Below are 56457 nucleotides of genomic sequence, written 5' to 3' on the forward strand. Positions count from 1 at the left end.
GCGCCTTCGACGACGGGTGCGAGGTCGAGGATGGAGAGCGGGGGCAGGGTAGACATGCAGGCATCTTGCCGGCGCCGGCTTGGCCCTGTCAGCCACCGGCTTTGCGCAAATGTGATTGCAACCAAGGCAGCAGGCGACCGCGGTAGGCCGAGGCGTCGAAGTCGTGCAGGTCCTCATGGCCGGCACCCGGCACCGGCCAGAGCGCCTTGGGCTCGGTCGCCGCGGCGAAAAGCTGCTCCGTCTCGACCCAGCGCGTCGAGCGATCCGCGGTGCCCGACGCGACCAGCAGCGGCGCGTGAACGGCCTTGATGGCTTCGATGGGGCGCAGCTCATGCACGCCCAGACCCAGGCGCAGCGGGATCTGCAGCAGCAACAGCGGTGCGGCCCAGGCGCCGGCCGGGCCGAGGCGCGCCACCAGGCGGTCTTGCACGGCATCGGTGATGGTGGGGTAGACGGACTCCAGCACCATGGCATCCAGCTCGGGTTGGCGCTCGGCGAACAACAGCGAAGCGCCGCCCAGCGACACGCCGATGCCGCCCAGCTTTTCGCCCGGCAGGCGGGCGTGCAGCCAGCCCAGCGCCGCCTGCACGCCCAGCGCCTCGCGGCGGCCGAAGCTGATGCGGTCACCGCTGCTTTCGCCATGCGAGGGCAGGTCGATCAGCAGGCTGCCAATGCCCTCGCGCTGCAGCCAGCGGGCGCGTTCCAGCATCTGCAACCGGTTGCCACGCACGCCGTGCAGCAACAGCACCGCGCCTTCACCCGGGCGGCCGGGCAGGAACCAGCCGCTGACCTGCTGGCTGTCGCCGTAGGGGAGGCGCAGCGCCTCGGCCCGCAAATCGGGCGGTGGTGGGCCGATGGAGTCGCGGGCCGGGCGGGTCAGCCATTCGCCGGCGGCCAGGCTGAACACGACAACACCCAGAGCCAGCAGCAGCGTGATGAGGAGCAAACGGTTCATGCGACGGAGGCTGCCTGCTCAAGCGCCGCGGCGTTGTCGGCGCACAGCATGCGAAACGGTAGGCTGATGCGCTCATCCGCCGCGGCGGCCTGCCAGAACCCGCGTGCGCGGGGCAGCACACGCAGCCAGCGATCCCGCTCCGTCGGCAGCGGCAGGATGGGTGTGAGCGGCGGGGACAGCACTTCGCCACCGGCCAGCGGTGCGTAGCGCATGGGGAGCTGGTCGTAGCTGGGCGCCAGGCTCAGACCCGCGGCGTCGTGGAAGAAGCACAGATTGCCGCCATGCATGTCGCTGTTGGCGATGAGTTGGCCGAAGAGCTGGCGCTCGGCGACCCGCTCGGCATCCGCCGTGCTCAGCAGGCCGTGGGCGGCCAGTGCAGCGGCCACCCGGGTCCAATCGTTCGTGGCCTCACCGACGAGGCCGGCATTGACGCTTTCGAGGCTGACGACCCCTCGCCGCCCGTGCGGGCCGATGCGGTCGAAGCGTTCGCTTTCCAGGAAGTGGCGCCCCTCATGTGCCAGCAGCCGGGTGTGCGCCGCCTCCAGCCCCAAGGCCGCCGCCGCCAGTTGCTCGCAGACCAGCAGGTCGCGCCAGCGCTGCACCGTTGCGGACTCGTCGGCGCCCGAGAACTTGACGACGCAATGCGGTGTCGCCATGCCTGCCAGTTCGCGTGCCACCGTGAACTTGGGAAATTCGCCGCCCGCCGATGAGCCGGGCAGTGCGCCTTCCATGGCCTGGGCTGCCAGTTCGGCGTAGCGGGCTGGCAGTCCTGCCTCATGCAGCGGCGCCGGCGACGCCAGCCTGGCATCGAGAAAACGGCGCAGGACGGCGTCTCCCACCAGCAACTCGCCCGGCAGGTCGTCGCCGAGACTGCTCAGGGCCAATAGCAGGGCATCGTCGTCCCAACTGCGTGGGTCGGGGGACAGGCCCAGGCCGGCGGCATGCCGGCGCGCGAAGTTGCGGCCCAGGAAGCCCTGCGGCCGCAGGTCATAGAGCGGGTAGGGCAGGCCCTCGTACCAGCCGTCGCGTGCGGCGTCGGGCGCCGGCCAGGCGGCCAGGGTGTCGAGATGGCAGCCTTGCGGCCAGATCGGGCGCAATTGGGCCAGGGCCTGAGGGCGGCCATCGGCAGCGATGCGGTAGAGCTGGGCCTCAACGCGTTGGCCACGGAAATCACGTCGCCAAGCGACGCGCCGACGCCGGGTCTGACCCGCCGCCACGACGGCGGCACCGGCCGCCGCAACCAATCGCTGGGCGGTCTTGGTCGAGCAGCCCAGGGCCGCGGCGATGTCCGCCAGCCCCAGAGGGCCGCGTGGCCGCAGGAGTTGTTCGAGGCTGGTGAGGTCTGCGGACATGATTCAGGAGTCGTGTCCTGAGTTTTGTCCTCAATTTATTACGAAAATCAAATGCAAATCAATAAGTTGCTGAATTTGTTCGTCATTGAGTGTCCTTAGTTCAGGCATCAATCGCCGGATCATTCGTGCAGAGCACCGCGCGCACCAGTTGTGCGCCGTCTGGATGGGCTGTCAAGCGGGCGCCCTGATCACGCATCAGCGCCAGCATGCGGCGGTTGTCGGCCAATATGTCGCCATGCAGGCGCTGCACGCCGTGGCGGCGCGCATGGGCCGTCAGGTGGGCGATGAGGCGCCGGCCCAGGCCGCGGCCCTGCCAGTCGTCAGCGACGGCCAGCGCGAACTCGGCGCGCTCGGGGCGGTCTTCGTCATGCACATAGCGCGCGTCGGCAATGACGGGATGGCCGGGGGCTTGGGCTTCGACCACCCAGGCGACGTGCTGGCTCTGGTCAACTTCGGTCAGCAGCTTCAGCAATGCGGGGCTGAGTTCGCGCAGGCCGACATGGAAGCGCTTGTGGCGCGAGTCCAGCGACAGCGCGCTGAAGAAGGCCTGCTCGGCAGCGGCATCCGCGGCGGCAATGGGGCGCAGGCGGACCTGGTGCCCGCCGGCCAGCATCCAATGCTCGGGTGCCTCGGTGGCGACGGGCGCTGGCGCCAGCAGCGTGTTCACTGCCGCGCTCCGGTCGCCGCCGGCCTCAGGTCCAGCACCGCCGGGCCGCTCAACGCGCTGACGGTGACCGCCTCATCGGTCTGCACGACAAAGCACTGGCCGGGTTCCAGCACGATGTCGCGCGAATCGTGGTCGATGGTGATCCACAGCGTGCCGGACGCGCTGCACAGATGGGTGGCGCGGGCCTCGGGCAGGCGCGAGATCTGGCCGCGTTGCAGCAACAGCCGGGTGCGGGGGACGTCGATCAGCATGGTGTGCTCCTGGGCCGGCGGACTGGCATGCCGGGTTGGCATGCTTGCGTTGCGGCCGTCTGACGCGGATAGTGCCGCTTGGCCACCTTGCCGACAAACGATCATTCGGAAGGCTTCGCATTCCGCCATCGCATGCCAACAAAGCCCGTCGACCACCTCCCGCCGCTGCAGTTGCTGGCCGCCTTCGAGGCGGCGGCGCGGCATTTGAGCTTCACCCAGGCTGCCGAAGAGCGCTTCATCACGCAGTCGGCCATGAGCCGGCAGATCCGCGCGCTGGAGGACGAACTCGGCGTGACGCTGTTCGAGCGCCGCCACCGTGCGCTTGCGTTGACCGAGGATGGCCAGCGCCTGCACGCCGCCTGCTCGACGGCCTTGAACACCTTGCGTGTGGCCGTGCGTGCGGTGCGTGAGCCGCACCAGCGCCAGATGCTGGCGTTGACGACGACGCCGGGCTTCGCGTCGCTGTGGCTGATCCCACGCCTGACCGGCTTCACCCGTGCCCACCCGGGCATCGACGTGCGCCTGGATGCCGGCCTGGGCAACCGCAACCTGGCCAGCGAGGGCTTTGACCTCGCCATCCGCTACAGCCCGGTCGGCGCGGCTCAGGGCCAACAGCTGTTCGCCGAATCGATGGTGCCGGTCTGCAGCCCACGGCTGGTGGGCGAACTGGGCCTGGCGCTGCGCGAGCCGCCCGACCTGGCCCGGCACACGCTGCTGCACCTGGCCATGGACGGCGACAGCGCCGGCATGCCGGCCGAATGGGAGCCCTGGCTGAGCGCCTGGGGCCTGGTCGATCTGCGGCCGGCGGCGCGCTTGAGTTTCTCGAGCTATTCCGAGGCCATCGCCGCCGCCATTGCGGGGCAGGGCGTGGCGCTGGGCCGGCGGCCGCTGGTGGACGCGCTGCTGGCCAGCGGCCAGCTCGTCACGCCGTTTGATGCCGGCATCGCGTCGGCGCGGGCCTATCGCCTCATCGTCGACCCGGCGGCCAAGTCGCGGCCGGCGGTCAAGGCCTTCGAGCAGTGGTTGCTGGCGCAGTGTGACGTGGGATCAAGCGCCGCCCCTCAACCTCTCTGACTTACGTCATCGGTCAGAAGCTGCCGCACGATGACGGGTTGCGCCAAGGTTCGACACCTCAACTCACCCACGCTTCGTCCTGAACAGCCTATGAAATTTGGAAGAGAGACCCTCGTCATCCTGACGGCGGCATTGCTGTTGGCACTGCCTGGCCTCGGCCGCGCCGCTGATGCCATCGAAACCTCGAACGATCAGACGCGCCGCCTGATTCAACAGACGATGAAGGAACGGCGCATACCGGGGCTGCAGGTTGCGGTCGTCAAGGACGGCCGGATCGTGCTGTCCGAAAGCTATGGCTGGGCCAACGTCGAAAACCGTGTGCCAGCAACGGCCAAGACATTGTTCCCGCTCAACTCCGGCACCAAGCCGCTCACAGGCGTTGCGTTGATGCAGTTGGCCGAGGCCGGCCTCGTGAATCTTGAGGCGCCGGTATCCCGCTATCTCGATGACCTGCCGAGCGCTTGGCAGCCCATCCGCGTGCGGCAGTTGCTGGCGCACACCTCGGGGCTGCCCGACATCGTCGATCAACCCGGCCCCGTCACTGGCAGCACTGAAGCGGCCATGTGGAAGGCGGTCAAACAGCAACCCATGGAAGCGCCGCCCGGTGAGAAGTTTGCCTACAACCAGACCAACTACGGCCTGCTGGCTCAGATCATCGTCAAGCAGGCCAAGATGCCCTACGAGCGCTACATGAAAGAGCGGCAGTTCGCGCTGGCCGACATGCCGCTGACGACGTTCGGCGACAGCTATGACCTCGTGGCGAACGCTGCAACGATCTACAGCCACTTTCCCCGCAGAACGCTCGCGCCGGACGATGCCGATCGCCTGTCTCACTGGGTCTACGAGATGCCCTACAGCCTCCATGCGGGAGGCGGCATCCAGACGACGGCCACCGAGCTGGCGAACTGGATCGTCGCGCTGTCCAGTGGCCGGTTCATCAGCGCGGCCAGCGCGCAGCGCATGTGGACACCCGAGAAGCTGAGCAGTGGTGCTGAAGGCAGCTGGGCGGCCGGCTGGCCGGTGCTTGCATCAAGCCCGAAAAGGCAGGTCGCCGGCATCGGCGGCAACCGCGCGGCCTTCATCGTTTATCCGGACGAGGGCTTGGCCGTCGTCGTCTTGACGAATCTGGTCGGCGGCAATCCGGAGAGATTCATCCCCCAGATCGCTGCGTTCTACAAGTGATGGGTCGCTGGCGCAGCCACATGGCTTGAGATGCCGGGGTCGGCGGACACAGCGCGCAGCGTCCATTCCCGCGCTTGCGTGGCGTCGACGCTTGCGTCGCGTGCCTCACGCAGCAGCGCCGCGGCGAGGCGGGCCCGCCAGCGCTCGGCCGCAGCCAGCGCCCAAGTCTGCTCGCTGAGCGTCAGGCAGGGGCCACGGTAGAGCTTGAGGGCGGCGTCCAGGGCCCCGGCGGCGGCAGAGCTGCCAGCAGGTGAGTGCTCGTGCTCAGTCAGGCGGTCGTTCAGGGCCTGCACGTCGACCCAGACGCAGTCCGCGTTCAGGCGCACGCCATGGTCCTGCACCAGCAAGGCGGCGTCGTGGGCCAGCAGGCGGCGCAGCCTCGCGACGGTGACCTCGAAGGCCTTTTGCCGCCCCTCACGGCCGTCACCGGGCCACAGCTCGCGGGCCACGGCCTCGGTTGAGGCGGCCTCGGTGCCGCGGCAAGCCAGATAGCGCAGCAGTTCGAGCGGCTTGCTGGCGGCCTTGCGCCCTTCCGCTGAACGCACGGCGCCGGCGTCGTTGCACATTTCAAAGCCACCCAGGGCGTGGACCTTCACCGACCAGGGCCAGGCCTCGGGCGCCCCGGCCGGCGCGGCGAGCCGGCGCGTGCGGATGGCCGAGCGCACCCAGTCCGTCTCGGCGCCCTGAACCAGGGCCTGGCAGAAGATCTCGCCGATATGCAGCGGCAGCAGCGGCAGCACGCCGGGCCACTCCAGTTCGCGCAGCGTGCGCATGGCGCGGGCCAGGGGTGCGTTTGGCAGGGCGCCCCAGCCATTGCGCTGGCCGATGGCGATCAGTGCGGTCAGGTCTGCCAGGCAGCGCAGGCGCGCCGCCAGGTAGCGTGGCAGCTGCATCTCGCCCAAGCCTTGAAAGCGCGCTGCAGCATCCTCGGCATTGCCGCAGCCAATCAGTGCATAGCCCTCCTGCACGAGGTAGGTGACCTGGTAGCCGGGCCAGGCGCCACTCATCTGCAAATGGCCCAGGGCACGCCTCGCGTGGCCCAGGGCCGCATGGAAGTCGCCCTCAAGCAGGGCCACGCGGCAGCGCACATCGGCCTGGTCGGCCCACCACAGCGGCGTGCTGGCTGCATCGCCCGCGGCGGCGGCCTGGGCTGCCAGCGCCAGCGCCGCCGTGGGGTCGCTGCTGCACTCCACCAGGCGTGCGCGCTGCAGTGCCGCGACGGCGGCCAACCCCGGTAGATGGTGTTCGGCTGCCAGTTGCTGCGCCAGCACCAGCCGCTCGCGCGCTTCGTCGACCTTGGCGAAGGCGTACAGATGCCAGGCCGCGACGATGGCCCAATGGCCGCGCCAGAAGGGTGAGGCATCGGGCCGCTTCTCAACCGTTGCGACCTGCGCGAACAGCAGTTCGAACTCCGCATCCTCGCCATGGCGTTCGCAGAGCTCACCCAGCGCGCAGGCCAGCGCCAGTGACACGTCGCTGGGTGCCTGTCGGGCGCTTTCCATCAGCAGCGCCACGTTGGCGGGTGGCCATGCGGGCAGCACACCGTAATCATGGGCAATCGACGCCCCGGCCCAGGCGAGCAGGCCCTCGATGCCGGTGCCGACCGCGTCAGGGCCGACGGCCGTCAGAACACCCAGCATGGGCATCGCGTGGCGATAGATGCAGGCCTGCAGGTGCTCCACCAGCACCACGAGGCCGGCTGCTCCGGCAGCGAGCGCCGCCTGTCCATCCGTCTGCGCCCGCAGGGCCAGCGCCGCCGTGCTGTCCAGCGCACCGGGGGCCTGCGCCGAAAGCGCCCGCATGACGCCCAGCAACTCGCTCGACCGCTGCGCGGCTGCCGCTTCAGGCTGCGATGGGTTCATCGCCGCATGCTAAGTGCTGTGGGTCATCCGTGGGTGGTGCGGCGCGGCCGCGCCTTCCATCATCGAACTGCAGCCTGCGCACCGCCGGCGGCGCAAACGGGAGCTTGCAATGCACAACGATCTTTCACCGGCCCGGCGCTTCATGGCCGTCGCCTGCCTGGCCACAGCCTGCAGCAGCGCCACTTGGGCGCTTCCGCTAGCCCCAGGGGTCACCCGCGAAATCAACTTCGTTTCCGACCACTCGACGTGTACCGGCCTGCTGCCGCTGGGCGGCGACTTCGTGTCGTGCACGCTGACGAATGGCGCGGACCTGACGGCTTCGTTTGCCGACTACTACGGCAGCCCTTCGAGCGGCAGCGCCCATGTTTTCGTCAATGGGATGGACATGCACTTGTCCGTCAAGTCGACACCCTCCACGGTGCCGACCTCCGTCATCGATGCCGTCCAGTTCGACCAGTTCATGATCACGGGACCCACGCCCACGGTGCAGGTTGGCGTCACGGTCACCCTCGATGGCACCACGGCTCGAAGCGCTTCCGGCTTTGTGCTGACCAGCTACACCTTCATCAGCGGCAAACGTTCGCTGACGCCGAGCGCCTCGGCGAACGCGGTCGCTGATCGGATTGCCAATGACCCGTCACGTGACGTGCTCGCCTTCGGCCGCACCGCAACCTTCAGTGGCGGCGTCACTCAACCCACCCTCCATCGCGTCGATTCAGCCTCGTTCACCGCGGTGGTCGGCACGCCGTTTGAGCGCGGCTTCGAGTTCGCGATGTCCAGCCTGAACTCTTCTCTGAGCTTCAGCGCGCGCGTGGAGTATTCGCTGCCAGCCGGCTACACCCTGACGTCGGCCCGCGGGCTGTTGGTGAACGCCGTGCCGGAAAACGGCAGTTGGGCGTTGATGCTTGCCGGGTTGGTCAGTCTGGGCGGCATGCGTCTGGCACGGCGAGCCAGGTGAATCAGCCTGCCAGCCCTGCGTACACGTGTTGCACGTCGTCGTTGGCGTCCAGCGCGGCGAGAAAGCTCTCCACTTCGTCCAGCTGCTCGGCGCTCAGGCTCGCCGGGTCGATGGGGTTCTTGGGGCGGTAGCCCAGCTTGGCGCTGAGCACCTTGAAGCCCTGCTCGGGCAGGGCGCGGCTGACGAGGTCGAGGTCGGTCGGTTCAGTCAGGAAGACGGTGACGCCTTCTTCGTCGGGCGGCAGCAGGTCCTGCGCGCCGGCTTCGATGGCGGCGGTGTCGGCGTCGGCGCCGGGCGTGGCGGGTTCGGCTTCGATCATGCCGACGTGGTCGAAGTCCCAACCCACCGAACCGGCCGTGCCGAGCTGGCCCTTGCGGAACAACACGCGCATGTCCGACGCGGCGCGGTTCACGTTGTCCGTCAGCACCTCCACCATCACCGGCACGCGGTGCGGCGCAAAGCCTTCGTAGATGGCCTGCTCGAAGTGGACGACCTCACCGGTCAACCCGGCGCCTTTCTTGATGGCGCGGTCCAGCGTCTCCTTGGGCATGGACACCTTGCGCGCCTGCTCCACCACCAGCCTCAGCCGCGCGTTGTCCTTCGGGTCAGCGCCGTGGCGCGCCGCGATCATGATGTCCTTGGACAATTTGCCGAACAGCCGACCCTTGGCATTGGCGGCGATGTCTTTGTGTTTGGCTTTCCATTGCGCGCCCATGGGGGTGTCCTGTCGTTTGTCTAGTAAGCCCAAGTCGCGTAACTTGTCGGGCGGGTCGCTACTTTACGGGGTGGCTCTTGCCGATCTCGCCCCTGTCGTCGCGCTATTGAGGTGCGAAATCGTCGTAAGACCTTGGTAAATAACCCCAGATACGTACGACGTCGCCACGCTGCTCGAAGTCGAAGCCAATCTTTTCCAAGATTGGCAGGATTTCGTTTCGATGGTCAATGCTCGCTCTAGGAAGCAGCTTTCCTATGAATGGCCCCTCCTCGGACAGGCCGATGTCAAACCATTCGACAGCTTCAAACGGAAAGGGCAGGTGATAAAACCATTCGACATCCCAATTCGAGACGGTGCCATCAACTGATTTCGAGCGATAAGAAGGACGCCAGCCATCAAGAGCGCGGATGTGAGTGATCAGCTCGTTCCATCGTGTGTTGTTAGACGCACTGGCTAAGTTCCTTGTGGTGACCGCGGCACGAGTCCGCTTTCGCGCTTGATCATCATTTCGCGCATCAGCCATAGGTAAATCGTTCAAAGCCTTCCCCTCGTTCTAGTCTGAGCTACCCAACGTCGCCACCACCTTCCGCGTCTGCCCCGCCCGCCACACCGTCAACGTCACCTTCTCCCCAATCTGCCTCGTCTCCAGCAGCGACAGCATGTCGTCCAAGTCAGCCACCGCTACGCCATCGACAGCCGTGATGACGTCCCCCTGCACGATGCGCCCGCTGCGATCCCTGCCGAAGGGTTTCAAGCCCGCCGCCGCAGCCGGGCTGGCGTCCGCCACGTTGACCAGCAGCACACCCTTCGGCGCCCCCAGCGCCTTGGCCAGGTTCTCCGGCCCGGCTGTCACGCCCAGCGCGGGCCGGATGAAGCGCCCATCTCGAATCAATCGCGGCACGATGCGATTCACCTCGTCCACCGGAATCGCAAAGCCGATCCCGGCACTCGCGCCGCTCGGGCTGTAGATGGCTGTGTTTACGCCGATCAGCCGCCCCGCCGAGTCCAGCAGCGGCCCGCCCGAATTGCCAGGGTTGATGGCCGCATCGGTCTGGATGGCGCCCTTGATCGTGCGTCGCGTGACCGATTCGATTTCGCGGTTCAGCGCCGAGACGATGCCGGTGGTCAGCGTCTGGTCCAGGCCGAAGGGGTTGCCGATGGCGTAGACCTTCTGGCCCACCTGCAGATCGCGGCTGGCACCGACCGCGATTGCCGGCAGCTTCTCGTGGGGCGCTTCGATGCGCAGCACGGCAATGTCGCGGTCCGGGTAGGCGCCGACGAGCTTGGCTGGAAAGCTGCTCTGGTCGTTCAGCGTGACGGTGGCGCGGTCGCCGCCCTGGATGACGTGGAAATTGGTGACGACGTGGCCGGCGTCGTCCCAGATGAAACCGGTGCCCGTACCGCTGGGCTGCTCGCTGGTACGCAGCGAGAAGAAGTCGCGCTGCACGCTCAGCGTGGTGATGTGCACCACCGACGGCGACACGCGTTTGAAGACGCCGATGTTGTTCAACTCCTCGGCGTCCAGCGCGCCGCGGGCGTTGACGGCGCGAGGCTGGGCTTGAGCCTTGGCGAAAGCGGGAGCGCAGCCGAGGAAGAGCAGCGCGACGGCGAGGGTGAGGCAGCGGGGCAGGGTGGGCACGGGGGCGTCGGCGGGAGTGGCGTCGATCCGCATTTTGGGCACAACTCCGGGCTCCCGAGGCCCGCCGCTTCACGCCGCCCGTGCTGCCCTCCCGGGCGCGCGCTTAAGCCCGGGGCCGCTTCACCCGGCGAGAACTCAGGCCCGCCACGAGCGCCGCCAGAGTCAGCGCCAAGCTGGCGGGCTCGGGCAGCCGGCTGTAGAAGGTGTGGTCTGTCACGCCGAAACCTCTGCCCGAGTAGTTGCTGCCCTGGTAGCCGCTGCTCTCGTCAAAGGTGAAGGCGGTGGTGCTGAAGTAAAGGCCGTCGACGCCCGCGATGCGGCCATTGAGGATGTCCACCGCCTGGCCCGGCAGGAAGCGGGAGCGCAGCGCCGCGAGCGAGTCGGCACCGCTGTGCGTGTACTCGCCGATGTCGTAGAGCGCGTACATGTGATCGTTGGCGTCGATGCGGCCATCGCCGCTGGTGTCGAACCAGAAGTCGAGGAAAGGAATTTCCTCGCCGCCGTAAGCCAGGGCCAGGAAATGGAAGATGCTCTGCTGAACGTATTTGCCGGTGGCCGGGTCCTTGTAGAGCACCTCGAACTTCTGATCGTGCTCGGCGCCGCTCCAGATGTCGTCCGGCCCACCGGCCCCACCGCCTGCGCCGCCAGGGTTGCCAACGGCACGGGTGTGGTTGACGACATCGCAGAGCGTCAACGTCTTGGCGGCGTCGGGGATGTCGCGCTTGCCGCTTTGCCCGCCCGCCGCGATTTCTCCGACGTGATCCGAGGCGACGATGGTGCCGCCGTTTCGGCGATCCGTGTAGTTGATGGTGAAGTCCAGCGCCGTGCGGGTGTAGTTGTGCTCGATCACATAGGCGTTGCGCTGGCTGCAGTCATTGCTGTTGGCCTCGGGGCCGGTGTCGGCCAGCGCGGGCAGCACGAGAGCCAGAAGCGGCAAGGCAATCCACCGATGGCTGCTGCGGGTGTGAGGACAGGGCATGGTGTGTCTCCTTGGAGGTAGGCACCGATCGCAACGCCTATATTGGCTGTTGTCAGAAGGCGTGCCCTTGCCGGCTGATTCCTCCGGTAGCGAGCATCGAACGTGCCAGTTGCCGACTCCAGACGGAAGCGTCAGAAGGCATGTCGCACGCCGGGCGCCATGCCCGGGAGGTATTTCATGACCCAACTGCCCGACGCGGCGCTCGATGCGCTGCGGCAGATGTTGCGAATCGGATCCGATCGATCGGCCCAGGAGCAGGCGCTGCACCGTCTGCATTGCGTTTGCCTGGTGGCCTGCGGGCGCAGCTGCTCGGAGGTTGCGGCATGGTTTGGCGACAGCCCCCGCAGCCTGCAGCGCTGGGTTCGGCATTTCCGTGGGGCCGCCATCACGCCGGTGGCAGAGCGTCCGCCGGGGCGGCCGCCGCGGCTAACGGGCGTGAAGTCGCTGGAAGTGGCTGCTGAGCTTCGTATACCGCCCGGTGGCTGCGGTTACGCCAAAGGGCGATGGGATGGGAAGCTGCTGCAACAGCATCTGCGGGAGCATCACGGCGTCTGCCTGAGCTTGCGCCAGTGCCAGCGCACCTTGCACGATGTCTTGGCAAAGCCAGCGCCCCCGAGCGCCTGACATTGCGTCAATGTTCTGTCGTGTCCGGTGCCCACCGGGAGGTCGTGGCCTTGGCACTTGACTTCGACTGTAAAGAACATCGACAGGGCAGCGCGTCGCATCCAGCGCCTGGCCTGTCGGCGCATGGTCCGGTGGTGCGTTATGCGAGGATCGACTTCAAAGGGATGGTTTGAGATGCGGCGAGTGAGTTCGTGCTTGGGGTTGGCGATTGGCCTTGCGCTGCTGCCTTTTGGCGCTGGCGCGCAGCAGGTCTGGAAGTGCGAGCTGAACGGTCAGGTGCGCTTCAGCGACAAGCCCTGCCCGGGCAGCGGCCAGCCGGTAGCCGAGCGCAGCCTGCAGCCCAATGTCGTCGAGAGCCTCAAGCCGGAGTTGATCCGCGCCACCATGGGAGCAGCGTCCGCGGCTTCGGCGCCCATCGCGACGGCGGGCAATGCCTGCCCCGGTGACGGCGAGATTCGTGGCATGGAAGTCCGCGCCAATTCGACGACGCTGGGCGATGCGGAACGCCAGTTCCTGCAGGACGAGGTGCGCCGCGTGCGCCAGTGCCGCGCCGGGCAGGGGCGCTATCGCGAGGCCGACTGGGTCATCAGCCGCGAGGCCCAGGCGGCGCAGACGCAGCTGAGCGATCGCGCCCGCTATGACGCGCGCCTTCGCGCCGAGGCGATGCACAGTGCGGCCGACCCCGACGAGGGTGACCGCATCAACCGCCGCCGCATCGCCGAGGAGAAGATGCAGCATCGCCAGCAGCAGCAACGGCAAAGAATTCAAAACCCCGCCTCCGCGCCGACGTCCTAGCGCTCACCCGTGGGGGCACGGCGTTTGCCGATGGTCTGCGCGCAGTCGGCGCGCTGCCGGGGCTGCGTGGAGATCCACGATGAAGCGCTTGGCTGCAGGGTTGGGAATGTGTCTGGCAATGTGGCTGACATGCGGCGGTGCTTGGGCGCAGCAGGTCTGGCGGTGTGAAGTGGACGGGCAGGTGCGCTACACCGACCAGCCCTGCGAGAAGAGTGGTGTGCCCCTGCCGGCGCGCAACCTGCAACCGAATGGGGTGGAGATCCCCAGCCCCGCCGCCTCGCCAGCGTCCGACGTGCCGGCTTCGGCGCGCCCCGCCGAAAACGCCGCCAGCCAGCCACCGCTGGCACCGCCGCCTCGCCGTGCTGCCAGGGCGCGTGGCGCGCGCGGGCCGCAGTTCGCGATGCAGGGGCTGATGCAGACCGATTTCGTGCAGCGGGGCTATGTGCCGAGGCGTCAGAATCCGGCGTCCTCGCCGACTCCCTAGCCCTGCATGCCCACGGCCGCCGCCGACAAATCGCCCCCCCGTTCCGATCGCCTCGACGCCCTGCGCGGCCTGGCCATCGTCTGGATGGCCGCGTTCCACTTCGGTTTCGACCTGAACCACTTCGGCTGGATCCGCCAGGACTTCTACCGCGACCCGGTCTGGACCTGGCAGCGCATCTGCATCGTCAGCCTCTTCCTGTTCTGCGCCGGCGGCGGCCAGGCCCTTGCGGTGCTGGCGGGGCAGGGCGCTGGCCGCTTCTGGAAGCGTTGGAGCCAGGTAGCTGGCTGCGCGGCGTTGGTCTCGCTGGGCTCGTGGTTCATGTTCCCCAACAGCTGGATCAGCTTTGGCGTGCTGCATGGCATCGCGGTGATGTTGCTGCTGCTGCGCATGGGCCTGAGCCGGTTGCCGAACGCGGCGCTGCTGGTGCTGGCGGCGCTGGCCATTGCGGCGCCGCGGCTGGTGCAGCTGGCCTTCTTCGACACGCGTTGGACCAACTGGGTCGGCCTCGTCACCCACAAGCCCATCACCGAGGACTATGTGCCGGTGCTGCCGTGGCTGGGCGTCATGCTGCTCGGCTTTGTCGTCACGCGTGCCTGGCCCGGCCTCTGGGCCGGCAGCGCGCCGCGGCCGCTGGCTGTGCTGGGGCGTTGGTCACTGAGTTTCTACATGGTTCATCAGCCGGTGTTGATCGGCGTGCTGATGGTTGTTCAAGTGCTGAAAGGATCGTGATGCGGGCACTGCTTCTGGCCGCCGCTGGCCTGATGATGAGCTGGACCGTCCAGGCGGCGCCCTTCGTGTGGCCGAACGGCGCGCAGGCGGCCGTCAGCCTGGGCTATGACGACGCGCTGGACAGCCAGCTCGATCATGTCGTGCCGGCGCTGAACAAGCGCGGCCTGAGGGCGAGTTTCTACATTCCCATCAACGGGCCGACGCTGCCCGGCCGGCAGAACGAATGGAAGGCCGCCGCCGCGGCGGGCCACGAGCTCGGCAACCACAGCCTCTTTCACGGCTGCTCGGCCAAAGGCCCCGGCCGCGAGTGGGTGCAGCCGCAGCGCGACCTGGAGCGCCAGATGCCGGCCCAGGTGCAGGAGCAGGTCATCGCCGCCAACACCTGGCTGCAAGCGCTGGACGGCAAGGCCCGCCGCACGTTCACGCCCCCGTGCCTGGACATGCAGGCCGGCGGCCAGGATTTCGTCGCGGCACTGAAGCCGCATTTCGTCGCCTACCGGGCTGCCGGCCCGGCCATGGCTACCGATGCTGCCGCGCTCGACCCCTATGCCATGCCGGTCTATTTCGTCGAGGGCTGGAGCGGCGAGCAACTGATCGCCCTGGTCGAAAAGGCGGCGGCCCAGCATGCGCTGGTGTCGCTGCTCTTTCACGGCGTGGGTGCAGAACACCTGAGCGTCACGCGTCAAGCGCATGACCAGTTGCTGGACCATCTGGCCAAGAACAAGGCGCGCTTCTGGACTGACAGCTTTGTGAACGTCATGGAGAACGCGAGGAAGCAGGCCGGCCGCTGAACCGACAATGCGGCCATGAGCTCCCCCAAGTCCGTCCTGTTCGGCTTCCACGCCGTCACCGTCCGCCTCAAGACCCATCCGGCCTCGGTCGCCGAGGTCCATTTCGACCCTTCCCGGCGCGACCAGCGCATGCGCGCCTTCGTCGAGCGTGCCAAGGAGGCCGGCGCCAAGCTGGTGGAGAGCAACGACGAGCGTCTGAGCCAGATCGCCGGCAGCCCGCGCCACCAGGGCGTCGTGGCCCGGGTGCAGGCGCTGGCCCAGCTCCATTCGCTGGACGATGTGCTGGACGCGGTGGAAGGCCCGCCGCTGGTGCTGGTGCTGGACGGCGTGACCGACCCGCACAACCTCGGTGCCTGCCTGCGCGTGGCCGATGGCGCTGGCGCCCATGCCGTCGTCGCCCCCAAGGACCGCGCCGTAGGCCTGAACGCCACGGTGGCCAAGGTGGCCAGCGGCGCGGCCGAGACCGTGCCCTATCTGATGGTCACCAACCTGGCACGGACCTTGAATGAGCTGAAGGAACGCGACATCTGGGTGGTCGGCACCTCCGACCAGGCCGAGCGCTCCATCTACGACTTGGACCTGAAGCGCCCGGTGGCCTTCGTGCTGGGCGCGGAAGGTGAGGGCATGCGCCAGCTGACGGCCAAGACCTGCGACGAACTGGTGCGCATCCCGATGGCCGGCGCCGTCGAAAGCCTGAACGTGTCGGTAGCGTCCGGGGTTTGCCTCTACGAGGCCCTTCGTCAACGTCGATAATTCTGACTATTCAGAAAAAATAGGAAGCCCGCCATGGCCGTCATCGAAGTCAAGCACCCCCTCGTCAAGCACAAGATCGGCCTGATGCGCGAGGTCGACATCTCGACGAAGAAGTTCCGCGAGCTGACCGGCGAGGTGGCGCGGCTGCTCTGCTACGAGGCGACGGCCGACTTCCCGCTGGAGAAGACGACGATCAACTGCTGGAGCGGCCCCGCCGAGATCGACCAGATCGCGGGCCGCAAGGTCACCGTCGTGCCCATCCTGCGCGCCGGCCTGGGCATGCTGGACGGTGTGCTGGACATCCTGCCCAACGCCAAGGTCTCGGTCGTGGGCCTGGCGCGCGATCACGAGACGCTCAAGCCGGTGAACTACTTCGACAAGTTCGTGGGCAACCTCGACGCCCGCACGGCGCTGATCATCGACCCCATGCTGGCCACGGCCGGCAGCATGATCGCCACCGTCGACCTGCTGAAGGCCCGCGGCTGCAAGGACGTGCGCGCCCTGGTGCTGGTGGCTGCCCCCGAGGGCGTGAAGGCCCTGCAAGCGGCCCATCCCGATGTGCGGTGCTGGACGGCGGCCATCGACAGTCACCTGAACGATGTCGGATACATCATCCCGGGCCTGGGCGACGCGGGCGACAAGATCTTCGGGACCACGCAGGGCTGAACCTCAACCCAGCACCTCGCGCAGCGCCCGGCGCAGCAGCGCCAGCCCCTCGTCCATCTCGGCCGCGCTGATGTTCAGCGCCGGCATCAGTCGAATGAGGTGAGGGCGGGGCGCATTGAGCAGCAACCCTACCGGCTCCAGCGCCTGGGCGGCCGCCACCACCTCGCCCGCGACGTCTGACGGCAGCACCAGTGCCCGCAGCAGCCCGAGGCCGCGCTCGCCCAGCAAGCCGTGATCGCGCGCGACGGCCTGCAGCCCGACGGACAACTGCGCCGCACGCTCGCGCACACCGGCCAGGAACTCCTCGCGGCAGACCTCGTTGACCACGGCAAGCCCCACCGCCGCCATCAGCGGGTTGCCGCAGAAGGTGCCGCCCTGGTCGCCGGGCAGGAAGCAGTTGAACGCCTCCTTGCACAGCAAGGCCGCCAGCGGCACGCCGCCACCCAGGCCCTTGGCCAGCGTCATCACGTCGGGTTCGATGCCGAAGTGCTCGTAGGCGAAGGCATGCCCGCAGCGACCGATGCCGGTCTGCACCTCGTCGGCGATCAGCAGCACGCCGCGTTCGGCCGTCAGCGCGCGCAGCTCGCGCACGAAGCCCGGGTCGGCCACAACGACGCCCGCCTCGCCCTGCACGAATTCGATCATCACGGCCGCCGTGAGTGGCGTCATTGCGCGCTCCACCGATGCGATGTCGTTGAGCCGCGCCTTCACGAAGCCGCCGGGCATGGGCGGGTAGATCTCGCCCCAGCCCGGCTTGCCCGAAGCGCTCATCATCGCCAGCGTGCGGCCGTGGAAAGCCTGCTCGAAGCCGATGATCTCGTTGGCGCCGCTGCGCATGCTGCTGCCCCAGCGCCGCGCGAGCTTCACCGCGCCCTCGTTGGCCTCGGCGCCCGAGCTGGCGAGGAAGACACGGTCGAAGCAGCTTGAATCCACGAGGCGCCCGGCCAGGTCCAGCAGCGGGCGGTTGTAGTAGGCGGGGCTGGGGTTCAGCAGCCGCTGCGACTGCGCCAGCAGGGCCTGCGTGATGAGGGCCGGGCTGTGGCCCAGGCTGTTGACGGCCCAGCCCTGCACGAGGTCGAGGTGGCGCTTGCCGCCCTCGTCGGTCAGCCAGGCGCCCTGGCCCGAGACGAAAACCGTGTCGGGGCGGCGGGTGATGGTGATGAGGTCGTGTCCGGGGTCGGTCATGGTGGGTGCTTCGTGGTCCATGGGCAGCAGTTTGTGTGGGTTGGCCCATGGCCGCCATGACGCAGTTCCCACCTTTCCTGCCATCATGTCGGCATGACCTGCCGCATCGCCTTCGTGCTCTTCCCGGGTTTCCAGCAGTTCGACCTGGCCGGGCCTATGGCGGTGTTCGAGCTCGCCCGCCTGGCGCGGCCGGGCAGCTACGACTGGCGGCTGGTGGCGAGTGCGCCGCCTGCCGTGCACAGTTCGGCCGGCGTGGCCTGGCCGGTGCAGGGGCTGCCGCGCCATCTGGGAGATCTCGACCTGGTCATGGTGATCGGCGGCGATGGCGTGGACGCCGCCTGCCGCGACGGCCGCCTCATTGCCTGGCTGCGCAGGGCCAGCAAATCGGGCGCGCGCGTAGCCAGCATCTGCAGCGGCAGCCTCGTGCTGGCCGCCGCCGGCCTGCTGGATGAGCGCACGGCCACGACGCATTGGTCACGCAGCCGGCAGTTCGCCAGCGACTTTCCCGCCGTGCGCCTGCAGCCCGACCGCATCTACGTCCGCGAGCCCGCAGTCCGCCAGCTTGGCCTGCCGGAACTCTGGACGAGCGCCGGCATGACCGCCGGCATCGACCTCTGCCTGGCACTGCTGGCCCACGATCATGGCGAAGACCTCGCACGGGAGGCCGCGCGCCAGCTCGTCGTGGAGCGGCGGCGGCCCGGCGGGCAGTCGCAGTTCTCGCCGCTGCTGGACCTGCAGCGCCCCGACGGCCGTTTCGGCGCGCTGCTGGACGAGGTGCGGCGCGACCTGAAGCGCGATCACCGCGTGGACGAGTTGGCCGCCCGGGCCTGCATGAGCCCACGGCATTTCGCGCGCTGTTTTCACGCCGAGACGGGCGCCACGCCCGCGCAGGCGGTCGAGCGGCTGCGCGTGGAAGCGGCGCGCGCGGCGTTGGAGGGCGGCTCGGCGTCGGTGTTGCGCGTGTCGCTGGAATGCGGCTTCGGCAGTACCGAGCGCATGCGGCGCGCCTTCCTGCGGCTGCTGGGCCGACCGCCGGCAGCGTTTCGGCCGGGTGGCGTCGGCGCAGGGTGAACTTTCACCAGCGCGGGGCTGATCCCTGCGGGCGCTGCCTTGCGTCAGTACAGGCAGGCAAGCCATTCCTGGCGAGCCCTCGATCTGATTCAACTGACTCAAGGAGCCCATCATGGCCACGCTTTCCACCCCCACCATCACCCTCGGCGCCGTCAATGGCAGCAAGCGCGACGTGACCGTCGCCGGCACGATGACCTTCGACGCGAGCGATGTCGGCCGCACTTATCGGCTGGAGATCGAGCTTTTCGGCGAAGACCTCGCCGGCGACCATCTGCCCTCCGGCGACGGCGGTGCCGACGACCTGATCAGCACCTTCACCTGGCTGGCCGGCGGCCTGCTGCTGCGCCCCTACAAGGCCGTCTCGGTGCTGGCCGCGGGCAGCGTCAACTACTCCGAGAAGCGCGCCATCGACACCGCCAAGCTCGACGAGGACGCCGGCACCGAGATCGTCGGCTGGGCCGATATCCACACGCCCATCATCATGCCGCGCTCCGACGAGGTCTATGCGCAGGTGACGCTGGGCATGTCCCCCGTCAGCAAGCGCTCGGTGACCACGCAGGCCGGCCTGGGCGTCTGAGAACTCAGACGAGACCCAGCGCGCCCAGCACGCCACCGCCGAGCACCATCCAGACGAGGCCCAGCCTCGTCCTCAGCGTCAGCAGCACGGTGACGGCAATCATCGCCAGCGTGCTCCAGCGGTGCTCGTCGGCGCGCAGGAAAGGCAGGGCCAGCAGCCAGCCCGTGGCGATGATCAGCCCCAGCGTCAGCGGCATCATGCCGGCCGAGAAGGCGCGCAGCACGATGTGCTCGCGGTTGGCGCGGGCCCAGCGCGTGGCCGTCACGGTCAGCACGCTGGACGGCAGCATGATGCCGGCCATCGCAGCCGCCGCGCCCGTCAGGCCGGCCACGTTGTAGCCCAGCACCGCGACGAACAGGATGTTGGGACCTGGCGCCGCCTGTGCCAGGGCGATGGACGACGTGAAGTCGGTATCGCTCAGCCAGCCGGTCTTGTCGACCAGGTAGCGGTGCATTTCGGGCACCGTCGTGATGGCGCCGCCGATGGACAGCAGCGACAGCGTCAGGAAATGCAGGAAGAGGCCGAGAAGATCGACGGGCGTTGTCATGGCCGCGTTCTCCACCAGGCCAGGAACATGCCGCCGCCGCCTAGCAGGGCCAGCACATTGACCAGCGGCCAGCGCAGCAGCCCGATCAGCACGAAAGCCGTCAAGGCCAGGCCCAGGGCGAGCGGCAGCCCCAACGGGCTCTTCTTGAGTGCCGGCAGCAGCTTGATGCCGGTGGCCAGGATCAGTCCGGCCGACACCGCGCCCATGCCGCGCAGCGCATTGATGGCCATGGGGTGGCGGGCCAGCTGGCCAAAGGCGGCAGCCAGGGCCAGCACGATGATCGCGGGCGCCACCAGCATGCCGGCCAGCGCCACGACGGCGCCTCGCAGGCCAAAGAAGCGGTCGCCGATCATCATGGACAGGTTGACCACATTGGGCCCGGGTAGCACCTGGGCGATGGCCAGGGTCTCGACGAACTCCTCCTTGCTCATCCAGTGATGGTGCTCGACCAGTTCGCGCTGGGCTATCGCCAGCACGCCGCCAAAGCCCTGCAGGGCCAGCCTTGAGAACGCCAGGAAGAGTTCCGTCAGGGATTCGGGACGGTTCAAGGCCGCTTCCTCAGCGCTGGACTTCAGCGCAGGACCTTCAGTGCGTCCGGGTTGACGATATTCGTCGGCTGCTGATTGATGAAGTTCAGCACGTTGTCGAAAGCCGCGTCGAAATAGAGCTCGTAGCTGTCCTGCTCCACATAGCCGATGTGCGGCGTGCAGACGGCGTTCTCCAGCCGCAGCAGCGGGTGGCCTTGCAGGATGGGTTCGCTCTCGAAGACGTCGATGGCGGCCATGCCGGGCCGGCCGCGGTTCAGTGCCGACACCAGCGCGCCCTCGACGGCCAGTTCGGCCCGTGAGGTGTTGACGAACAGCGCCGTCGGTTTCATCCGGGCCAGGTCTTCGGATGTGACGATGCCGCGCGTGGCGTCGCACAGGCGCAGGTGCACGGACAGCACGTCGGCCTCGGCGAAGAAGGCCTCGCGGCTGGGGGCGGCCTGGTAGCCATCGGCCTCGGCGCGCAGGCGCGAGGCCTCGCTGCCCCAGACCATGACCTTCATGCCGAAGGCGCGTCCATAGCCGGCCACGAGCTGGCCGATCTTGCCGTAGCCCCAGATGCCCAGCGTCTTGCCGCGCAGCACCATGCCGACCCCGAAATTGGCCGGCATGGACGCAGCCTTCAGCCCGGCCTGCTGCCAGGCGCCATGTTTCAGGTTGCCGATGTATTGCGGCAACCGTCTCATGGAGGCCATGATCAGCGCCCAGGTCAGCTCGGCCGGCGCCACCGGACTGCCGACGCCCTCGGCCACGGCAATTCCTAAGCGCGTGCAGGCCTCGACGTCGATGTGGCTGCCAACCCGGCCGGTCTGGGAGATCAGCTTGAGTTTTGGGAGCTTCTCGAGCAACTGGCGCGGGAAGGTCGTGCGCTCGCGGATCAGCACCAGCACCTCGGCATCGCGCAGCCGCACGGACAGCTGGCCGATGCCCTTGACCGTGTTGGTGAAGACCTTGGCGTTGAGGGGCTCCAACTTCGCCGCGCAACGCAGCTTGCGCACGGCGTCTTGGTAGTCGTCCAGGATGATCACGTTCATAGCTGCAGGGGATTGTGCACGGTGCTCAGCAGGGGTCAGGGTTGCATGGCTACCATCGCTTTCCCTCAAGGAGACACCCGATGACCCCGATTTCCATGCACGCCGCGAGCGCGCCGGCATTCGCCAAGATGCTGGGCAATATGCTGACCTGGCTGGAGGCCGCCAAGGCCCATGCCGAAACCAGGAAGTTCTCGACCGACGTCTACCTGACGTTGCGCCTGGCGCCCGACATGCTGCCCTTCACCAAGCAGATCCAGATCGCCAGCGATGCCGCCAAGGGCTGCGTGGCCCGCCTGGGCGGCCAGGAGATCCCGAAGTACGAGGACAACGAAGCCACGCTGGACGAGCTGGCCGAGCGCATCAAGAAGACCCGCGACTTTGTGCTGTCCGTGCCCGCCGAGGCCTTCGCCGGCAGCGAGGAGCGCGAGATCGTCATCCCGCGCCGCAGCGGTGACCCGCTGAAGTTCGATGGCTCGACCTATCTGCGGCATTTCGCCCTGCCCAACTTCTATTTCCACGCGACAACCACTTACGCGCTGTTGCGCCATGCCGGCGTGCCGCTGGGCAAGTCGGACTATTTGGGTGGCTGAGCGGGGACCGAAGACAGGCCACTACGGCCTGTCTGACGCCTCGCGAAGGCCCTGCCGCCTGCCCGCGGCGGGGCATGATTCCCCAGTTTGAGGTGCCCGGGGCGGGAAATGCTGCGCAATCCGCAGCCTATTCCCCGTGCCCAACCTGGCGGCGCGGCTTGAAAATCGGCGGAACATCCGATCACACCGCCCGCCGCATGGACATGTCGACGCCTCCCGCTGCCCCGCCCCAAGGTATTGCCCTTCTCGAGCAATGGCTTGGCTTGGCCCGCAGCGGCCAATGGCCTTTGCCCCAGGTCATGGAGGCCGCTTCGCGCCTGCAGGCGGCCGGCGCCCTGGACGCGGCCGCGCTGCTCTACCAGAACTGGGTCGGCGCCACCGCGTCGCCGCTGCGCCATGTGGCCTGTTTCAACTGGGGTGCCGTCCTGGGCGAACTGCGCCGCCATGAGGAGGCGGAGACCGTCTACCGCATGGCGCTGGAGCAGGCACCGGCCTTCGCCCAGGCGCGCCTGAACCTCGGCCACCAGCTGGAGCACCAGGGGCGCATGGAAGAGGCGCTGGCCGAATGGCGCACCGTCTACGACAACGAGGCGCCCGACGCGCTGGGCACCGACCCGCTGAGCCTGCGCCTGCACGCCTTCAACAACGCCGCCCGCCTGCTGGAGCAGGAGAAGCGCTATGACGAGTCCGAGACGCTGATGCGCCGCTCGCTGGAGCTGGACCCGCGCCAGAGCGACGTCGCCCAGCATTACGTGCACATCCGCCAGAAGCAATGCGCCTGGCCGGTCTACCAGACCTTTGGCGAAGTCACGCACAACCACCTCTTGATGAGCACCTCGCTGCTCGGCATGCTGGACGAGAGCGATGACCCGGCCCTGCAACTGCTGACCGCCCAGCGCTTCGTGCTGGAAAAGGTCACCAAGGTCACCGAGCCACCGCTGCACAAAGGCCGCAAGCGCGAGGGCAAGATCAAGATCGGCTATCTGTCCGGCGATCTGCACATGCATGCCGTCGGCCTGTTGACGGCCGAGCTGTACGAGCTGCACGACAAGAGCAAGTTCGAGATCCACGCCTTCAGCTGGAGCCGCGAGGACGGCACGCCGCTGCGCGCCCGCATCAAGGGGGCGATGGACAGCTACACGCCGCTGCACGGCGTGCCTGACCGCCGCGCCGCAGAGATGATTGCCGAGGCTGGCATCGACGTGCTCGTCGACCTGCAGGGGCTGACCAGCGGCGCGCGCCCCGGCATCCTGGCCTATCGCGGCGCGCCCATCCAGGTCAGCTACCTGGGCCTGCCGGCCACCTCGGCCCTGCCGGGTGTGGACTGGATCCTGGCCGACCGCTTCGTGATGCCGCCGGAGTCGCTGCCGTATCACACCGAAAAACCCATCTACCTGCCGCACTGCTACCAGGTCAGCGACCGTACGCGCGCCGCCAACCCGGCGCCAACGCGCGCCGAGATGGGGTTGCCGGAGGACGGTTTCGTCTTCTGCGCCTTCAACAACAACCACAAGATGAGCGAGCAGGTCTGGCGCTGCTGGATGCACGTGCTGCGCCAGGTGCCCAAGAGCGTGCTGTGGCTGCTGGCCGACAACCCGTTTGCCAAGGCCAACCTGCAGCGCGTTGCGGTGGAAGAGGGCATCGCCCCCGAACGCCTCGTCTTTGCCGGGCGCGCCCAGCCGGCCGACTACCTGGCCCGATTCACGCTGGCCGACCTGTTCCTGGACACCTTTCCCTACAACGCCGGCACCACGGCCAGCGACTGCCTGTGGATGGGCACGCCCATCCTGACCCGCTCGGGCCGCACCTACATCTCGCGCATGGCCGGCAGCCTGCTGACGGCCGTCGGCCTGCCCGACCTGATCACGACGACCATCGAGGAATACGAGCAGCGTGCCGTACAGATCGGCAACCAGCCGGCCCGCGCAGCTTCTTACAAGCGTTACCTGGCGGAGCACGGCCGCAGCTCGCCGCTGTTTGACATCCCGGCCATCGTGCGCGATATAGAGCATGAGTTCGAGCGGCTTGCGCTCGATGCGAGGCAGAAGGCCTAAATGCCGCGTCAGCACGACCCCTTCTTTGACGGCCAGCCGCAGGCGCCGGGCTTGCGCCTGGCCGCCAATGGCGAGCCGGCGCCGCCACCGGACCCGCTGGAGAACCTGAGCAACCAGCCTGCCGGTGACCCGCTGTTGCAGGCCCTGGCCTGGCTGACGCGCCACCACGGCAAGCCGCGCTCGCCCGAGTCGCTGCGCGCTGGCGCGCCGGTGGAAGGGGTTCTCGCGCCCGACGGCGCCATCCGCGTCATGCGCGAGGCGGGCTACAACGCCGGCCTGCTGCGCAAGAGCATCGACGACATCCATGCCCTGCTGCTGCCTGCGGTGCTGCTGCTCAACGGCGGCGACGCCTGCGTGCTGGTGCGCCGCCTGGATGACCCGGCCGCGGTGGCCGCGGGCGCCTGCCGCTATGAAGTGGTCTTCCCCGGCCCCGAAGCCGCCGCCGTGCCGGCCACGACCGCCGAACTGGAGCCCGAGTACAGCGGCTTCATGCTGGCCGTGTCGCCGCAGGAGACCGCCTCGGCCCCGCGCTCGGAGGCGCCGCTGCTGAAGCTGGCCGACAAGGGCCTGGAATCGCATTGGCTGTGGGGCACGCTGAAGCGCTTCACGCCCTATTACCGCGCTTCCATGCTGGCGGCGCTGCTGTCCAACGTGCTGATGCTGGTGTCGGGCCTGGTGACCTCGGTCATCTATGACAAGGTCATTCCCCACCAGGCCATGGTCACGCTGTGGACCCTGGCCGTGGGCGCCTCGGTGGCCCTGGTCTTCGACCTGTTCGCGCGCCAGCTGCGCTCCCACCTCATCGACCTGGCCGGCCGCAAGGCCGACCTCGTCATCGGCGCCAAGCTCTACCGCCAGACCCTCGGGGTGCGCATGGAGCACAAGCCGGCTTCCGCCGGCGCCTATGCCGCCCATCTGGCCCAGGTGGAAATGGTGCGGGAGTTCTTCACCGGCGCCACGCTGTCGGCCCTGTCGGACCTACCCTTCCTGGTCATCTTCATCGGCATGACCTTCGTCATCGGCGGGCCGCTGGGCTGGGTGCTGGTGCTGGCCGTGCCGCTCATCATGGGCCTGTCCTGGGCCATCCAGGGGGCGCTGCGCAAGGCCATGAGCACCAATATGCAGGAGACTGCCGACCTGCACGGAACCCTGGTCGAGTCCCTCGAGGGCCTGGAAGACCTGAAGACGTCGGGCGCCGAGGGCCGCTTCGTGCGCCGCTACGAGCGCACGACGGCCATCGTGGCCGACACGGCCCTGACCTCGCGCGCGCTGTCGAGCTGGAGCATGAACCTGTCCAGCACGCTGCAGCAGGCGGTCAACCTCATCATCCTCATCTGGGGCGTTTACCTGATCCATGACGGCGTCATCTCCGCCGGCGCGCTGATCGGCTCAGTGATGTTCGCCAGCCGCGCCATCGCGCCGCTGGGCAGCCTCGTCAGCCTGGCCACGCGCTACCAGGGTGCTCGCGCCGCCATGATGGCGCTCAACCAGATGATGAATGCGCCGGTCGAGCGTGACAGCAGCCGCAACTACGTGCCGCTGTCCCAGGTCACCGGCAAGGTCGGTCTGCACGACGTCGGCTTCAGCTACCCGCCCCAACCGCAGCACGGCCAGCAGCAGGCGGCCAGCGAGTCGGCGGCGCCCAAGGTGCTGCGCAACGTGACCATGCGCCTGGAGGCCGGCGAGCGCGTCGCCATCCTGGGCCGCATCGGCAGCGGCAAATCCACCATCCTGCGCATGCTCGGCGGCCTCTACCAGCCCACCGAAGGCATGGTCGAGGTCGATGGCATCGATTTGCGCCAGGTCGACCCGGCCGAGTACCGGGCCCGGGTCGGCTTCGTCAGCCAGGAGCCGCGCCTGTTCGTCGGCACATTGCGCGACAACGTGCTGATGGGCCGCGCCCACCTGGACGCGGGCCGCCTCGTCGAGGTGGCCAAGCTGACCGGCCTGGACCGCGTCGTCTCCGGCCATCCGATGGGCTGGGACCTGCCGGTCGGCGAAATGGGCCAGCTGCTGTCCGGCGGCCAGCGCCAGCTCGTGGCCCTGGCCCGGGCCCTGGTCACCAAGCCGCAGATCCTGTTGATGGACGAGCCCACCAGCTCGATGGACGCGCAAAGCGAGATGGCTTTCCTGCGCCAGCTGCGTGACGCAGCCGGCACGGCCACGCTCGTCGTCGTGACCCACCGCCCGGCCGTGCTGGAGCTGGTGCAGCGCATCGCCGTCGTCGATGGCGGCCGTGTCGTCATGGACGGCCCGCGCGACCAGGTGCTGGCGGCGCTGTCCGGCGTGCGCCCGGCCGCGCCCGCGCAGGGCGGCGAGGGCGTACACATGCATCCGTCGGCCCAGCCCGTGCAGCGCAGCGCCAGCGTATGAAGCCCCCACGTTCGTTTCACTCACTGCCCCCCGAGGGGGTGGCAATGCCCTTCGGGCGGCCGAGCGGGCATAGCGTATGAGCGCCAAAGCCCTGAGCAAGGAAGAAGGCCTGTTCGTCAGTGCCCTTCATGCCGCCCAGATCGACGAGCCCCTGCCGCGCGCGACCTGGGCCCTGTACCTGCTGTGCGCCGTCGTCACGGTGGCCATCACCTGGTCGGCCCTGGCCAAGGTGGACGAGATCACCCGCAGCGACGGCCGCATCGTGCCGGATGGGCGCGAGCAGGTCATCGCCAGCCTGGACGCCGGCATCCTGCGCGAACTCAAGGTGCGCGAAGGCCAGGAAGTGCAGGCCGGCGAGGACCTGGCCTTCCTCGACCCGACGCGCGTCGAAGCCCAGCAGAACGAAGGCCAGGCCAAGCTGCTGGCCCTGAAGGCGGCCGCGGCGCGCCTGGATGCCGAGGCCAATGGCCGCGTCAGCATCCACTGGCCCGCCGGCATCGACCCCAAGGCCCGCTATGCCCAGGGCGAGGCCGAATCCTTCGACGCCCGCAAGCGCCTGCTGGACGAGGCGGTCGGCGCCATCAACCGCAGCCTCGGGCTGATCTCCAAGGAGCTCAAGCTCGCCCAGGACATGTCCCGCAGCGGCCTGATGAGCGACGTGGAGGTCATGCGGCTGAACCGCCAGGTCAACGAGATCCAGCAGCAGCGCACCGAGCGCCTGTCGCGCTACCGCCAGGAAGCCAGCCAGGAACTGGTGCGCGTGCAAAGCGAAATGGCCCAGATGGACGAGCAGATGGTGGTGCGCCAGGACGCGCTGACGCGCACCGTGCTGAAGTCGCCCGTGCATGGGGTCGTCAAAAGCATCAAGTCCGGCACCGTCGGTGGCGTCATTGCCAGCGGCGCACCCATCCTGGAAATCTCGCCCATCGGTCCCAAGGTGCTGGTGGAGGCGCGCATCAAGCCCAAGGACATCGGCTTCATCCGCCTGGGCCAGACGGCCGAGGTCAAGCTGGCCGGCTATGACTTCAACACCTATGGCGGCCTGGAAGGCAAGGTCACCTACATGAGCCCCGACGCCGTCACCGAGGGCGACAAGAGCGGCGAGGGCCATTACCGCGTCATCGTCACGTCCGAGCGCAACAACCTCAAGTACAAGGGCGAGAAGCTGCCCGTCATCCCGGGCATGACGTCGCAGGTGGAGATCAAGACCGGCGAGCGTTCGGTGCTGAGCTACCTGCTGCGGCCGATGATGAAGTCGCAGGAAGCGCTGCGCGAGCGGTAAAGCTGCCCCTCGCCCAGTCTCGCCTGCTGAACGCGGCGAGCTTGGTCGGTCCCCCGGGGGGACGGCGATGCTTGCCGGATCAACCGGCAAGCACATCGCCAAGAGGGCCGGCTTGGGAGCGGCCCGGCGCTCGGCCCGCAAGACAACGTAGCTAGCGCTGAACAAGGGCAGGTGCGGGCCCGCTTTTCCGGGCTTCAGGGGAGGGGGGCGGATGGTCTAGTGACGGGGCCATGCTGTACCCGCTCCGTCCCCTCATCGTCCTCGGCTTCGCCGCTTTCGGTTCACTCGCGCTGGCGCAGACGCGCCCGCCCAAGACTGTTGCGCCGCCGCCGGCGGTCGAGGTGCCTGCGTCCCAAGGCCGCTGCAACGAGGACGACGCCGGCCTGTCGCGCCTGGGCCGCGACATGAGCGCCCTCGAAACCCAGACCGGCGACCCGCGCGCCGCGCTGCAAACACTGATCAACGCAACGCTGTCGCGCAGCAAGGCCCTGGGCGCCGTGCGCCTGCTGGCCGATGCCGCCCGATCGGACGTCGAAGAGACGCGTGCACTGGGCCTGCCGACGGCCAACCTCACCATCAGCACCAACGGCGTGTACCAGAACGTCGGCGGCCTGACCGTCGGCCGGGGTGGCCAAGCCGGTGCAACGCTCTCGGCCGGCATGCCGGTCTGGGACTCCGGCCGCGTCGCCAAGCTGACCGACTGGCGCAAGGAGCTCGCCGAAGTCGCAGCCCAAGGCCAGCGCAGCGCCGAGGAGCAGTTGTCGCTGAACGTCGTCACGCTGGCGCTGGACCGCAGCCGCTATGTGCTGCAGGGCCAGGTCTACACGCAATACGTGCGCAAGATGGCCTGCCTGGTCGACGCGCTGGAGATCATCACCAAGGCCGACCGCGGCCGCGCCAGCGAGCTGGTGCAGGCGCAGAAGAGCCTGCAGCAGGCCGACCTGTCGCTGGAGCAGACCATGTCGGCCCTGCGCCAGACGGAGGTGCGCATGAAGCGCCTGGTGGGCGAGCCCCTGCCGCCCAGCATCGGCATGACGGCCCAGCTGTCCGTGATGCCCGACCTGGAGCAGATGCAGAGCGACATCCTGCTCGGCGCCGACGTCGCCCAGGCCGAGGCCCAGGCGCGCTCGCAGCGCAGCTTTGCCGAGTCCGTCATTGCGGGCCAGAAACCGACGGTCAACCTGACCGGCAGCGCCAGCGCGATGTTCCGCAGCGGCCCCGGCGAGTCGCGCTCCAACGACGTTGGCGCCGGCGTGTCCGTCACCATCCCCATCCTCCAGCCCGGCGCCCACGCCCAGGCCAGTGCCGCCGTGCAGCGCTACCGGGCCACCGTGCTGCAGCGCGACGAGGCCATCGAGGCCAAGCGCTACCGGCTCTTGGAGATGAACGAGGTCGGCACTTCCACGCTGGACCGCGCCCGGCGCATCGTCGAGATCCTGCGCAACAGCGACCGCGTGCGCGCGTCGACGCTGCAGCAATGGCAGCAGCTCGGCCGCCGCTCGCTGTTCGACGTGATGGCCGCCGAGGGCGACTACTACTCGATGCGGGTCGCCCACGTGAACGCGATGTTCGACGCCCAGCAGATCGTCGCGCTGATCTGGAGCATGGGCCGCGGCGTGGCGGCACCCTTGCGCTGACGCGGCCGAGGGATACTGAACAGTCCAAGCATGGGAGATCAATCGATGATGGATGGCAGCGGCGCTTTTGTGCACTCGCACGCCCTGGTCGAGTCCACGCAGATCGGGCCGCGTACGCGCGTCTGGGCCTTCGCCCATATCCTGCCCGGCGCCCGCATCGGCGCCGATTGCAACGTCTGCGACCACGTCTTCATCGAGAACGAGGTGGCGGTGGGCGACCGGGTGACCGTCAAGTGCGGGGTCTATCTGTGGGACGGCATCACGCTGGAGGATGACGTCTTCGTCGGCGCCAACGCTGCCTTCAGCAACGACCCCGCGCCGCGCAGCCGCAGGAAGCCCACGGAGTTCCTCAAGACCCGCGTTCGCGCGGGTGCCAGCATCGGCGCCAATGCCACCATCCAGGCCGGCCTGACCATCGGCCCGGGGGCGCTGGTGACGGACGGCGCCGTCGTCACCCGCGACGTGCCGCCGCGAGCCATCGTTGCCGGCAACCCGGCCCACATCGTCGGCTACCTCGACACGCCCGAGGTCCAGGTCAGCGGCCCCGCCATCTCCGCGCATCGGCTCGGCGACGCATTGCCCGCCCTGCAGGCGCGCGGTGCACGGTTGCATGCGCTGCCCAAGATCGTCGACCTGCGCGGTGCGCTGAGCTTCGGCGAGATCGACGCCCACCTGCCGTTCACGCCGCGGCGCTTCTTCATCGTCTACGACGTGCCCAATGAGGAGGTGCGCGGCGAGCACGCACACCGGGCCTGCCATCAGTTCCTCATCTGCGTGAAAGGCAGTTGCACCATCGTGCTGGACGATGGCGAGCACCGCGACGAGCTGCGCCTGGACAGCCCCAAGGTCGGGCTGCACATCCCGCCCATGGTCTGGGGCATCCAGTACCGCTTCTCGCCCGATGCCGTGCTGCTGGTGCTGGCCTCGGACACCTACGACGCGGGCGACTACATCCGCGACTACGACGACTTCCTTGCCGCCGTCGGCAACGCGCCCGCATGAAGCTGCCCTTTCTGGACCTGCAACCCACCTATGCCGCCTCGCGCGCGGCCATTGACGCGGCGCTCAGCCGCGTGGCCGGCAGCGGCTGGTTCATCCTCGGCCGCGAGCTGGAAGCCTTCGAGTCGCAGTGGGCGGCCTATTGCGGCGCGGCCCATGCCGTGGGCCTGGGCAACGGCCTGGACGCCCTGCACCTGGGCCTGCTGGCGCTCGGCGTGGGGGAGGGCGACGAGGTCATCGTGCCGGCCAACACCTACATCGCCACCTGGCTGGCCGTCAGCCAGTGCGGCGCCACGCCCGTGCCCGTCGAACCCGACCTGCGCACCTACAACATCGACCCGGCACGCATCGAGGCGGCCATCACGCCGCGCACCCGCGCCATCCTGCCCGTGCACCTCTACGGCCAGCCGGCCGACATGGACGCCATCAACGCCATCGCCAGCAAGCACGGCCTGCGCGTGCTGGACGACTGCGCCCAGGCCCACGGCGCGCGCTGGGGCGGCCGCGTCGTCGGCAGCCAGGCTGATGCCTCGGCCTGGAGCTTCTACCCCGGCAAGAACCTCGGTGCCATGGGCGACGGCGGCGGCCTCACGACCAACGACCCCGCCGTGGCCGACCGCGTTCGCGTGCTGCGCAACTATGGCTCTCGGGTCAAGTACCACAACGAGGTCAAGGGCCTGAATTCGCGCCTGGACGAGATGCAGGCCGCCGTGCTGGCGGCCAAGCTGCCCGACCTGGACGCGCTCACCCAGCAGCGCCGGCATATCGCCGCGAGGCTGCTGGACGGACTCGCCGGCGCCAACCTCGTGCTGCCCTTCGTGCCCGAGCCGGCCGAGCCAGCCTGGCACCTGTTCGTCATCCGGCATCCCGAGCGCGATCGCCTGCAGCAGGCCCTGGCCGAGCGCGGCATCGGCACGCTGATCCACTATCCCGTGCCACCGCATCTGCAGCCGGCCTATGCCGAACTGGGCATGGCCGCCGGCAGCCTGCCGCTGACCGAGCAGATCCACCGCGAAGTGCTGAGCCTGCCCCTGTGGCCCGGCATGCCCGACGCCCAGGTGGACCAGCTGATCGGCACCGTACGGGCGCTGACCTGAGCAAAGGAGCCGCCATGCCGATCACTTTGGTCAAGCCCGCCCGCGTGCTGGGCAAGAGCATCGTCCTGCGTGACGCCACGGTGGATGACGCCGAGTTCATCGTCGGCCTGCGTACCGATCCGGTCAAAGGCCAGTACCTCTCCAAGACCTCGTCCGACGTGGCCGCGCAGCGCGCCTGGCTGCAGGCCTATGCCGGCGATGACAGCCAGGTCTACTTCATCATCGAGGACCACGCCGGCACCCGGCACGGCACCGTGCGGCTGTATGACCCGCAGGGCGACTCCTTTTCCTGGGGTTCCTGGATCCTGGCCGACGACCGCCCCAGCGGTTTCGCGGTGGAGTCGGCGCTGATGGTCTACCGCTATGCCATGAGCCTGGGCTTCACCGCCTCGCACTTCAGCGTGAGGGTGGGCAACGAGTCGGTCTGGAAATTCCACGAGCGCTTCGGCGCCGTGCGCAAGCGGGAGGAGGGCGAGGACTACTTCTACGCCATCTCCCGCGAGGCCATGGAGGCCTCATTCGAGAAGTACAGGAAATACCTGCCCGACGGCATCTCCGTCATCGCGCGCTGACCCCCGGTCCCTCAATGACTCAATACCTGAACCTGGTGCAGCGCCTGGATGGCCTGCAGGCCGCGGGCGACTGGCCGGCGATGCTGATGGAACTCAGCAACACCGTCATCGCGCTGCTGAATGACCCGCGGGCCAAGGGCCTGGTCTTCGGCTCCGCCGAGATGGACCGCTTCTGCCTGGCAGCGGGCGCCCTGGCCGCGCGCCAGCTCAACCTGGCAACCCCCGAGAGCTATCACGACCACCTCGCCGTGCACGTGGCCACCGAGCTGTACGACGGCCAGGGCGGCCACTCGCTCGCGCTGAAGGACGTCATCCGCGCCCGGCCCGACCTCACCCATGTCGTGGTGGTGACCAATCTGCATGAGCGCGAGTTGCCCCTGCAGAACTTCCTGGCCGACCTGCCGCCCACGGTGCAGATGCTGCTGGCGCCGCCCATGCAGCTGCGCGACAAGCTCCAGTGGCTGCACCTGCAGCTCGCCACGCTCAAGCCCGGGCTGTTGACGCTGTTCCATCACCACTACGACGTGGCCGCGGTCGGGGCCGCGCAGCCGGGCGTGGCGCGCGAGATCGCCTATTTCCACCATGCCGACCACGACATGGCCCTGGGCGTCTACCTGCCGCATGCGCTGCATGTGGACTGCACCAACCTGTCCTTCCACAAATGCCAGCACTTTCTGGGCGTGCACCACGCGGTCTACTGGCCGCTGACCGCGCCTGACCAGGGCGCTCGCGCGGGGCATGCCTTCATGGCCGGTGGCGAGTTGCGCACCTGCTCACACGGCTCGGCGGGCAAGTTCATCGCCCCGGCGCGCTACGACTACCTGGACGTCATCCTGCGCCGCCTGGCCGAGGTGGGGGGCACGCATCTGCACATCGGCATGCTGCCCGGCCCCGTCATCGACGCTTTTAGGGACCGTCTGGCTGGCGCCGGCGTTGACCCGGCGCGCTTCCAATACCAGCCGCCGGTGCGCAGCCTCTGGAACCATCTGCGCGACGGCGATGTCGACCTGTGCATCTCGTCCTTTCCCTTCCAGGGGGCCAAAGGCCTGGTCGAAACCCAGGGCGCGGGCCTGCCGGTGCTGATCCAGCAGAGCACGCTGTCCAAGCACCACTCCACGCGCGACCTCATCTACGAGGAAGCACTGTGGTGGGAAACGCCGGACGACTTAATCCGCGTGCTGGCCGCGCAGACGCCTGAGTCCCTGGCCGAGCAGTCCCGGGCCTCGCGCCGCTTCTACGAGCAATGGCACCACCCGCGCGAGCTGGCCTATGCGCTCAACAACGCCCGCCGCACGGCTCCCTGCCCACCGGTGCGCAACCCGCCTTGCGACACGCTGGCCCTCTACCTTCGCTAGCCCTCGTGATCGACCTCGTCTGCGCCACCCGCTGCACGCCCGATGAGTTCTGGGGCAAGTCCGCCCTGGGCCTGTCGCTGCGCCGCATGGCCCATGACGACCGCCTGCTGCCGCGCGTCTATTTCGAGAACAGCCGCGGCCTGCCCATCCTCTACAACGAGCGCATCGCTGCCGCCGACGCGGCGCCGGTGCTGGCCTTCATCCACGACGACGTCTGGCTGGACGACTACTTCTTCTACGAGCATGTGATGGCGGCCCTGCACGCCTTCGATGTCATCGGCGTCGCCGGCAACAAGCGCCGCGCGCCGATGCAGCCGTCCTGGGCCTTCCCGACCACCAAGTTCGAATGGGACGACCGCGCCAACCTCAGTGGCATCGTCTCCCACGGTACCGGCCCCTTCGGCCAGATCTCGGCCTTCGGGCCTGTGCCGGCGGAATGCGAACTGCTGGATGGCGTGCTGCTTGCCGCCAGGCGCGACACGCTGCGTGCCAGGCAGGTGGGCTTTGACGAGCGCTTTGACTTCCACTTCTACGACATGGACTTCTGCCGCAGCGCCCGCACCGCCGGCCTGCGCCTGGCCACCTGGCCGATCGCCATCACCCACCAGAGCGAGGGTGGCTTCGGCTCGAACGGCTGGATCGAGAACTACAAGAAGTACATCGGCAAGTGGGGCGAGTAGGCCCGCTCAGGCTTCGAGAGAGATCTCTCGACAGCCCGTGCCCCTGAGTCTGCGCGGCGAGCAGCCGAATTCGCGACGGAAGGCCTTGTTGAAATTTGACAGGTCGGCCCAGCCGGTGTCGTAGGCCACATCCGTCACCGGCCGGCGGGTGTCGCGCAGCAGGCTCAACGCATGCATCAGCCTCGTGCGCATCAGGTACTGGTGCGGCGTCACGCCGATGGACTGGCGAAACACGCGCAGCAGATGGAAAGGGCTGAGGCCGGCGACCTGGGCCACCTCATCAAGGGTCAGCGCCTCGGCGCTGCGTGTCTCGATGCAATGCGCTGCCGCGCGGGCACGCTCATCCTGTCGTGGCAAGGCGGCCGGGGCTTCGCCATCGATCAGGGCGCGATGCACCTGCGACACGATGGCCAGGGTGGCTTCCTCCAGCGCGAAACCCTCGTCGCCGCCGGTGTCCAGCCCCTGGAAGAGGGCGGCGACCCGCGGCAGCGGCGGCAGGCAGGCCCGTGAGAAGCGATTCGCCGCCTTGGCGACACCGAGGGCGCCCAGCGTTTGCTCGAGCAGGTCTGGCGACAGTGACAGCACCGTGCAGTCGTCACCCGAGCCATCACTGTCCTCGTGCGAGCAGGCATAGCCCTCGCCGACATTGCCCAGCATCAACCAGCCGGCGTTGAGCAGGGCGCCACCGGCCCGCGTGCGATAGGTGAACTGGCCGCGGTCCACCAGCGTGATCGAGAAGGCCGGATGCTCCTCGTCGACCGCCCGCTCGCCCCGGCCGGCGCGGCACTGGCAATGCATCAGCCGCAGCCCGGCACCGCGCTGCAGCGGGCGGTAGCGGCGCTCGGCCTCGGCCGGGGAGTGCGGGGGCAGGGACATCGGCGCATCGTAGGAGGGCGGATGTGCAGAAGCTGTCAGCAGGCATCGCAGTTTTTGCCAAGTTTTCTGCGGCGGCCTTCCCTAGGCTGCGTGCCATGAAAAACCTCCTCACCCTCCTCTCTCGCTCCGTCTGGCTGGCCGCACTCGCCACGGCACCCGCCTTCGCCGCCGACCACCTCGACACGCCCACCGTCATCGCCGACCCGGCTGCGGACATTGGCGATCTCTTCGCCTGGACCTCGGCTGACGGCAAGCGGCTCAATCTCGTCATGGACATCGTCGGCAAACGCTTTTCCGACCAGGTCCAGTATGTTTTCCACGTCGACAGCGGCCAGGCCCTGGGCCGCACCTCGGCCACCACCCGCCTGGTCTGCCAGTTCGACGCCGCGGGCGCCGCCAGTTGCTGGGCCGGCCGCGCCGATCGCCTGCAGGGCGACGTCAGCAGCCCACAGGGCCTGGCAGGTCGGGGCGGGCGCTTTCGCGTCTTCGCCGGCCTGCGCGACGACCCCTACTTCAACAACGTGCGCGGCACGCGCAGCGCCTTGAATGCCGCTGGTGCTGCCATCCAGGCTGGCCAGGCACCGCAGGACGCCAGCGGCTTTCGCCGCTTCGATGCCGAGACGCTCAAACGCCTTCCCCAGCTCTGGGGCCAAACTCAGGGCGGCCCGGCGCGCAACTTCCTGGCGGGGTGGACGACCTCGGCCATCGTTGTCTCGGTTGACCTCGACCTCGTCAAAACCGGCGGCCCGCTGCTGGCCGTGTGGGGCCGCAGCGAGCGCCGCCAGCTCGCGCCGGCCAATGAACCACCGCCGCCCGGCGCACCCATCGACCGCATGGGCCGCGCGCTGACCGGCAACGCCCTGCTGGCCACCGTCGGCGAGGAAGACATCGCCAACCTGCTGAAGGAGGCCTACAACCGCGCCGACCCCGCCGGCTGGCCAGGCTTTGCCACCGAGATCGGCCGCAACCTGGCGCTGTATGACAGCTTCGATGGCGTGGCCGGCAACCAGTGGCTGGCCGATGCGCAGGACGCGACGCCCGGTCGCTACAAGCGCTTGGCCGAGCTGCTGGCCGACGACCGCCTCTGGGTCGACAGCCGGCAGACGCGCTGCCTGCATTACCTCGCCGTCGAGCGCAGCGCCTTGGGGGCGCCGCCACTGGCGGACTGCGGTGGTCGCACGCCGCTGCAGAACGTCAATGCCGTGTTCCGCTCGCTGCTGATCCGCGGCACGCCAGATGTCGCCGACGACGGTGTCACGCAGGACGACCACGAGCACTCCACCACAGCTTTCCCCTTCCTGTCCGCGCCATGAACCGCAACACGCTTGTCGCCCTGGCTATTGCCGTTCTCTCAGGGTGCGCCGCGCCGCCAGCCACCACCACCCTGGGCAGCATCGCGCTGATCAATCTTGACGACCAGCTGCGGCGCCAAGCCGACGATCCAGCAGCGCTCGACCTGTGGCTGCTGCGCCTGCAGTTCCTGGCGGACTACCGTGTGCTGGACCGCGCCGCCGATTTGACCGAGGTGAGGGCCGGCAGTGCCGCAGACCACCTGCAGCGGGCCCGGGCCCGCATGGCCGCCCACCGCTTTGCCGACGCGCAAGCGGACCTCGACGCCGCTGGCGCCACGCCTGCCCAGCGTGCTGCGTTGCTGGTGGCCACTGGCCGTGCCGCAGAAGCCTTACCCGCGTTGCACGCTGAGGCCGAGCGCCGGCCGGGCTTTCCCAGCCACTGCGCGCTGGCCCGCGGCGTGGCCGCCGTCGGTCGCCTGGAGGACGCCGACCGGCTTTATGCCCGGGCCCTGCGCGAGCTGGACACCACCTTGCCCTTTCCGGCCGCCGCCGTTGCCTTCGCTCGCGGCCTGATGTGGGCCGAGCAGGGCGGCGACCCGGCGCGGGGTGCGGCCTTCTACGCCGAGGCCCTGCGGCTGCTGCCCGACTACGCGGCGGCCGGCATCCACCTCGCCGAGATCGAGCTGGCGCGCGGCAATGAGGCCGCGGCAGAGGCCCGGCTGCTGCATGTCGTCATTCACACCGATGAGCCCGAGGCCATGGCACTGCTGGGAGCGCTGCATGCGCGCCAGGGCGAGGTGGCACGCGGCCAGGACGAGATCGATGGGGCGCGCCGCCGTTTTGAGGCTCTGCTGGCCCGCCATCCAACCGCCTTCGCCGACCATGCGGCCGAGTTCTACCTCGGCGCGGGCCGCGACCCGCAGCGCGCCTGGATCTGGGCCCAGGCCAATCTGCGCGAACGCCCGACGCGGCGCGCCTACGAGCTGGCCATCCGCGCGGCCGAAGCGACGGGGCGTGTGGGCGAGGCGCTTGCCCTGCGTCAGCAAATGAACGCCCGTCACGCACCGCGGGCCGCCTAGGCTCGAATGTCAACGAAGGAATCCACATGCTCAGGCTCTATGGCTTTTCCAAGGTCAACGCCGGCGCGCGGGGCCATACCCGCGACCTGCGTGTGCTGTGGGCACTCGAAGAGATGCAACTGCCCTTCGAGATCGCCGGCATGGACCACCCGGCACATGACCTGAACACCGATGCCTATCGCCGGCTCAGCCCCTTCGAGCAGATCCCCGCCATCGACGACGACGGGCTGATGCTGTCCGAATCTGCCGCCATCCTTGTTCACCTGGCAAAGAAGTCAGGCCGGCTGATCCCCGGTGATCGCGCTGGTGAGGCCCAGGTGCTGCGCTGGTGTTTTGCGGCGATGAACACGGTCGAGATGCCGCTGCTCGCCCTGATGGTGCTCGACTGGACGGCGGACGGCAGCTGCGGCAAGCACCGCGAGTTCCTGGTGGGCTGGGTACACCGGGTGTTGACGAACCTCGAACGCTGGCTCGCCGGCCGCGAGTTCGTCGCGACCGAGGCATTCACCATCGCCGACATCCTGATGGCGCATGTGCTCGTTTCGGGCATCAAGGACCAGGCATTGATGGCACCCTATGCGGGCCTCGCGGCCTATCGGGACCGCTGCCTGGCCCGGCCTGCCTGGAAACGGACCCAGGAGGCCTACTTCGCGCGGGTTGAGGCGGGGTAGAACCGCCGCCGGCAGCGCTTGGGACCCGGCAACCTCGCTTGCGCCGGCATGATGGCTGACACTCCGCTTGAACCCGCTCGCCCCGGCGTGCGGCTCGGCCACAACGCCACATATCAACAAGAGACACCCACTTGCGCCTCCAGTCCGTGCCCCTCCATGCCCGTGCCATTGCACTCACCGCGTCCATGCTGGCAAGCAGCGCCCTGGCGCAAACGCCCGCGGCGCATGGCACCACGCAGAAGAACGACCCCTTCGTCGCCCAGGCCGAAGCTGCCTATGTGAGCCATTTGGCGGCCGAGAAGGCGGGTGACGTGGCTCTCTACAAGCAGACCCGGGCCAAGGGCGCCATCGATGAGACGGTGGCCAACCTGCGCCAGCGCGGGGCCTCCGAAAAGGACTTGTCCGCCGCCCTGAAGCGCGGGGCGCCGTACTCCACGTCGCTGGACGGCTACCGCTTCCTCAAGGCCGACGGCGTGGGTGGCGCGGGGCGGCTGTTCTATCGCAAGGATTGGAAGAACGGCGACATGGAGATGGTGGACTTCCTGGGCTACGTCACCCGCTGGGAGGACGGTCGCTGGAAGGTGGACTGCGTCATCAACGCCACCGGCACCAAGCTGGGCATAGGCTCGGCCGGCAAACTGCAGGAGCGCACGATGGATGAGGTGACCGAGCATCGGTGCCTGGCGTTGAAGTGAGGCTGGGTCAGTCGGTGGCACTTCCGCTCCTGGCCGGTCCGTGAGTTGACGTCGCCGCCCGGAAGCCGCCTGTCGTAGCGCGGGAGAGAATCGCAGTCTGGACTGCCCCTGGTCGGCTGGACAGCCAATCCCTATCCACAGCTGTGCCGTCAGACCGCTCATGACCGACGCTCAATACACGATCTTGCCGCAGTGGCCCAACGCTTATCCGGCCAGCGGCGCCAGCGCCACCCTGAAACTCCTCAATGAGGATTTCATCGTGACCGAACTGCCGCTGCAGCAGCCCTGCGGTGAGGGCGAACACATCTGGCTGGACATCGAAAAGAACGGTGCCAACACCGCCTTCGTCGCCCAGCAGCTGGCCGAGGCCGCCAGCGTGCAGGAAAGGGACGTGGGCTATGCCGGCCTCAAGGACCGCTACGCCATCACCCGTCAGTGGTTCAGCATCTACTTGCCGAAGGGTGAGACGCCCGACCTGACCCTGCTTCAGCACCCGGAATTCAAGGTACTGAGTCAGAGCCGCCACGTGAAAAAGCTGCGCCGCGGTGATCTGCAGGGCAACCGATTCCGCATCGTGCTGCGTGACGTGACCGGCGACCGCGACGCGATTGAGGCCAATCTCAAGGCCGTTGCGTCACATGGCGCGCCCAACTACTTCGGCGCTCAGCGTTTCGGCCATGACGGCGGCAACGTCGAACAGGGCCGGGCCATGCTGGCGCGGGAAATCCGCGTGCGCAACCCGAAGAAGAAGGGCATCTACCTGTCGGCGGTGCGCTCCTTCGTCTTCAATGAAGCGCTGGCGCTGCGAATTCAGCAGGGACTCTGGGGCAAGACCCTGCCCGGTGACGTGATGGACGAGGCGGACCGGCCCACCGGACCGCTCTGGGGACGGGGCCGCGTGATCACCACCGATCAAGCGCAGGCCCTGGAAAACGGCGTGGCTGAACGTCACGCCACCTTGTGTGACGGCATGGAACACGCCGGTCTGGATCAGGAGCGCCGCGCCCTGGTGGCCAGGCCGGTGGATATGTCATGGGAATGGCCGCAAGCCAACCAACTGGTGCTCACGTTCTCTTTGCCCGCCGGGAATTACGCCACTTCCGTTCTGAACGAAATCCTCTGCACCACGGAGCCTGACCGGCATACAGAGAACGAGTCTGCGGCTGTCGAATGACGGTGTCCTCACCTCGGGTTGAAGGGTGCGGACCCTGTTCCTGGCACACCATTTCCCGTCCGGTCGCTTTCCCGTCGCTGCGTGTTCACACCTGATGCGGCAGGTGGCCCCCGCGGCGACCTGTCTCCAACCTTCAGGGCACCAGGGCGGTCGTGGCGTTCACCAGCGCTGGCAGCAGTCGCTCGGTGGGCCCTGGATAGCAAACCTCGGGTTCCTGGATATGATTTTCATCGTCTTCGGGCGGTCAGAGCGAGTTCGACCGCGCACGGTCAGCACTCCGACCCCGGTCGAACACCTACCGCCACCCTTCCACAGCGGGGGACCGACCGCCGCGCCTCAAACCATGATTCCGTGATGTTCATGCCAGCCCATCCACCATGACCGATGTCACCACGGGCCTGACCGTCGCGCCGATGCTGGACGCCGTGCCCCCGGCGCTGCGCGTGACGGGCATCGACTGGCTGAGTGGTTTGCGCGACAGCGGCCTGCGGCGTGGCGATCAGATCATCGCGGTGGACGGTGTGGCGCTGCGCCTCCCTTCGACGCCTGAAGAGGCGCGGCGCGAGGCTCCCCGCCTGATCGGCGGCTACCAGGAAAGCCAGCGCTGGGCGGATGCGGGAAAAGACGAGGGCGCGAGCGTCACGCTGACGCTGCGTCGGCGCGCCACGCCCGGCCGGGGTTGGCTCACGGTGCAGGCGACGGGCACGCTGCAGGGGCCGGCGCAGGCGCGCAGCGCAGACAACCGCATCCTGATCGGCCCCGACGGCCCGCCCGAGATGTTCGAGAACGATGGCTTCGATTCCAGCTGGCGCGAATGGGCAGGGAAGTTCGCCGCCATGTCTGCTGCCGTGCTCGATGACCCGCTGTACGCATTGGCCCAGACCTCGCAGTTCCTGCTGCGCCAACTGCAGGATCAGCAGCCGCGCGTGCAACTGCTGGCCGCGAAATACCCGAGCCCCTTCGCCCGCGCCGTTGTGCAGGATTTCGAAGCGATGCGCTTGCGCCTGCAGGGGCCTGACGTCGTGCTGCCAGCCGATGCGCTGGCCTACCGCGAGGTGGGTGAACAGCGCGCCGAAGCGATACGCCAGCAGGCTGAAGCCGAATGGGCCGCCTTGCAGGCCGAACTCACTGATCGCCTGATCGTCCCGCTCTTTCCCGCCGTGCATCCCGTACACGGTGACCGCGCCCGTGTGATCGGCCGCTACGCCTTGCTGCCCCCGCTGCGCAACCGCGATTGGGTCGGTGAGGCGGGGCGAACCTGGTTTGTCGCTGGCAACGCGCGTGACGGCTTCTACTTCGCCGACGCAGAGGGGCCGCAGGCAGTCCAGATGCTGGACGCGCTGGCCCGCTACCGCCGTCTGGTGATGCCGAACATCGACGAATGCTACGAACTCATCGGCCAGGTGCAGGAGCGGCCGGGGCAACTGGTGGTCGGCGAGCGGGCTTACTTCGGTTTGTCGCTCCAGCCGGTTGCGGCCTTGATCGGCGGCGCGATGTTCATCGATCTGCGCCAGCAGGACAGCGGTGTGGACGGCGGCGTGGCGCGCTTTGCCGGCGAGCAGGCGCTGCACGACCATGGCGCCGCGGCGCCGCCCGACAACGCCGAGCCCGAGGTGGTGATGCAAGCGATGGTGGCCGCGCTCAAGGCCGCTGATCAGGATCTGTGGATCTCGCTCTTTGCCACCTGGTCCGTGGAATCGCTGCCGGATGGACGGGTTCTGTTCCGGGCCAACGCCGTGGAGCAGCCGGCGCGTTATTTCGAGGAAGCGCGCAGGCGCATCGTGGAACGCGTCTTCGACATGAGGCCGGTCTGGCTTGATGACGTCCGCGTCGTCATCCCGGGTGACCAGTACCCCGGCCAGCAACGACTTGAGGAGGTCATCGTCGAGATGCAGCACATCGGCCTGTTTGATGGCCAAGCCGAAGGCGCGCCACGGGTTTACCGCGCCTTCAGTGACGTCACGGTGAACCGCTGGTGGCGGCTGCAACGCATCGGCATGCCAGGGGCGCTCGGGCCGTGGCGCATCACCAGCCTGCAACCGATCTGACGGGGGCAGCGCATGCCATCTTTCGACGGACGCCGCCGCGAACTTCGTGCGGCGCTGGCCACGCAGCAGTCCGCGCTGGACATCACCGAATCGACCCGCATCGCCGGCGCGATCGAGGATTATCTCAATGCGCGCGACGCCGTGCTGACGATGGTGCTGGTCTTCCTCGAAGACGACAGCCCCGAGCCGCTGGCGCCGGAGTACGCCTCCAAGTTCCGGGACACGACGCGGGCGGCGCAAGACAAGCTGGACAACATGCTCTCCGGTGTCTCCACCCCCACCGAGGCGGCCGTGCGCTTTCGGGAACAGGTGGAATTCGAGGAGATGGCGTTCTGGGGCCTCGTCGGCAGCATGAAGCTCGCGGAATCGCGCGATGCGCTGGTCGACAACGGCAGCAAGGTCAGGGGCTTGATTTCCTCGCTCGACAAGAAATGGCAGAACCTCTGTGAAGAGGATCTGCGGGTCGAAGAAGCCGAGCAGAAGGCGGCGCAGGACTTGAAGGACCTGCTGGAGCGGGCGCTGGCGACGGCGATGCCGGCCTACGTGCAGATGGGCACGGCCGTGCTGGCGCTGAAGGACGCGTGGAAGGCCTTCGGCAAGACCATCACCGACCACGTGACGGAGACGCTCATCAATGCCGGTGCGCCACGCAAGGTGGTCGAGGCGCTGATGAAGGTGGCGTCCTGGGCCAACGACATGGCGACCTTGGCCGAGATCGGGCAGATGTGCGGCATAGCGACCGAGGCCGTGCTGGACGTGCTGAACAAGCTGCGCTCGATGAACGTCGGTGGGCTGGTGCAATACCGGCTGGGCCTGGCCGTGGACAGCGGCTTGAAGAATGTGCTCAGCGCGATCGACCTGTTCCGCGATCCGATCCGCAACCTCGTGGAGGTGGGTTACTACTCGCGTCTGGCGGTGTGGAAGGCCGCGCTGGACAACGAAGGCGTGATCATCGTCGCCTACGGCGGTATCCGGCAGCAGGTTGACGAGTTCCTCAAGGCATGCAACCTGGACGGAACCCGCGCCACGCATGCTGCGGTTGTTGCGGACATGGACCGGGTGGCATCCGGCCTGCGCACGGACGGGCAGAAGAGCGACTGGTATGAGGTGCAGCGCGGGCTGAAAGACATCTTCGACCGTAAGCGCGCCGGTACCGAGAAGGCATTCGAGGATTTCTACCGTGCCAACGACGGTCGTTTCCTGGGCGGTCTCAGCACGGATACGGAGCGCGCCCTCCTCGAGCCCGACAAGTGGCTGGTGACGACCAACGGTGTGATTGCCGTAGGGCTGGACACCAAACTGCGTGAATGGCGGGAGAACGTGACGGTGTTGCAGGGCGGCCCGAGGGAAGCTTTCGATTCAATCCAGGACGCCTTTCTCGGACTTCCCCTTGACGTGCGCGACAAGGTGAAGGGCAGCGTCAACGACTATGTGACAAAGCAGATGAACACGCTGAACACCGAAGCCGAGAAGACGCTGGCGTTGCTGGACAAATGCGAGCTGATGGTGAATGCGCGCAAGATCAGCGACGACCTGGACCGTGCCAGGCTTTCTCAGGCGCTCAGGGCGACTATCAGGTAGGCGTCGGCGAGCGATGCGGCAAGGCAGGCCGCGAAAGCCCCGTCTAGCGAGACAAGGTTGGTGAGGCCCGCTATGGGGGAGGGCATTTCGGTGAACTGACCGACGGCACTGGACTCGCCGAACCGCGCGGGCTTGCTTTTCGACTTCAGCCGCCCCGCGATGCCCTCCGTTCAGACCTCGAACGCCTCCGCATACGTCAGCCTCTCCTCCACCACCAGCTTGCGCCAGGTCGCGTTGCGCGGGTCGGGGACGGTCTTGTCGGTGTAGAAGCGCTCGAACTCGCGCAGCAGCACGCGGTAGCGCCAGCCGCTGGCCAGGGTCGGCAGGGACCCTGTGTGGGACCAGATGGGAGGATCGAAGAGCGGGCCGATCGGGCCGATGGGACCAATCGGTCCGATTGGTCCAACAGGGCCGACGACGACGTCCCTCACCAGGCCGGGGACGGGCTTGAGCTGCTCCAGGCGGTCGAAGCGCAGCGTCTCGCCGCCGCGGGTGGTACGCACGACGGTCTCTGCGGCGCGCTTGGGCGCTGGCGCCTCCAGGGCCTTGAGGGCCAGGGAGCGCGACGCAGCGTCGCCGCCGACGAGTTGGCCGCCCAGCATCTGCACGTCCTGCCAGCCGATGTCGCCTTCGAAGTCGAGCGACTGGCGCTGCAGCACGGCCTCCATGCGGTTGCGCCCGTCTTCGAGGTGGGTGCCGGTGAAGTCGGAGATCACCGAGGCATTGGCGAGCGGGGACTCGGCTTGGCCGCCGGCATTGAGCCGGCGCATCGGCCCGCGCTTGGCGGCCGAACCGTAGACGTCGAGCTGCACAGTGTTGCGCTCGCGCTTGATGATCGCGACGCGGCGCGGCAGCACCTGGGCGAAGTCGCACAGCACCGTGCGGGAGACCTTGGCCTCGGCCAGCGCATGGGGCTGGAAGCGCACCAGCGACAGCCGCACGAAGGGCATGTAGCTGAAGCCGGTGTTGAGCTCGATGTCGCAGTACCAGAGCTTGCGCTGCTTGTCGAAGTAGACGCGGTGGCCCGCGACGGTGGCGGGCTGGCCGTCTTCCAACAGCAGCACCTGCTCGGTGCGCACGGCGGCGCCGAAGGCATCGGCGTTGGCCACGTCACCGGCGTTTGCCGAATCCCACAGCGGGTCGCGGCCCCACTGGGTCAGATAGGGGATGCGATCGGCGGGCAGGTCGGCGAACTTGCCGTCGTTGGGCTGCAGCACCACGCCCAGCAGCTCGCCGTTGCCGGACGAGAACCAGGGCCGCTCGAGATACACGCGCAGGCCGTTGCCCAGCCGCGTGCTGCGGTCGCGCACGCTGCGGTCCCAGCGGAAGGTGGGCACGACGTAGAGCACCTGGGGGATGTCGGGTGGGCTGGTCGAGCGGATGACGGTGCCGACCGTGCCGCCGGTGCCCACGTCGGCGATGGGCGCGCCGGCGTCCTTGGTTTCGCCGAGCAGGGTGTGGGCCTGGATCTGCACGCGGTCGGTCTCGACGATGGGGCCGTCGCGCGTGATGCGCTCGGTTTTGGCGAACAGGGACGGCGGGAGGTATTCGCGGAAGCGCGTGGTGGCGCGCAGGTGGTAGCGCACGAAGCGGAACTTGGTGTCGCCGAACTCGTGGCGGTTGCCCGGCACGGCGGGATGCTTGGCCAGGTCGGACGGCAGCAGCTGGCCGCCCACCGGCGTGAAGGCCGTCTGCTCGGCCACGGCCTGCTCCAGCGTGAAGCGGTTGCCGTGCATCTCCGCGAGGCGGATCTCGCTCAGCACGGCCTCGTGAGGCACGCGCTTGGGGCCGGGGTCGGCCGGGTCGTCGGCCAGGGGGTCGTCGACCCACTCGTCCCACTCGCCGACGATCTCGAACTTGCCGGTGCTCGGGCCATGCAGGCGCACGGTGCGGGCCAGCAGGTCGGCGTGCTGCCAGCCGGCCTGGCGGTCCACGCTGGCTTTCTCGACGCGCGGCTCGCACACCGGTTGCTGCGTGGCGTGCACGAAGACGAGGTCGCGCCAGGGCGTGAGCATCCAGTTGACGCCGGCCAGGGCCTGGGCCTGCAGCCGCTGCACGCCCGCCGCGCTGGGCTGCCAGTAGGGCAGCGCGAGGTGGCGCACCAGCTCATCGTGCACGAAGCTCGCGTAGCGAAGTCGGGCGATGTGGCCCTTGGGCAGGAAGACGCGCAGGATGCCCTTGGCGAAGTCCCACTTCGGCGCGTCGGGCACGGTGAAGTCGTCGCCGCAGGGCGGCGTGGCCACCTCGCCGGGCTGCTCGTGCAGTTGCAGGCGCAGGCTGCGGGTGTCGTCGGGCCAGCTCTTGGCCAGGGCGCCATTGGCCGGGTCGCGGTCGAAGTCGAGCAGCAGGATGAGGCGGTCCTTGTGGTCGTCCAGGAACACCGCGCGGGCGCCCTTGTCGAGCACATAGCCGTGCAGGCCCGGCGCCAACTGCACCAGGGGTTTGCCCACGATCCAGGCGCTCAACCCGGGCACACCTTCGATGGCGACGCCGCCGCTGGCCGGGTCGGGCAGGTAGGGCACGGGCACGATGGCCTCGCGATGCACCAGGTACTGGCCTGCCGCGAAGCGGTCCTTGGTGTCGTCAGCCTGCTCGGGCGGCGCTATTGCGCCGCCCTGCACGGTGGCCGCCAGGGCGGCCTTGGCGGGCGTCACGAGCTCGATGGTGGCACCCGGCACGGGGTGCAGCAGGCTGCCGTTCTCGCGTGCCGCGACCGCGTAGCCGGCCTTGATGCGCGCTGGTGTGGCGCCGCTGGCACTGCCTATTGCCGAGTCGAACATGCCATGCAGCTCGCACTGCTGCTGCGAGCTCTTGGGCGGCACGATGTGGCGGTCGCTGCTGTTGCCGTACTCGAAATCGGGGTTGTCGTAGAAGGTGGACAGTTCCCCCTGGATCTGCGCGACGTAGCCCGCGGCATCCTTGTTGTAGTTGGTGCGCAGCACCTGGCGCTCCAGCGACTCGCCTTCGCTGACCTTGGCCGTCAGCACCAGGGCCGGCGGGTCCACCGGCTCGAAGCGGCCATAGGCCAGCGGCTCGCTGGCCTGCTCGTCGGCGCCCGGCTCGTCCAGCGCGAGGCTGTTGCCAGCCAGGTCCACCAGGCGGGCCCGCATGCGATAGCGGCGGCCGAAGCGCAGCCGCGGCAGGCTCCCCTTCACGGGCACAACAGCCACGGCCATGCCGTTGCCGCGCGTGGCCGTGTCGGTGGGCGTGTCCACGACCTCCTCGGTCTGCAGGTGCGTGCCGGGTGTCGTCACGCTGCGTAGCGTGCGCCCCGGGCGCGGCGCTGCCAGGCTCCAGCCAGTCCAGCGGAACAGGGTCTCGTGCAGGTACTGGTCGTCCGGCGCCCCGGGCGAGGCGGTGGCGGATGCACCCTTCACATGGCCTTCGTCGGCCGGCAGGTCGACGGCGCGCTCGGGCAGCGCACCGCGGGCCAGCGCGCGAAAAGCGCCCTGGCGCTGCACCAGGCTGCGCCACTTGGGGTCGGCCGCGTCCCAGGCGTCGATGCGGTAGCCGCGCAGCACGTCCTCGGCGAACAGCGTCACCGCGGCCGCGGCCGCGCCGCCGGCCTTGATGGCGGCGTTGTTGAGCGCCGCAGTGGCGGCATTGATGCCCACACTGCCCGCGCGGCCGTGGCGTGACACGCCGATGCCGCCGGAGCGCAGGTTGGCCACCGGCTGGCGGTCACCGGTGGTGTAGGTGACGGCGCCGTGGGCGCCCATCTCCAGGTGCTTGGCGACGAGGTTCTGCGCCGTCAGCAGGAAGTTGACGGTCTTCAGCGACGCGCCGTCGGGGTCGACCTGATAGATGTCGAAGGGGCTACGCGCCTGCAGGTAGTTGTCGTTGGCGCCGACGAGGCGCAGCAGGCCGTCGGCATGATCAGCCGTGCGCTCGCGCACGACGAAGCGCTTGCGCGTGGCCGTGAAGGCCGTCCACGGGCGCTGGCTGTCGCCGATGGTTCCGCTGACGATGCGCAGCTGCATGAAGCCCGCGGCGGCCGATGCACCGGCCGCGGTGACGAGGGCGTCGAGCAGGTCGTTCTTCTCCAGCACGAAGTCGATCACCAACCCCAGGCGGCGCATCAGGTGGGGGTGGTCGCCATAGCTGGCGATGCGCTGGTGGAAGTCGTAGTCCGGCTCGACCGGCGAGGCCTCCACGCCCGTGAAGCCGGGGCGGCGCATGGCCTTCTGCGCGGCGGTCGGCACGCGGCGGTTGTAGAAGCGGTCGCTCTGCCACAGCGCGTACTCGCCCGGGCCGCTGAACTGCTCCATCAGCACGGCGCGCTTCTCGCGGTCGGCCGGGTCGGTGGCGATACTGCCGTTGCGGATGAGGGCCGGGTCTTCCCACTGTGGCGGCAGCGCACGCAGGCGGAAGGTGGTGTTGCCGCCCTTTTGCCCCGGCAGGCGTGCAGGGGCCGGGATGCAGCTGTTGGCGTTGAAGACGCTGCCGTCGATGGCGCGGTCATGGGCCCGTGAATTGCCGCGCAGCGCATGGAAGCGCCCGAAGCCGGGGAAGGGGACCTCAATGGTGCGATTGCCGAAGTCCTGCTTCAGCGTGCGCGTGCCGAGGTCGGTGAGCAGGCCCTTCAGCGCCGGATCGGCCGCGCGCCAGGGCAGCAGCACGGGGTGGTCGCCATCGCCCGCCGTCTGTGCGAGCTGGGTGTAGTGCTGGCGCAGCAGGCCCAGCACGCTGCGCACCGGGTAGGAGCGCAGGTTCTTGGCCGAGATGTCCATGAAGGCGAAAGGCGCCACCGGCAGGTCGGCCGGGAAGAGCTGCTTCCACAACGCGCTGTCGGGCTTGAGCTCGGGCGCCGCGACAAAGGGCTGCAGCGGCACGGCGCCGTTGGGCAGCACCAGTTCCAGTTTCAGCCCAGCCGCCGTGCTGGGCCAGTCGGCCCAGGGCTGCCAGGCGGGGTTGCCCAGCAGGCGCTCCGCCGTGCTGCCGGGCTCCAGCCGGGGCGAGATGACGACGGAGACGCACCAGCGTCCGCCGCGTTGGCCGTTGGGAAGCGCCGTCCAAAGAAGCGTTTGTTTTGCCATGTTGTCGCTCCTTCAGGCGAAGGCCTCGCAGTAGTCACGCCAGCCGTAGCGCGTGCTGTCGTCGATGGCGGCCAGCTCGGCGGCCAGCGCCAGCGTCGGGTCGGCCGACAGGCCCAGCAACTGCCGCAGCGTCGGGTCGCCGTTGCTGCCGGCGAACTTCTTCTCGCAGCTGATCGTCACGCTGCCCGAGAAGATGAACACCTCGATCTCGATGGTCAGCGTCGCCTTGCCCACCGCCTTGCCGGTCTCGAACTCGTAGCGCAGTTCGAGGTAGAGCTCCAGCGACGCGGTGATCAGGCCCAGCACGTCCACATGGCCTTCGAGGCGGAAGTAGCCGGTCAGGCTCGCCGCATCGGCCTCCATGCGGAAGTAGATGCCGGCCATGACCGACACGCCGCCGGAGGCCACACCAAAGTCGATGCTGATGGCGGCGCCGAACTCGAAGGCCGCCTCCAGGATCTGCACGCCCTTGGGGTCCAGCGTGATGCCGAAGAAGCCGCCGCCGCCGAAGACGTAGACCGTCAGGTGGAAGGGCTGCTCGCGGGTGCAGAAGTTGAAGCGCACCGACAGCGGCTGGCCGATGAAGGGCACCGTGAAGCCCGCGCCCAGGCTCACGTTGCTGAGGTTGAGCACGCCGCAGGTGATGGCCGGCAGGGAGACGTCGAAGCCCGCATCGATGCCCTGGGCCGTGATGTCCAGGTAGGGCGGGTCGGAGAAGCCATCGAGCGGGATCAGGTCGCGCAGCGTCTCGACGAAGGACAGCGGGCCGACGAACTTGATGCCCGACAGCATCACGTCGACGTTCATCTTGGCGCTGCTGTCGACGCTGAACTCGATCTTCTCGAAGTTCAGCTCGATGAAGCTGGCCGGCGCGATGAGGACGAGGTCGAAATGGTGCAGGCCGCACAGCACCTGGATCTTCGGCGCGCCGCCGCTCTTCTTCATGCGCGCCTCGACGGCGACGATGAAGGCATGCTTGTCGTGTACGACAAAGAGCGGCGAAGCCGGATCGAAGCCCCAGCTCTTGATCTCGGGCTTCCAGTCGAAGCGCACGACGAGTTCCTCGCCGAGCAGGTTCTCCAGCATCTGCAGCAAGGGGCCCACCGCGCCCAGGGCGTCTTCCACCACGCCCAGGATGTCGAGCAGGGTTTTGCGCGGCGGCCCTTCGAGCAGCGGGAAGGCCGCGACGTCGCCCTTCACAGCGCCGAGCGCGTTCTTGACGGCCTCCACCTTGGGTGCCAGCTCGGCGGGCTTGGTGATCAGCTCGCCCAGGGACTGGCCGGCGGCCGGGTTGTCCAGCAGGTTCTTCAGCGCGTCGAACAGGGTCTTGCCATGGCCGACGAGGCCGGCGATGAGCTTGATGGAGTCCAGCACCGTGAGGGCCTGGGCCACCACGGCGTTGACCTGCTGGCGAAAGCCCGCGGGGATGACCGTCGAGGCCTGGACGGTGTTTTTCAGATCGACGAGCTTGGCACGCAGCGCGCCGTTGCCCTGCGGCGCGTCGAGGGCGTCGGCGAGATTGATGCCGGCCAGCGGGTTGGCGGCGTCCAGGCTCTTGCTGCCCAGGTTGTCCAGTTGGGCCTTGACGCTGTCCAGCGTGGCGAGAAGCGTGTTGACCTTGGTGGTGATGGGCGCCAGCTGCGCGGCACCGAAGGCGGCCGCCTGCTGCAGCAGGTCGTTGATCGTGCCCTTGACGACGTCGAGCGCCGCGCTGCCCAGCGTGCCGGGCTGGGAGGCGAGGCTGCTGATGAACTGGTACAGCCGCATCAGGTCGTTGAAGAAGGCCTCGACCTTGGTGCCGGCCTCCGACGCGAACTTGGGCGCCTTGTCGAGGTTGTCGAAGAGCTGTGTGATGTCGTGGATCACTGCGCTCAGCGGGATGCAGCCGAACAGCAGCGGCAGCGGCAGGTCGCCTGCGCCGCCGGGCGGGAAGAAGTTGGTCGCCTTGATCTGGCCGCCCACCACGTCGGCCACATTGCCGGCCGCCGGCCCGAGCGAGCGCGACAGCGCCGACGGGCTCAGGTTGGGCATGACGAAGCCGCCGCTGCGGTCACCCTGCTTGGAGAAGTCGAGGCGCCCCATGCCCGCGCGCTCCACCACCTCGGCAAACACCTCGCCCTTGTTGACGCCCGGGTCGAAGCCGCTTTGCAGATAGGTCGTGTTCCAGCGCAGTCGGTTGAAGCCGTCGGAGCCGGTCAGCTGGGCCATCGCGCCGATGCGCGCCTTCAGCCGCGACACGCGCGGGTAGAACATGGGCTTGAGCAGGTCCGGCGTGAAGGCCTTGAAGGCCTTGAACGAGGTGCTCGTGGCGACCGTGGACGGCACATGGGCGTCGAAGGTCAGGTGGGCGACCTCCACCGCCGTGTCGCCGGGCTTGCTGCTCAGCGCGAGCGTGACGCGCTGGCGCTTGAGCTGGGCGGTGGCGCGCTCGGTGCCCTGCGGGTCGTCCACCGCGTCGGCAATCTGGAACTTGCGCCAGCCGGTGAGTGCGCGGTTGGCCGTGTCCGCCGCGCCGCCGGTGCCCGAATGCTTGGGAACGAGCTTGTTGCCGACCTTGTCCCGGGGGCTGGCCATGGTGTTGGACATGAAGATCAGCGGCAGCTCGAACTGCACCTCGCGCCCGTCCAGGTCGGTACCGGCCATGCGGAAGGGGAAGGGCGTCGGCGAGTCGCCCGGGCCCGTGGCGGGCCAGAAGAGCAACTGGCCCAGGCCGGGTTCAACCTGAGTCTTGGACGGCTGCGCGAGATCGGGCGTCACCGTCGTCAGCATGCGCACCGAGGTGAACGGCAGCTCGTGCTCCACGGTGGCGTCCCCGGCGCCGAAGGGGCGCAACGTGGACGCGTCGTCGTAGTGCTTGATCTTCTCTCGCACGATCATGAACATGCGCTGGCGCAGATAGGCCGGGTTGCCCGGCAGCTTGTGGAACTTGCGCTCGCTGACCTTGATGAGCACCGCGCGGTGGCCGAAGGGGAAGAGCACGCCGCGGTAGACGACGCGCACATAGTGGTCGCGGCCCTGCGTGGCCTGGTGCACCCAGCTCTCCACATCCAGGCCCGGCGGCTCCCAGTCGCCGCGGCTGTCGAGCCAGGCGCCCTGGCTGGACAGCATCAAGAGCCGCGTGTCGATGGGCTGGGGCTCGTAGTTCGTCATCGAGAAGTTCGACGACAGGTGGGTGATCTGGTAGCGGTCGTAGTCCGACAGCGCCGTCTCGCTGGTGACGAAGGGGTTGCCCGCATCGGGCCCCGGCAGCTCCGTGAAGCCGGACGGGAAGGCCGACTGCATCGCCTTCTGGCCCCAGCCCGTGGTAGCCCAGACGGCGCGCACCGTGCGCCCCGCATCAGGGGCCGGCGAGTCCACACCCGCGGGGCCGAGCAGCCGCGTGTGCCACAGCTCGGTGTGGCCGGAGTAGGGCGACGTGGCCGCCTTGGTGGCATGCCGCCAATGCTCGCCGTCGTGCGGCGAGATGATGAGCCGCCAGGGCAGTTCGATCGCCGTCTGGGTGCTGGTGGGCAGCGCGGGTTTGGGCAGCACGCGCCTGACCGGCGGGACCTCCACGATCACCGCGTCGGGCAGCGTGGCCTGGCTGCCGATCACGTCGCCCAGGCGCCGGCGCAGCGTCGCCTGGGCGGCCTCGCCGCCGCGGCGGGCGATCTGCGTCTGGCGCAGGCTGAAGGCGTTGAGCGCCGGCCCGGTGAGGCCGACCATGGCTTGCACGGGCAGGAGCGCGGTCGCGGTGATCTTGCCGACGGCCTTGGTCTTGGTGGTCACCACCACCCCTGCGGCCCGCTGCCAGCGCGGCCACAGTTCCAGCACGCGGCGCTGCGCCGGGCGCGGCAGCGCGCCGGGTGGCACGCGCATGTCCAGCGTGCGGATGGCGCCCAGCAGCCCGTCCAGCGTGTAGGGGCATTCGAAGCCGGCGGGCCACTCGAACACGACACGCGACTCGTTGGCCGCGCGGGCGCGGATCGGCGGCGGGTCGACCTCGTTGTCCGGCACCACCGCCGAGGGCACGGGCTTGCCGTCGAGCGGCGGCGGCATGTCCGGCGCGCCGGTGCCCGGAGCCTGCTGCTCGAAGAACACCTCCTCGGCAATCGACTGCGGCGGATGGTGGACGATCAGCGAGGCGGCGCCGCTGCCGCTGGCGGCAAGCACGGGCGGTTTGCTGCCCGGCTTGCGGGCGACGTTGACGAGCTCGATGCGCAGCGCGACGAGGTCGTCTGGCCGCACCACCGCATCGCCGGGACGGCTGCCGCTGAACAGGTTGCCGACGTACTCAATGGCGTGCGGGACCGGCGTCGGCGTGATGATGATGGGCGGTGGGGTCGGGCCGACCACGACGGGCGGCGCAACCGGACCGACCACGACATCGCCGATCCTGGCCGCCGCACGAGACCCGATGGCACGGCTCTTCACCGGCTTCCTGGCCTGCTTCTTCGCCTGCTTCTCCGCCATGGCAGCGCTCCAGCGACCGCGCAATGCCGCGGCGCGGCGCGACTATAGGACCGGGATTTCCAAGCCGTACCCCTAGAACCACTCCACCGGCAACGCCAGCCCCACGCCCTTGAGCAGCCCGGCCCGGGCGGCTTTCAGCTCAGCCGTCGGTGCCGGCCAGCGCCGGTAGACATGCAGGAAATCCAGCACAACGGTGGTGTTGTTGGAAGCCTCCTGCTGGCCGCGGCGGACGCCGGGGTTCACATAGTCCTTGTGCATGACGGCGCCACCGCCCGCAACGTGCACCGGCATTGCGCGCGAGCAGACGCCTAGCAACCAGTCCCAGTCCTCCTGCGAGGCGAGATGCGCGTCGAAACTCAGGCCCTGCAGCAGGCTGCGGCGGTAGGCCAGGCAATGTAGGGGGATGAAGTTCTTGACCCACAGCGTGTTGACATCGGCCCCCGCCAGCGGCGTGGTCTGGCGGCCGAGCTCGGGGATGCCAGGCTGCTGGCGGTCTTCGGTGACGACGGTGATGTCGGTGAACAGGACTTGCGCATCCGGGCGCTCGCAGTACGGCTTCAGCGTGGCCAGATGCTGGGGCTCGAAGGTGTCGTCGTCGTCCAGGAAGATGACCCATTCGCCGCGCGCCAGGGCCAGGCCCTGGTTGCGGCTCTCGGCGGGGCCGTTGGCGCCGGTGCGCTTGAGGAAGCTGTCGGCCGGGCCCAGATCGCGGGCGACGACGGCGGCGGTCTCGGCGTCCAGCGCATCGGCGACCAGCAGGATCTCGAAGTCCGCGCAGGTCTGGGCGCGCAGCGAGCGAATAGCCCGCGCCAGCGTGGCCGGCCGGTTGTGCGTGGCCATGACGATCGAGAAGAAGGGCTGCATCGCGATGCTTCAGGCCTTGCGCCGGGCGATGGCCAGCAGCGAGATGTTGTTGAAGAACCAGATGCCCTGCAGGTCCAGCGTCGTGTACTTGTGGATGACGTTGGCCAGCGTGTAGGGCGTGTACCAGCAGTTGTGGTCGGGGTGCACGACCTCGACGAAGGTCTCGGCCTCGGTCTGGTAGTCGAAGTGCCGCGCGAAGCAGCTGTAGGCGTCGGGCACCGTGATGACGTATTCCTTGGCGCCGACGCGGTCCAGCTGCTCCAGGAAGCCCTTCACGTCGGGCACATGCTCCAGCACCTCGGGCACCAGCACGAGGTCGTAGGGGTCCTTGATGTCGTCCCAGGACGAGAACAGCCGGCCTTTCAGGTGCGGCAGCATGTGCGGGAAGGCCTCGTCGTGGATGTCGAAGCCGTCGAGCTGGCAGACCTTGTCGAGCTGCAGGTGCAGCGAGCGGTTCAGGTCGGTGATGGGCCAGTCGACGCAGCCCACGTGCAGCACGCGCTTGCCGCGGCACATCTCCTGCAGCACCGCCACGCGGGGGTGGCCCATCAGGTTGCGGCTGACCGGGATGCGGTGCACGAAATAGGGCGAGTGGGCGCGCTCCAGCGCCGACACCGGCGGCAGGCCCTCGGGCTGGCACAGGGCCGGCTTGGGGCCGCGGTCCGTGTCGGTGGAAATCGTCGTCTCGCTCATGCCAGGCTCCGTGTATGCAGCTCGTCGTAGTTCTTGCGTGTGCTGCCCCATTCCTGGTCGGCGAAGACCGGGCCCTTGCCGCTGTAGCGGATGCCGGAGTAGTGCTGCGGGATGAAGAAGTGGCTGGGCCAGATCGTCAAGTTGATGTAGTTGTAGCGGCGGTGCGCCTCGGTCAGGAACAGCGGACCAACGCTTTGCCAGGCCATGCGGTCGATGACGGTCGCCTTTTCCTTCACGTCCAGGATGAGCTGGCGGAAGAAGGGGTTCTGCGGTTCAGAGGCGACATAGCCGGCGGCGATCAGGCCGGGGCGGATGATCTCGTTCTCCCAGCAGGCGCAGGCCTCGCAGTCGAACAGCCAGGGCTCCAGCGGGCGGCGGCAGATGCTGTCGGCGTCAACGACGAAGCCGCCTTCGCGGAACAGGATCTCCCAGCGCATGATGTCGGCCACGCCGTTGAGCTCGCGGCCAGACATGGCGCGGATGTGGTCGGCGTTGTACCAGCCGTAGGACATCAGGTCGGCATTGCCCCAGACCTTGAGCTGCCAGTCGGGGTTGTGAACCCGCCAGGTGTCTATGCAGTTGTCCGGTCGCTTGGATTCGTCGCCGACCCAGATGATGTGCAGGGTCTTGGGGATCATGGGGCTCTCCTGAGCTTATCCGGTGCAGTATCCAGCGGGCGCTCGGCGTCCCGTAGGGGGAACTGAGGTCCATTCCTCGCCCTTTTGCCCCCTGGGCAAGCGCCGCGCCTCCCCTATGCTCGGCCCCAAGCATCATGACCCCACGGCTTTTCGTTGCCATCGGCAGCTCGCATCTCTTCGGCCTGATCGACCGCTACATCGAGCCAGTGTCGTCGGCCAAGTACCGCTCGGTCTGGTCGACCGGCGTGCCGTTCCGTGAGCCCATCGAGCTGGACGCCCCGCCTGGTTGGCGCGGCGAGCATGTGCTCTACAACACCCCGGTGGCCGGGCCGCCGCCCATGCTCAAGGAAGGGGTGCTCTACATCCCGGATGTGCTGACGGGCGTGCTCGGTCACATCCCTCAGGAAGCCGAGGTCATCTTCTCGCTGCTGCGCGGCCAGGAGTTCGCGATCGCGGCCCTGGTCGACGATCCCTCGCATGGCGACTTCCTCGGCGACGACGGCCGGATGGAGCCGGGCCGACGCTGGATGTCGCGCACCGATGCGCTGGCCTGGGTGCGGCAGATCGCTGAGCCGCTGTGGACGACGCATCTGGCCCTGCGCCAGCAGTTCCCGCGCGCACGCATCGTGCATGTGCCGGCGCCGCCGCCGGTGGAGTCGCATGAGCACATCGCTGCCAATCCCGAAGCCTTCGGACAGCTGTTTGCCGTGCATGGCATCAAGCCGTTCACGATGCGCCAGCGCATTTACCGGCTGATGTACGGCGACCTGAACCAGCGCCTGGCGCAGATGGGCATCCTGAGCCTGGCGCCGCCCGTCGGCGCGCTGACCGGGAACGGCGGCCTGAAGGCCGAATTCGCGCGCGGCTGCCTGCATGGCAACGAGCTCTACGCCGAGCTGCTGGCGCAACAGATACGGGAGGTACTCGCCGATGTCCCACCCCTATGAGCAGATGCCGGCCCAGGCCTTCTGGCGCAAGACCGTCAGCGCCCAGGCCTGGGGCCAGCTCGACTTCAAGCCGAACACCAAGTTCAAGCTGACCCCGTCGCTGAAGATCGCGACGGCTGGTTCCTGCTTCGCCCAGCACATGGCCAGGCGCCTGGAGAGCTTCGGCCTCAGCCACTGGGTGGTGGAGCAGGCGCCCGCGGGCCTCACGCCCGAGCGGGCGCGTGAGCTGCAGTACGGCGTGTTCTCGGCCCGCTATGCCAATGTCTACACGGTGCGCCAACTGCGCCAGCTCGTCGAATTCGCCTTCGGCCTGCGTGAGGGCGACCCGCCGGTGCTG

General features: G+C 68.4%; 51 protein-coding genes (2 of these 51 cut by a window edge). 31 read left to right on the top strand and 20 right to left on the bottom strand.

Annotated elements, in window-relative coordinates; translation table 11 throughout:
- The 5 genes from AC1DW0_RS06375 to AC1DW0_RS06395 all read right to left on the bottom strand — a co-directional run.
- Positions 1 to 47, bottom strand: partial view of an LLM class flavin-dependent oxidoreductase gene (locus AC1DW0_RS06375; protein ID WP_056197227.1) — the 5' portion only. Its footprint begins 934 nt before the window's first position; the window shows 47 of its 981 coding nt (coding positions 1–47); the start codon lies at positions 45 to 47; its stop codon lies off the left edge, out of view.
- A 41-nt stretch (positions 48 to 88) separates the two neighbouring features.
- The gene (locus AC1DW0_RS06380) at positions 89 to 955 is read right to left on the bottom strand and encodes an alpha/beta hydrolase (protein ID WP_477945191.1); all 867 of its coding nucleotides are present in this window, start codon (positions 953 to 955) and stop codon (positions 89 to 91) included.
- Positions 952 to 2307: a type II toxin-antitoxin system HipA family toxin YjjJ gene (gene yjjJ, locus AC1DW0_RS06385; protein WP_477945192.1), complete on the bottom strand. Its 1356-nt coding sequence runs from the start codon at positions 2305 to 2307 to the stop codon at positions 952 to 954. The genes AC1DW0_RS06380 and yjjJ overlap by 4 nt, the downstream gene beginning before the upstream one ends.
- 100 nt (positions 2308 to 2407) lie before the next feature.
- Positions 2408 to 2974 carry a GNAT family N-acetyltransferase gene (locus AC1DW0_RS06390; RefSeq protein ID WP_457355064.1) on the bottom strand — a complete coding sequence of 189 codons (567 nt, stop codon included), beginning with the start codon at positions 2972 to 2974 and terminating at the stop codon, positions 2408 to 2410.
- Positions 2971 to 3225 carry a DUF2917 domain-containing protein gene (locus AC1DW0_RS06395; RefSeq protein WP_056196450.1) on the bottom strand — a complete coding sequence of 85 codons (255 nt, stop codon included), beginning with the start codon at positions 3223 to 3225 and terminating at the stop codon, positions 2971 to 2973. Before AC1DW0_RS06395 ends, AC1DW0_RS06390 begins: the two co-directional genes overlap by 4 nt.
- 132 nt (positions 3226 to 3357) lie before the next feature.
- Here AC1DW0_RS06395 and gcvA point away from each other — a divergent pair, with 132 nt between their 5' ends.
- Both gcvA and AC1DW0_RS06405 read left to right on the top strand, forming a co-directional pair.
- The gene (gcvA, locus tag AC1DW0_RS06400; protein WP_457355062.1) at positions 3358 to 4299 is read left to right on the top strand and encodes a transcriptional regulator GcvA; all 942 of its coding nucleotides are present in this window, start codon (positions 3358 to 3360) and stop codon (positions 4297 to 4299) included.
- A gap of 30 nt (positions 4300 to 4329) precedes the next feature.
- Positions 4330 to 5481, top strand: coding sequence for a serine hydrolase domain-containing protein (locus tag AC1DW0_RS06405; RefSeq protein WP_457355060.1), 1152 nt, complete (start codon positions 4330 to 4332; stop codon positions 5479 to 5481).
- Here AC1DW0_RS06405 and AC1DW0_RS06410 read toward each other — a convergent pair.
- Entirely contained in the window at positions 5472 to 7343 is a 1872-nt protein-coding gene (locus AC1DW0_RS06410) for an AfsR/SARP family transcriptional regulator (RefSeq protein WP_457355058.1), read from the bottom strand. The genes AC1DW0_RS06405 and AC1DW0_RS06410 overlap by 10 nt on opposite strands.
- Before the next feature lie 13 nt (positions 7344 to 7356).
- Between AC1DW0_RS06410 and AC1DW0_RS06415 the strand changes: the two genes are divergently transcribed.
- Positions 7357 to 8301, top strand: coding sequence for a hypothetical protein (locus tag AC1DW0_RS06415; RefSeq protein ID WP_477945193.1), 945 nt, complete (start codon positions 7357 to 7359; stop codon positions 8299 to 8301).
- 1 nt (position 8302) lies between these two features.
- On the opposite strand, the gene AC1DW0_RS06420 is transcribed toward AC1DW0_RS06415, so the two are convergent.
- From AC1DW0_RS06420 to AC1DW0_RS06435, 4 genes are all read right to left on the bottom strand, one after another.
- Positions 8303 to 9016: a YebC/PmpR family DNA-binding transcriptional regulator gene (locus tag AC1DW0_RS06420; RefSeq protein WP_477945194.1), complete on the bottom strand. Its 714-nt coding sequence runs from the start codon at positions 9014 to 9016 to the stop codon at positions 8303 to 8305.
- 103 nt (positions 9017 to 9119) lie between these two features.
- Entirely contained in the window at positions 9120 to 9539 is a 420-nt protein-coding gene (locus AC1DW0_RS06425; protein WP_477945195.1) for a DUF6678 family protein, read from the bottom strand.
- 30 nt (positions 9540 to 9569) lie between these two features.
- Complete coding sequence (locus AC1DW0_RS06430) at positions 9570 to 10688, bottom strand: S1C family serine protease (protein WP_477945196.1); 1119 nt, start codon at positions 10686 to 10688, stop codon at positions 9570 to 9572.
- Between the two features lie 70 nt (positions 10689 to 10758).
- A complete protein-coding gene (locus AC1DW0_RS06435; RefSeq protein WP_457391102.1) occupies positions 10759 to 11634 on the bottom strand; it encodes a PEP-CTERM sorting domain-containing protein in 876 nt (291 codons plus the stop codon).
- Positions 11635 to 11811: 177 nt separating this feature from the next.
- Between AC1DW0_RS06435 and AC1DW0_RS06440 the strand changes: the two genes are divergently transcribed.
- The 7 genes from AC1DW0_RS06440 (at position 11812) to upp (ending at position 16476) form a co-directional block, all read left to right on the top strand.
- A complete protein-coding gene (locus AC1DW0_RS06440; RefSeq protein WP_457391100.1) occupies positions 11812 to 12258 on the top strand; it encodes a helix-turn-helix domain-containing protein in 447 nt (148 codons plus the stop codon).
- A gap of 183 nt (positions 12259 to 12441) precedes the next feature.
- Complete coding sequence (locus AC1DW0_RS06445; protein ID WP_477945197.1) at positions 12442 to 13053, top strand: DUF4124 domain-containing protein; 612 nt, start codon at positions 12442 to 12444, stop codon at positions 13051 to 13053.
- 118 nt (positions 13054 to 13171) lie between these two features.
- On the top strand, positions 13172 to 13537 hold the full coding sequence (locus tag AC1DW0_RS06450; protein WP_477945198.1) for a hypothetical protein: 366 nt from the start codon (positions 13172 to 13174) through the stop codon (positions 13535 to 13537).
- 6 nt (positions 13538 to 13543) lie between these two features.
- Entirely contained in the window at positions 13544 to 14266 is a 723-nt protein-coding gene (locus AC1DW0_RS06455) for an acetyltransferase domain-containing protein (RefSeq protein ID WP_457391097.1), read from the top strand.
- Positions 14266 to 15057 (top strand): polysaccharide deacetylase family protein, encoded by a 792-nt coding sequence (locus AC1DW0_RS06460; RefSeq protein WP_457391095.1) that lies wholly within the window; start codon positions 14266 to 14268, stop codon positions 15055 to 15057. Before AC1DW0_RS06455 ends, AC1DW0_RS06460 begins: the two co-directional genes overlap by 1 nt.
- Before the next feature lie 15 nt (positions 15058 to 15072).
- Positions 15073 to 15810, top strand: coding sequence for a 23S rRNA (guanosine(2251)-2'-O)-methyltransferase RlmB (gene rlmB / locus AC1DW0_RS06465; protein ID WP_056196486.1), 738 nt, complete (start codon positions 15073 to 15075; stop codon positions 15808 to 15810).
- Positions 15811 to 15843: 33 nt separating this feature from the next.
- The gene (upp, locus tag AC1DW0_RS06470; RefSeq protein ID WP_056196489.1) at positions 15844 to 16476 is read left to right on the top strand and encodes a uracil phosphoribosyltransferase; all 633 of its coding nucleotides are present in this window, start codon (positions 15844 to 15846) and stop codon (positions 16474 to 16476) included.
- 3 nt (positions 16477 to 16479) lie between these two features.
- On the opposite strand, the gene AC1DW0_RS06475 is transcribed toward upp, so the two are convergent.
- The gene (locus AC1DW0_RS06475) at positions 16480 to 17661 is read right to left on the bottom strand and encodes an aminotransferase class III-fold pyridoxal phosphate-dependent enzyme (RefSeq protein WP_477945199.1); all 1182 of its coding nucleotides are present in this window, start codon (positions 17659 to 17661) and stop codon (positions 16480 to 16482) included.
- Positions 17662 to 17754: 93 nt separating this feature from the next.
- Between AC1DW0_RS06475 and AC1DW0_RS06480 the strand changes: the two genes are divergently transcribed.
- Both AC1DW0_RS06480 and AC1DW0_RS06485 read left to right on the top strand, forming a co-directional pair.
- The gene (locus AC1DW0_RS06480) at positions 17755 to 18732 is read left to right on the top strand and encodes a GlxA family transcriptional regulator (protein ID WP_477945200.1); all 978 of its coding nucleotides are present in this window, start codon (positions 17755 to 17757) and stop codon (positions 18730 to 18732) included.
- Between the two features lie 112 nt (positions 18733 to 18844).
- Positions 18845 to 19309, top strand: coding sequence for a hypothetical protein (locus tag AC1DW0_RS06485; protein ID WP_056196495.1), 465 nt, complete (start codon positions 18845 to 18847; stop codon positions 19307 to 19309).
- A 4-nt stretch (positions 19310 to 19313) separates the two neighbouring features.
- On the opposite strand, the gene AC1DW0_RS06490 is transcribed toward AC1DW0_RS06485, so the two are convergent.
- Genes AC1DW0_RS06490 through AC1DW0_RS06500 form a run of 3 tightly spaced genes read right to left on the bottom strand, consistent with a single transcriptional unit; the run spans position 19314 to position 21435 of the window.
- Positions 19314 to 19856, bottom strand: a complete 543-nt coding sequence (locus AC1DW0_RS06490; protein ID WP_056196499.1) for a chromate transporter — start codon at positions 19854 to 19856, stop codon at positions 19314 to 19316.
- Positions 19853 to 20404, bottom strand: coding sequence for a chromate transporter (locus tag AC1DW0_RS06495; RefSeq protein WP_477945201.1), 552 nt, complete (start codon positions 20402 to 20404; stop codon positions 19853 to 19855). Before AC1DW0_RS06495 ends, AC1DW0_RS06490 begins: the two co-directional genes overlap by 4 nt.
- Before the next feature lie 23 nt (positions 20405 to 20427).
- Positions 20428 to 21435, bottom strand: a complete 1008-nt coding sequence (locus AC1DW0_RS06500) for a D-2-hydroxyacid dehydrogenase family protein (RefSeq protein ID WP_457322584.1) — start codon at positions 21433 to 21435, stop codon at positions 20428 to 20430.
- 80 nt (positions 21436 to 21515) lie between these two features.
- Here AC1DW0_RS06500 and AC1DW0_RS06505 point away from each other — a divergent pair, with 80 nt between their 5' ends.
- From AC1DW0_RS06505 to AC1DW0_RS06550, 10 genes are all read left to right on the top strand, one after another.
- Complete coding sequence (locus AC1DW0_RS06505; protein ID WP_457356429.1) at positions 21516 to 22025, top strand: DUF1993 domain-containing protein; 510 nt, start codon at positions 21516 to 21518, stop codon at positions 22023 to 22025.
- A 299-nt stretch (positions 22026 to 22324) separates the two neighbouring features.
- A complete protein-coding gene (locus AC1DW0_RS06510) occupies positions 22325 to 24079 on the top strand; it encodes an O-linked N-acetylglucosamine transferase, SPINDLY family protein (RefSeq protein ID WP_477945202.1) in 1755 nt (584 codons plus the stop codon).
- Complete coding sequence (locus AC1DW0_RS06515) at positions 24080 to 26452, top strand: type I secretion system permease/ATPase (protein ID WP_457391088.1); 2373 nt, start codon at positions 24080 to 24082, stop codon at positions 26450 to 26452.
- A 76-nt stretch (positions 26453 to 26528) separates the two neighbouring features.
- Positions 26529 to 27734, top strand: coding sequence for an HlyD family type I secretion periplasmic adaptor subunit (locus AC1DW0_RS06520; RefSeq protein ID WP_457391087.1), 1206 nt, complete (start codon positions 26529 to 26531; stop codon positions 27732 to 27734).
- A 230-nt stretch (positions 27735 to 27964) separates the two neighbouring features.
- A complete protein-coding gene (locus AC1DW0_RS06525) occupies positions 27965 to 29371 on the top strand; it encodes a TolC family protein (protein WP_477945203.1) in 1407 nt (468 codons plus the stop codon).
- Positions 29372 to 29401: 30 nt separating this feature from the next.
- Positions 29402 to 30373, top strand: a complete 972-nt coding sequence (locus tag AC1DW0_RS06530; protein WP_235531951.1) for a WxcM-like domain-containing protein — start codon at positions 29402 to 29404, stop codon at positions 30371 to 30373.
- On the top strand, positions 30370 to 31467 hold the full coding sequence (locus AC1DW0_RS06535) for a DegT/DnrJ/EryC1/StrS family aminotransferase (protein WP_457391084.1): 1098 nt from the start codon (positions 30370 to 30372) through the stop codon (positions 31465 to 31467). Before AC1DW0_RS06530 ends, AC1DW0_RS06535 begins: the two co-directional genes overlap by 4 nt.
- 14 nt (positions 31468 to 31481) lie before the next feature.
- Positions 31482 to 32039, top strand: coding sequence for a GNAT family N-acetyltransferase (locus tag AC1DW0_RS06540; protein ID WP_477945204.1), 558 nt, complete (start codon positions 31482 to 31484; stop codon positions 32037 to 32039).
- A gap of 14 nt (positions 32040 to 32053) precedes the next feature.
- Positions 32054 to 33394 (top strand): hypothetical protein, encoded by a 1341-nt coding sequence (locus AC1DW0_RS06545; protein WP_457356435.1) that lies wholly within the window; start codon positions 32054 to 32056, stop codon positions 33392 to 33394.
- A gap of 5 nt (positions 33395 to 33399) precedes the next feature.
- Positions 33400 to 34074, top strand: coding sequence for a glycosyltransferase family protein (locus AC1DW0_RS06550; RefSeq protein ID WP_056196531.1), 675 nt, complete (start codon positions 33400 to 33402; stop codon positions 34072 to 34074).
- A 6-nt stretch (positions 34075 to 34080) separates the two neighbouring features.
- On the opposite strand, the gene AC1DW0_RS06555 is transcribed toward AC1DW0_RS06550, so the two are convergent.
- Positions 34081 to 34950, bottom strand: a complete 870-nt coding sequence (locus AC1DW0_RS06555; protein WP_056196533.1) for an AraC family transcriptional regulator — start codon at positions 34948 to 34950, stop codon at positions 34081 to 34083.
- A gap of 95 nt (positions 34951 to 35045) precedes the next feature.
- Here AC1DW0_RS06555 and AC1DW0_RS06560 point away from each other — a divergent pair, with 95 nt between their 5' ends.
- From AC1DW0_RS06560 to AC1DW0_RS06590, 7 genes are all read left to right on the top strand, one after another.
- The gene (locus AC1DW0_RS06560; RefSeq protein WP_457324514.1) at positions 35046 to 36263 is read left to right on the top strand and encodes a hypothetical protein; all 1218 of its coding nucleotides are present in this window, start codon (positions 35046 to 35048) and stop codon (positions 36261 to 36263) included.
- The gene (locus tag AC1DW0_RS06565) at positions 36260 to 37321 is read left to right on the top strand and encodes a tetratricopeptide repeat protein (protein ID WP_056196539.1); all 1062 of its coding nucleotides are present in this window, start codon (positions 36260 to 36262) and stop codon (positions 37319 to 37321) included. The genes AC1DW0_RS06560 and AC1DW0_RS06565 overlap by 4 nt, the downstream gene beginning before the upstream one ends.
- A gap of 26 nt (positions 37322 to 37347) precedes the next feature.
- Complete coding sequence (locus AC1DW0_RS06570; RefSeq protein ID WP_056196541.1) at positions 37348 to 37992, top strand: glutathione S-transferase family protein; 645 nt, start codon at positions 37348 to 37350, stop codon at positions 37990 to 37992.
- A 131-nt stretch (positions 37993 to 38123) separates the two neighbouring features.
- Positions 38124 to 38687 carry a hypothetical protein gene (locus tag AC1DW0_RS06575; RefSeq protein ID WP_477945205.1) on the top strand — a complete coding sequence of 188 codons (564 nt, stop codon included), beginning with the start codon at positions 38124 to 38126 and terminating at the stop codon, positions 38685 to 38687.
- A 160-nt stretch (positions 38688 to 38847) separates the two neighbouring features.
- Positions 38848 to 39861, top strand: a complete 1014-nt coding sequence (gene truD / locus AC1DW0_RS06580) for a tRNA pseudouridine(13) synthase TruD (RefSeq protein WP_477945206.1) — start codon at positions 38848 to 38850, stop codon at positions 39859 to 39861.
- A 377-nt stretch (positions 39862 to 40238) separates the two neighbouring features.
- A complete protein-coding gene (locus tag AC1DW0_RS06585; RefSeq protein WP_477945207.1) occupies positions 40239 to 41909 on the top strand; it encodes a hypothetical protein in 1671 nt (556 codons plus the stop codon).
- 12 nt (positions 41910 to 41921) lie between these two features.
- Complete coding sequence (locus AC1DW0_RS06590) at positions 41922 to 43490, top strand: hypothetical protein (RefSeq protein WP_477945208.1); 1569 nt, start codon at positions 41922 to 41924, stop codon at positions 43488 to 43490.
- A gap of 170 nt (positions 43491 to 43660) precedes the next feature.
- Here AC1DW0_RS06590 and AC1DW0_RS06595 read toward each other — a convergent pair whose 3' ends face one another.
- From AC1DW0_RS06595 to AC1DW0_RS06615, 5 genes are all read right to left on the bottom strand, one after another.
- Positions 43661 to 48526 (bottom strand): hypothetical protein, encoded by a 4866-nt coding sequence (locus AC1DW0_RS06595; RefSeq protein ID WP_477945209.1) that lies wholly within the window; start codon positions 48524 to 48526, stop codon positions 43661 to 43663.
- 12 nt (positions 48527 to 48538) lie between these two features.
- Positions 48539 to 52978 carry a hypothetical protein gene (locus AC1DW0_RS06600; protein ID WP_477945210.1) on the bottom strand — a complete coding sequence of 1480 codons (4440 nt, stop codon included), beginning with the start codon at positions 52976 to 52978 and terminating at the stop codon, positions 48539 to 48541.
- A gap of 72 nt (positions 52979 to 53050) precedes the next feature.
- Entirely contained in the window at positions 53051 to 53842 is a 792-nt protein-coding gene (locus AC1DW0_RS06605; protein ID WP_477945211.1) for a glycosyltransferase family 2 protein, read from the bottom strand.
- A 9-nt stretch (positions 53843 to 53851) separates the two neighbouring features.
- Positions 53852 to 54535, bottom strand: coding sequence for a class I SAM-dependent methyltransferase (locus AC1DW0_RS06610; protein WP_056196555.1), 684 nt, complete (start codon positions 54533 to 54535; stop codon positions 53852 to 53854).
- Entirely contained in the window at positions 54532 to 55173 is a 642-nt protein-coding gene (locus AC1DW0_RS06615; RefSeq protein ID WP_056196558.1) for a glycosyltransferase family 32 protein, read from the bottom strand. Before AC1DW0_RS06615 ends, AC1DW0_RS06610 begins: the two co-directional genes overlap by 4 nt.
- A 134-nt stretch (positions 55174 to 55307) precedes the next feature.
- Between AC1DW0_RS06615 and AC1DW0_RS06620 the strand changes: the two genes are divergently transcribed.
- Together AC1DW0_RS06620 and AC1DW0_RS06625 are read left to right on the top strand one after the other, a co-directional pair.
- Positions 55308 to 56120, top strand: a complete 813-nt coding sequence (locus AC1DW0_RS06620) for a hypothetical protein (RefSeq protein ID WP_457442168.1) — start codon at positions 55308 to 55310, stop codon at positions 56118 to 56120.
- On the top strand, positions 56104 to 56457 hold the start of the coding sequence (locus AC1DW0_RS06625; protein ID WP_477945212.1) for a GSCFA domain-containing protein. Its footprint extends 693 nt past the window's final position; only the first 354 of its 1047 coding nucleotides appear in the window; its start codon is at positions 56104 to 56106; the stop codon falls past the right edge of the window. Before AC1DW0_RS06620 ends, AC1DW0_RS06625 begins: the two co-directional genes overlap by 17 nt.

It is taken from the genome of Roseateles sp. P4_D2 (assembly GCF_056401875.1).

Bases quoted from the DNA above. Each gene is read 5' to 3' on its own strand.
- AC1DW0_RS06380 (WP_477945191.1), bottom strand. From the start codon at position 955: ATGAACCGTTTGCTCCTCATCACGCTGCTGCTGGCTCTGGGTGTTGTC.
- yjjJ (WP_477945192.1), bottom strand. From the start codon at position 2,307: ATGTCCGCAGACCTCACCAGCCTCGAACAACTCCTGCGGCCACGCGGC.
- AC1DW0_RS06395 (WP_056196450.1), bottom strand. From the start codon at position 3,225: ATGCTGATCGACGTCCCCCGCACCCGGCTGTTGCTGCAACGCGGCCAG.
- gcvA (WP_457355062.1), top strand. From the start codon at position 3,358: ATGCCAACAAAGCCCGTCGACCACCTCCCGCCGCTGCAGTTGCTGGCC.
- AC1DW0_RS06405 (WP_457355060.1), top strand. From the start codon at position 4,330: ATGACGGGTTGCGCCAAGGTTCGACACCTCAACTCACCCACGCTTCGT.
- AC1DW0_RS06410 (WP_457355058.1), bottom strand. From the start codon at position 7,343: ATGAACCCATCGCAGCCTGAAGCGGCAGCCGCGCAGCGGTCGAGCGAG.
- AC1DW0_RS06420 (WP_477945194.1), bottom strand. From the start codon at position 9,016: ATGGGCGCGCAATGGAAAGCCAAACACAAAGACATCGCCGCCAATGCC.
- AC1DW0_RS06425 (WP_477945195.1), bottom strand. From the start codon at position 9,539: ATGGCTGATGCGCGAAATGATGATCAAGCGCGAAAGCGGACTCGTGCC.
- AC1DW0_RS06430 (WP_477945196.1), bottom strand. From the start codon at position 10,688: ATGCGGATCGACGCCACTCCCGCCGACGCCCCCGTGCCCACCCTGCCC.
- AC1DW0_RS06435 (WP_457391102.1), bottom strand. From the start codon at position 11,634: ATGCCCTGTCCTCACACCCGCAGCAGCCATCGGTGGATTGCCTTGCCG.
- AC1DW0_RS06440 (WP_457391100.1), top strand. From the start codon at position 11,812: ATGACCCAACTGCCCGACGCGGCGCTCGATGCGCTGCGGCAGATGTTG.
- AC1DW0_RS06450 (WP_477945198.1), top strand. From the start codon at position 13,172: ATGTGGCTGACATGCGGCGGTGCTTGGGCGCAGCAGGTCTGGCGGTGT.
- AC1DW0_RS06455 (WP_457391097.1), top strand. From the start codon at position 13,544: ATGCCCACGGCCGCCGCCGACAAATCGCCCCCCCGTTCCGATCGCCTC.
- AC1DW0_RS06460 (WP_457391095.1), top strand. From the start codon at position 14,266: ATGCGGGCACTGCTTCTGGCCGCCGCTGGCCTGATGATGAGCTGGACC.
- rlmB (WP_056196486.1), top strand. From the start codon at position 15,073: ATGAGCTCCCCCAAGTCCGTCCTGTTCGGCTTCCACGCCGTCACCGTC.
- upp (WP_056196489.1), top strand. From the start codon at position 15,844: ATGGCCGTCATCGAAGTCAAGCACCCCCTCGTCAAGCACAAGATCGGC.
- AC1DW0_RS06475 (WP_477945199.1), bottom strand. From the start codon at position 17,661: ATGACCGACCCCGGACACGACCTCATCACCATCACCCGCCGCCCCGAC.
- AC1DW0_RS06480 (WP_477945200.1), top strand. From the start codon at position 17,755: ATGACCTGCCGCATCGCCTTCGTGCTCTTCCCGGGTTTCCAGCAGTTC.
- AC1DW0_RS06485 (WP_056196495.1), top strand. From the start codon at position 18,845: ATGGCCACGCTTTCCACCCCCACCATCACCCTCGGCGCCGTCAATGGC.
- AC1DW0_RS06490 (WP_056196499.1), bottom strand. From the start codon at position 19,856: ATGACAACGCCCGTCGATCTTCTCGGCCTCTTCCTGCATTTCCTGACG.
- AC1DW0_RS06500 (WP_457322584.1), bottom strand. From the start codon at position 21,435: ATGAACGTGATCATCCTGGACGACTACCAAGACGCCGTGCGCAAGCTG.
- AC1DW0_RS06505 (WP_457356429.1), top strand. From the start codon at position 21,516: ATGACCCCGATTTCCATGCACGCCGCGAGCGCGCCGGCATTCGCCAAG.
- AC1DW0_RS06510 (WP_477945202.1), top strand. From the start codon at position 22,325: ATGGAGGCCGCTTCGCGCCTGCAGGCGGCCGGCGCCCTGGACGCGGCC.
- AC1DW0_RS06515 (WP_457391088.1), top strand. From the start codon at position 24,080: ATGCCGCGTCAGCACGACCCCTTCTTTGACGGCCAGCCGCAGGCGCCG.
- AC1DW0_RS06520 (WP_457391087.1), top strand. From the start codon at position 26,529: ATGAGCGCCAAAGCCCTGAGCAAGGAAGAAGGCCTGTTCGTCAGTGCC.
- AC1DW0_RS06525 (WP_477945203.1), top strand. From the start codon at position 27,965: ATGCTGTACCCGCTCCGTCCCCTCATCGTCCTCGGCTTCGCCGCTTTC.
- AC1DW0_RS06530 (WP_235531951.1), top strand. From the start codon at position 29,402: ATGGGAGATCAATCGATGATGGATGGCAGCGGCGCTTTTGTGCACTCG.
- AC1DW0_RS06535 (WP_457391084.1), top strand. From the start codon at position 30,370: ATGAAGCTGCCCTTTCTGGACCTGCAACCCACCTATGCCGCCTCGCGC.
- AC1DW0_RS06540 (WP_477945204.1), top strand. From the start codon at position 31,482: ATGCCGATCACTTTGGTCAAGCCCGCCCGCGTGCTGGGCAAGAGCATC.
- AC1DW0_RS06545 (WP_457356435.1), top strand. From the start codon at position 32,054: ATGACTCAATACCTGAACCTGGTGCAGCGCCTGGATGGCCTGCAGGCC.
- AC1DW0_RS06555 (WP_056196533.1), bottom strand. From the start codon at position 34,950: ATGTCCCTGCCCCCGCACTCCCCGGCCGAGGCCGAGCGCCGCTACCGC.
- AC1DW0_RS06560 (WP_457324514.1), top strand. From the start codon at position 35,046: ATGAAAAACCTCCTCACCCTCCTCTCTCGCTCCGTCTGGCTGGCCGCA.
- AC1DW0_RS06565 (WP_056196539.1), top strand. From the start codon at position 36,260: ATGAACCGCAACACGCTTGTCGCCCTGGCTATTGCCGTTCTCTCAGGG.
- AC1DW0_RS06570 (WP_056196541.1), top strand. From the start codon at position 37,348: ATGCTCAGGCTCTATGGCTTTTCCAAGGTCAACGCCGGCGCGCGGGGC.
- truD (WP_477945206.1), top strand. From the start codon at position 38,848: ATGACCGACGCTCAATACACGATCTTGCCGCAGTGGCCCAACGCTTAT.
- AC1DW0_RS06585 (WP_477945207.1), top strand. From the start codon at position 40,239: ATGACCGATGTCACCACGGGCCTGACCGTCGCGCCGATGCTGGACGCC.
- AC1DW0_RS06590 (WP_477945208.1), top strand. From the start codon at position 41,922: ATGCCATCTTTCGACGGACGCCGCCGCGAACTTCGTGCGGCGCTGGCC.
- AC1DW0_RS06595 (WP_477945209.1), bottom strand. From the start codon at position 48,526: ATGGCAAAACAAACGCTTCTTTGGACGGCGCTTCCCAACGGCCAACGC.
- AC1DW0_RS06600 (WP_477945210.1), bottom strand. From the start codon at position 52,978: ATGGCGGAGAAGCAGGCGAAGAAGCAGGCCAGGAAGCCGGTGAAGAGC.
- AC1DW0_RS06605 (WP_477945211.1), bottom strand. From the start codon at position 53,842: ATGCAGCCCTTCTTCTCGATCGTCATGGCCACGCACAACCGGCCGGCC.
- AC1DW0_RS06610 (WP_056196555.1), bottom strand. From the start codon at position 54,535: ATGAGCGAGACGACGATTTCCACCGACACGGACCGCGGCCCCAAGCCG.
- AC1DW0_RS06615 (WP_056196558.1), bottom strand. From the start codon at position 55,173: ATGATCCCCAAGACCCTGCACATCATCTGGGTCGGCGACGAATCCAAG.
- AC1DW0_RS06620 (WP_457442168.1), top strand. From the start codon at position 55,308: ATGACCCCACGGCTTTTCGTTGCCATCGGCAGCTCGCATCTCTTCGGC.